Here is a 57,671-nt window from a genome sequence, read left to right on the forward strand (position 1 = left end):
GCCCACCCCGCTGGGGGTGCCGATTCCCTACCCCAATACTGGCTTGGCCAAGGACACCACCAGGGGCACGCGAACGGTGAAGATCAGTGGCAAGGAGGCCATGCTCAAGGATAAGAGTTATTTCAAGACCAGTTATGGGGATGAAGCTGGAAATGCGCCAAAAAAGGGGATCATCACCGGCAAGATCAAAGGGAAAGTCTATTTCACAGCCTGGTCGATGAATGTGAAGTTTGAAGCTGAAAACGTCGTGCGAAACATGGACCTGACCACCCATAACCACGGATCGACAAGCAACACCGGCCCTTGGCCTTATCAAGATGCAATTGCGATGGATACCGCTGGTCACCCTTGCCAACCAATGGCAAAGGATATTAAGACCCAATGCTCTGGTGCCAAAGACAAAAGCGCCAAGTGTTGTAGCAGCCGTAAATGCCTGCTTATGCCGAAGACCCCGAACCGTTGTTGCAACGGCGCGGATGGCAAACAGATGACAGGCCACCACCTGCTTCCATCCAAGGAATTCGTCGCACATGTCAACCGAGGCTCCACAGACGCAGCGACGAACTATGAATCGGACAAGGCTCCCTGTCTCTGTGTGGAAGGCCATAGCCATTCATTACGTACCGAGCATGGACAGGTAGGGTGCAATTACACCGTCGAAAGAAATGCTTGGCTCGCTAATCCTGCCAACCGAGGCAAGGCCTATACCCTGGCCGTCGGTTGCGAGGTAGGCGCGAAGTCGGCGGTTGGCAAAGTCAATGTTCCTCCCGGAGCCAAAGGATGTAACAAGGAGTGCCTGCAAAAGCAGCTGGAGAATGATCACCAGAAGATGGAATTGACGGTGAAACCCAACGATCCGCTGCCCAGAGCGAAACAGCCGCCACTCGCCATAGTATTGGACGATTAACAAGCACAGGATCTAATGAAGATGAACGGAATATCAGATGCGGAGTTTATTGACGGGGCCTTTATTCAGGAGGGCGTTAGTCCGGTCGCGGGTATCATCATCGCTACCTGTACCATTGGCGACGATTATGACAACCCAAAGAATAGGGTCGGCGTTAGAAAGCAGGATGCCTGGCTTGAGTTCGGATTGTCTGCAGAAGCTATTCTCTCGGTTGATGCCGCTATTGACGGCTCTGCTTACGTCTTGGGAGAGAACGGTTCAGTCGTGCGTTTCGATTGGAAATCGCCAACAACAAGAGAGGCGCTCAAAGCCTCGCGAAAGGCCTACGCAAACGCTGCCGTCAGTAACATCGGACCACTGCGCAGAATTCGGATCCTGGGTGACGATGTGATCTGCGCAGGATCTGTCGGCCAGGTCTATCGCTTGTTCGGCGATAGGTTCGAAACACTGCCGAAGTTAAGCGTGGGCAATCAGGATGTGACAATTGAGGATATCGCCGGAAGCAGTCGCAGCGACATGGTCGCTGTAACCTCCGATGGTTACGCTGCGCATTTCGACGGTACAAACTGGACCGTCCTTGATCTACCAACCAACGCAAGTCTTACCAGTATCTGTCGGCTGGACAACGGTCACTATGCCATTGCTGGCAAGAATGGGACTGTACTGATCGGCGTCGCAGATCAATGGTCCATTGTTCAGCCGATTGACACGATAAGAAGCTACTGGGGGATTGCGGCCTATAACGATGAAATATATGCAGCACATTTGGCCGGTGTGGACAAAGTCGCCGGACAGACTTTGATTGCCTTGGATATAGAAGAAGCAGACCTCCAATTCACAGTGCTTCGAAGCAGCACCGAAGGGGTGTGGTCCTTTGCGGACAGAACGATTGGGTTAATCCGCGATGATCAATGGCAAACGATAATGAAGTAATGCGTGCCAAGGGCACGCCAAGTCATTCGAAGTTTCCTGTAGAAGAACCACTGGAGGCGTAACATTCAACATGCTAGTCACTTCCGTTGTTCTGGACCAACACGCCGAAGAAGCCAGCTTCCTTGCCGTCCTGCGCGACTATGCCCTGCGCGCCCCACACTACGATATCGACCACCTCGACAAACTCGATAACCGCCTCGACGCCCACCTCGACGGCTTGCGAATCGCAGCCCCTGGCGGTCTGGAAACGCTACTGACCCAGCTCGGACCACACGCTATCGGCGAGATGTTCGCCAGTGTGGTGCTGGCCTTCGAGACGGCCGATGCGAAAGTGCTGTCGCGGCTCAGCGAGCATTTGCGCAGTGCCTTGGAAACAGAACGCGGTTACCTGATGGCTTTGGGTTGGCTTGACTGGGAACGGGTATCGCCCTGGATCGAACGTATGCTCGCCTCCCCCGAGCCCCTGTTTCGCCGCCTCGGCCTCGCAGCCTGCGGTATGCATCGCCACGATCCAGGCCCCGCCCTGTTGGCCGTGCTTTCCGATGCCGACCCAAGCGTGCTGGCACGTGCCGCCCGCACGGCGGGCGAGCTGCGCCGGCGTGACCTGCTGCCGGCGATTCGTACCCATCGTCTGCATGAGAATGCGGCCACGCGCTTCTGGGCCAACTGGGCCACCGCACAGATGGGCGACGAGCAAGCCCTGGAGCCATTGCGACAATTCGCCGAACAACCGGGCGAGTTCCAGTACCGCGCGCTCTGCGTACTGCTGGCCTGGCAGGAACGCGAGCCCAGCGTCGCCTGGATACGCCAGTGGGTACAGGATCCCAGGGATCGGCGCATCGGCATCCAAGCCCTTGGGCTGCTGGGCGATCCGGTCTGCGTACCGTGGTTGATCCAGCAGATGAGCGACCTGCCCTATGCCCGGGTCGCCGGTGAAGCCTTCAGCCTGATCACCGGCGTTGACCTGGCGCTGCTCGACCTGGAACTGCTGGCCTTGCCGGATTTCGATGCGGGCCCGAACGATGACCCTGAAGACCCCAATGTCGCGATGGACCCCGACGAAAACCTGCCCTGGCCCGACCCGCAGTCAATCACCCACTGGTGGCAGGCCCACGGCGGCGATTTCCAGGTGGGCGTCGGTTATGTGCTGGGACAGCCCCAGAGTGAAAGCAGTTTTCAGCAAGCCCTTGCCCGAGGCCAGCAACGCCAGCGCATCGCCGCCGCCTGCGGCATCGCCCGCTATCGGCCAAACGAAGTACTTTTCCCCACGAGCGCACCGGCCTGGCGGCAAAAGCGCTTGTTGTTCGGGCGATGAGCAGGCGATATATCGGGCAATCCGCTGCCCTCCAGAAACAAAACACACCGCGAGAGCTTTGCTCTTGCAGGGTGTCTCGCCGACCACTGTGTCTTCAGTGGTTTTCAATCATGGTGGGGTTATTGCGCGCCCTGCTTTTCGATCAGCGCAGCGAGCAGCTTGTACTCCTCAGAAGACAGTTCGGTGAGCGGCGTACGTACCGGGCCTGCGTCATGGCCGACAATTCTTGCTCCGGCCTTGACGATACTGACCGCGTAACCCGCGTTGCGGTTACGGATGTCCAGATAGGGCAGGAAAAAATCGTCGATCATTTTGCCAACGGCCACATGATCTTCCCTGGCAATCGCGTGATAGAAATCCATCGCCAGTTTAGGGACGAAGTTGAACACCGCCGACGAGTACACCGGAACCCCCAGGGCCTTATAGGCCGCGGCATAGACCTCAGCCGTCGGCAGACCGCCCAGGTACGAGAGTCGATCACCCAGGCGACGACGGATCGACACCATCAACTCAACATCGCCCAGGCCATCCTTGTAGCCGATCAGATTCGGGCAGCGCTCGGCTAACCGTTCCAGAAGCGCAGCGGTCAGGCGGCACACGTTGCGGTTGTAAACCACCACGCCGATCTTGACCGATTTGCACACGGCCTCGACATGGGCAGCCACCCCCTCCTGGCTCGCCTCGGTCAAGTAATGAGGGAGCAGCAACAACCCTTTGGCCCCCAACCGCTCAGCCTCTTGCGCATATTGAATCGCCTGGCGCGTGGACCCGCCCACCCCCGCCAGGATCGGCACACTGCCGGCGCAGGTATCGACTGCGGTCTTGATGACTGCACTGTATTCATCGGCCGCCAGGGAAAAGAACTCCCCGGTTCCCCCTGCCGCAAACAGCGCGCTCGTGCCATACGGGGCCAACCATTCCAAGCGTCGCGCATACCCTGCGGCGTTGAATTCACCGCGGCTGTCGAAATCAGTCAGCGGGAACGAAAGCAGCCCCGAGGAAAGGACGGATTTAAGCTCAGATGGAGTCATTGTTTTATCACCTGTTTTGATTGTCATTGGAAAAGCAGTTGATGTCATACGTCATCATACAACAACAAATAAAACAACCTTTAAAGCTAATCACTCCAACTTTCGTCGCCCGCTTCCCAACTGATTACTATTCCTTATCTAACTAATAAGAACATTGACTTAGCCAGAAGTCCCAATGGCATTGACACAACTACGACGGAAGGAAAGACTTATTCATGTCGTACGACGACATATAACAAATAATAAAAAGGTGACCTTACTTATGCTCCGTTTGCATCTTCTTGCAGCGCGCTCCAATCGGCCCGGTGGCGCGGCTCTCCTTGCAATACCGCCGTTGCGCAGCTTCCATACCTTCAACTTGGTGCAAGCGCCATGAACGACGTCCTGAAACTCTATTTTCTAGCGCTGAAGGTATTGATCATTGCGTGCCTGGTTTGTATCACAGCGCTGATTTTCGCCAATGTCTTGTTGCGCTACGGCTTTAATTCCGGCCTGTTTTTCACTGAAGAAATTTCCAGGCTGGCATTCGTCTGGCTGGTCTTCGCCGGCTCCCAACTCATGCTTCATGAAAAGGGCCATATCGGCGTCGATATCCTGACCAGCCGTGTCTCGCCCAAGATAGCCAAACACCTGTTGACGTTGACCTTTCTGCTGATGCTGTTTGCCACTTCGCTGTTTCTCCAGGGCAGTTGGCAGCAGACAGTGATCAACCTGCATGTGGGCGCCCCTTCCACCGGAATATCCATGGGCTTGTTCTATGGCGCCGGGTTGGTCTTTTGCGTCTTGAGCACCCTGCTGCTCTGCGTTCAATTGGTGAAGCACTTGGCCACACCGGCCAGCGTGCCCTTGTCCTCAGCCGCACACGGGGTACTCAAATAATGGCCCTGGGCGTTTTTGTCGGCGTGCTGATGGCCGCCTTGCTCATAGGCGCGCCAATCGCCTATGCACTGATTCTCTGCGGCGTAGCCCTGATGTGGCTGCTCGGGTTGTTCGACGGCCAGATCATCGCGCAGAACATCATCAACTCGGCGGGCAGTTTCCCGTTGCTGGCCATTCCGCTGTTTATCATCGCCGGCGAGGTCATGAACAGCGGCGGCCTGTCCAAGCGCATCATCAACCTGGCCATTTCCCTGGTCGGGCATCTGCGCGGTGGCCTTGGCTACGTCACCATCTTCGCCGGGGTACTGCTCTCCAGCCTGTCGGGCTCGGCACTGGCCGATGCGGCGTCACTGACCGCACTGCTGCTGCCGATGATGGTCATCGCAGGCTACAACCGCAACCGATCCGGCGGCCTGATCGCCTCGGTCTCGGTGCTTGGCTCGATTATTCCACCCAGCATCGGTTTTGTGGTCCTGGGGGTCGCCTCCGGCTTGTCGATCACCAAACTGTTCCTGGCAGGTATCGCCCCGGGGCTGATGATCGCCGCTGCGCTGGTCATCACCTGGTGGCTGGTGTCCCGTCGCGACAAAGACGTCGAACTGAGTCCCAAGGCTTCTGGCAAGGAGCGCCTCAAGGCCTTGACCGACAGCACCTGGGCGCTGCTGTTGCCCGTGATCATTGTGGTCGGCCTGCGCTTCGGCATCGTGACGCCGACCGAGGCGGGTGCGGTGGCGAGTGTCTATGCGCTGCTGGTGTCGTCGCTGATCTACCGGGAACTGAGCCTGAAGTCATTCAGCGAATTGCTGTTGCGCGCAGGAAAAACGACCGCGGCCGTCATGTTCCTGGTCGCCGCCGCCTCGATCCCGGCCTGGATGATCACCATCGCGGACATCCCGGGGCAGATCATCGACCTCATTCAGCCGGTCATGGACAACCCGAAGCTGTTGATCGTGGTGCTCATGCTGCTGATTCTGCTGATCTCCATGGTCATGGACCTGACGCCGACGATTTTGCTGCTGGCGCCGATCCTCGTTCCTGTCGTAACCGCCGCGAACATCGACCCGATCTACTTTGGCGTGCTGTTCATGATCAATTGCTCCATCGGCCTGATTACCCCGCCCGTGGGCACGGTGCTCAACGTCGTCTGTGGCATCGGCAACATGCGCTACGAAGCGCTGCTCAAGGGCACCGTCCCGTTCCTGATCGCCGAAACCATCGTCCTTTTCCTGCTGGTGATCTTCCCCGACCTGGTCACCGTTCCAGCGCAATGGTTCGCCCACTAAAACAACCGACAAGAAAAAGGAAAAATCATGACCAAGCATCTAACCGTCCTGGCTGCCCTGCTGCTGTCCAGCAGTTTGAGTTTCGCCGCCGAGTACAACGCTCGCACCATCAAGTTTGCCGCCACCAGCCCGAAGGGAACGCCGCCGGCCATTGGCATGGAACTGTTTGCCAAGAAGGTCAATGAGCGCAGCGGCGGCAAGATCAAAGTGCGGACCTTCCCCAATGGCGTGCTGGGCGGCGACGTACAAGTGCTCTCCTCGCTACAGGGCGGCGTGGTGGAAATGATGACCTGGAACGCCGGCCTGATGCTCAATCATGTGACCGACTTCGGCATTCTCGATTTCCCCTTTATCTACACCGATACCGTCAAGGTCGACGCCATGCTCGATGGCGAAGTCGGCAAGATGCTGATCGACCAGTTGCCCGCGAAGAACCTGGTGGGCCTGGCGTTCTGGGAACTGGGCGTACGCAACTTGACCAATAACGTGCGGCCGGTGCAGAAGATGGAAGACATCGCCGGCCTGAAGATTCGCGCGCAACAATCGCCGTTGTTCCTGGATGTGTGGACGGCGCTCGGGGCGAATCCCACACCGCTGCCCTTCACCGAAGTTCACACCGCGCTCGAAACCCACACCGTGGACGGTCAGGAAAACCCGGCGGCCTTGATCCTCGCTTCAAGGTTCAATGAAGTGCAGAAATACCTCAGCCTGACCCATCACAACTACAACCCGCAGATCGTCCTGATCGGCAAGCCCTTCTGGGACAGCTTGAATGCCGATGAGAAGGCGCTGCTGACGGAGGTCGCCATGGAAGTGCGCCTTGAGCAACGGGAGATTTCCCGCCAGGCCGACAGCAGGACGATTGCCGAATTGCGCAGCGCCGGCATGCAAGTCAACGAACTGGCCCCCGAAGAGATCGCGCGCATCCAGCAGAAAATCCGCCCGGTGATCGACAAATACGCCGCGCAGATCAATCCGGAACTGGTGAAGAAAGTCTACACGGCCGTGGATTACCACCCGCAATAACTGCGCTGCGCTGAGCGCCCCACTCAGCGCACGCCTTCCAATCCATCACGAGGAAACCAAACCATGAAGATTTCGGTCGCACAGATCCACCCTGTTATTGGCAATCCGGTTCAAACCATCGACAACGTCGCTGAGCTGTCACGGCAAGCCGCAAAAGAAGGCTCGCGCCTGATCGTCTTTGCCGAATGCCTGCTGACCGGAGGCTCCTTCGACAGCCGCGAAGACCTGGAAAAAGGCGCCATCAGTATCGATGCCCTCAATCCCTTGCTGGAGGTCGCCGCTGAAACCGGCATCCATATTGTCGTCGGCTTCTATGAGCAATACGCCGACTCGATCTTCAATACCGCCGCGCTGCTGGGGCCCAAAGGAATCATCGGCCTGCATCGCAAGCGCCATCTGCCCTTCATGATCGGTGATCGCTTCACTGATCGCCCAGCCGAATGGACACCGCCGGTGTTCGACACTGAAATCGGCCGTATCGGCCTGGCGATCTGCTACGAAATCCGCTTCCCGGAAGTCGTACGCACCCTGGCACTGGAAGGGGCCGAGATTGTTGTCCTGCCCGCGGCATGGCCCGAGCAGGCGCGCCTGTTGCCGGACATTTTCAGTAACGTGCGCGCAGCCGAAAACATCGTCTATTTCGTCGCCTCGAACCGTAATGACATGGATGGCGGCATGCAGTTCATCGGCATGAGCCACATCATCGAACCGTCGGGCCAGTCCTTGATCCGCGCCGGACAAGAGGACGGCATCTTCAGCGTCGACATCGACCTGGAGAAGGCGCGCAACAAGTCATTGATCCGCGACCCTGGTGTGTTCGAGATACACCCCTTCCGCGACCGTCTGCCAGAGACCTATCGCCTCTGACACGGCCGCCACCGATAACGCCTTCTCAGGTAATTGCAATGCACAAGAAGATCACCTCGCTGAAAGATCGAATGGCGGACGGCCCAACGTTCGGGATGAACATCTACAGTACGGCCTGCATGCCCATCGAAGTGGCTGGCAACTGGGGGCTGGACTTTGTCTTCATCGATGCCGAACACACCGCCCTGGGCGTCGATAAAGACCTGGAAAAACTGATTCTGGCGGCCCACCACGCCGCCATCCACAGCCTGGTTCGCGTTCGTGGCACCCTCGAATGGGACATCCGTAAAGCCTTGGAAATGGGCGCTGCCGGGGTCATCGTGCCCCAGGTCCACAACGCTGGGCAGATGCGGGAAATCATCCGCGTCAGCAAATTCCCACCGTTCGGCCGGCGTGGCGGCGACAGCTCGGTGCGCTCGGCGAATTACGCCGGCCCCGGATTTGACTGGGCCCGTTACACACAAGAGGAAAACGCCCGTGGCGTGATCGTACCCATGGCCGAGAGCTACGAGTTCTTCGACAACATCGATGAAATCCTTGATGTCGAAGGCATCGATGCGGTGCATTTCGGTCCGGCGGATTACTCGTTATCCCGCCAATTGCCGGTCGACTATCGCCTCGGTAACCCCGAAATCCAGGCACGTCTGGCGTTACTCATCGAGAAATGCCACAGACGCTCGATCCAAGTCATGGTGCCCTGCTTCCCAGCAGACACGGAAACAGCCAGGCGCCTGTTGGACATGGGCTGTGACATGTTGCTGATGGGCAGTGATCTCTCATGGCTGAATCAGGCGGGACACCACATCGCCGCGATCCAAAAAACGTTCCAAGGGACTCAACACACTTGCGTTTGAGGACACGCAACTTATAAATAACAATCCATAGTTCAAGGCCGAATCAATACATTGATTCGGCCTTGAATAAAAACGGAAATGACTAGTTGACCAGGAAGTTCTGACGCAACAGCGTCGCCCGAGTCAGGGCGACCAACTCATCGAGTTGCACATCGGGCCTTTCCGTTAAATAAGACAAACAGAACCTGGCCGGTGCGATGGGTGGGTGACTGGGCAATACTTTCAACATGTCCACTGCCAACATGTCTCGAATTAGCGGAACAGGAAGAATACCAATAGCATGTCCGGCAGAGATCATCTTGGCAATGAATGCCAGGGAATTACTGGAGTGAAAAGCCTCGGACACATTCCCCCCTTCTTTCAACCAGCGCTCAACGACCGAGTACAGGGTCGAGGGTGCGGAGTGCGTCACGATCGGATAGGCGCCGGCATGCTCCGGTAGAAATGCCCCGCCTTCAATGTCCAGCTGTGCGGCGGCCACCCACTGGAAGGTCATCCAGCCCAGAAAGATGTCAGTGACATCGTCTCGCGTCATCGGATTGGTCAGGAGTGCCAGGTCAAGCTCGTGATCATTGAGCTTTCGGTTAAGCACCGCCCCCACATCAATCGTGATTTCAAGGGTGATTTCTGGAAAGTGCGCCTTGATCTCGGCGATGACCGCGGTCAGCCCGACCATTGCCGAACACTCGTCAGCGCCGACGCGCAATCTGCGATTGTGCTTTTGCTTGGCCGCGAACTGCTCGAGCTTGATGCTGTTGTTGAGCGCCAACTCGGCATGTTGCAGGGCGATCAGGCCATCGGCGGTGATGATCATGCGTTGCTTGCTGCGGTCAAAAAGTTTCACGCTCAGCAGCGACTCCATCTCGCGAATTCGCGAAGAGATGGCCGGTTGTGTCAGATGAAGATGCCGCGAGGCAGCATGGACGCCGCCTAATCGAGCAGTCCAATAGAAGGCCTCGATCTGCATCAGGGTAATTCTCATGATAAAAATCGTCCTGGCGTTGATTCGTTGATTTTTATTATCGCATTGGATTCGTGCTTGTTAGGCTGCACTGACTGTATCAGACATTCATCAAAAACAAGTAAATCCCAGCATGTATATTATTAAAGAACTACCGCAACAGATCGCCACGGAAGAACTTTCTATTCTTCTTGCGGCCGAGCCGGCAACCATCGGCCACTTCGTCACCAAAGGTATTTTAAGTACCCGTATAAAAGCCCATTTCCAAGACGTTAGAGCGGTTGGAACCGCTGTTACAGTGAGAATGCCTGGCGCCGATGGAGGCATTTTGCATTACGCGATGGGCTCCGCCAGGCCAGGTGACTTCCTGATCGTGGATCGTTGCGGTGAGCGGGTCACGGCAGCCATGGGCGGCGCCATGGCGTATGCAGCGAAGCAGGCCGGAATCGCCGGCATCGTCATTGACGGATTCGTCACCGACCTGAGCGAGTTGCGCCAGCATGGGGTTCCCATATGGTCTTGGGGCGCCAGTGCGATTACCACGCGGGTCAAGGGCGAAGAAGGTGAGTTTTGTACCCCGGTCCAATGTGGCGGTGTCGTGGTCCATCCCGGTGATGCGGTGGTAGCCGATGAGAACGGCATTGTCGTCATCACCCCGGGCGAGGTGCTCCCACTGGCGCGGCGCGCAATCGCGTTTCAGGAGAACGAAAAAATCACCTTGGCAAGACTGGCAAACGGCGAGAAATTCCCGGATGTCACAGGTTCAAGATCCATCATTGACGCCGCCACCCCGGGCCGATCCTGAAAAAAACAGACGCACGTTGCCGTTTCGTTTCTGCCATGTAGCTCCCTCAAAAAAACAACAGGACTACCATGAAACCGTACCCGATTTTCCTTCTGATCTTCGCCATGCTTTGCGGCCTGATCGGGCCCGCAGCCTTGGCGGACAATCAGGCGACCACCCACTTCAATGTGATTGGCGGTGGTAGCCACAATTACACCTTTCGCGCGGTGGAGAAGCCGTTCTGGAACAAGACCCTGCCCGACAGTTCTGGTGGCACCGTCACGGCGCGCCTCAGAGGGTTGTCGGAAAGCGGCCTCAAAGGCGCCGAGATGGTGCGCTTGATCCGCTCTGGCGCGGTTGAAATCGGCATGGGCGTCTTTGCTTTCGTGGCCGGTGATGACGCCTTTTTCGAAGGGATCGATCTGCCCGGCATGGCCGCCGATATTGAAACTTCCCATCGGGTTTCGACGGCGTTCAAGCCGGTGTTGGCAGAACGCATGGCCGAACGACATGGGGTCAAGCTGTTGGCGACGGTGCCCTATACGGCGCAAGTGTTCTTCTGTCGCGACCCCGTCAATTCCATCGCAGACCTCAAGGGACGCAAGATTCGCGTACGCGGGCGCAACATGTCCGAGTTGATCAACGCGCTTGGCGGATCGCCCATGACCTTGCCGTTCGCCGAGGTGGTGACCGCCATGCAGACCGGCGTCATTGACTGTGCGGTGACGGGCATTGGCTCAGGCAACGCCGCCAGGTGGTACGACGTGGCCAACCACCTCTACAACCTGCCGGTGGACTGGTCGGTTGGTTTCTATGCCATTGGCTTGAAGCGCTGGCAGTCATTGCCCGAGCCTGTACAACGCCTGCTCCAGGCACAATCCCAGGTCTTGGAAGACCGGTTGTGGGAAGAAACCGCCAAAGAAAATCACTCTGCATTGGCCTGCAACATCGGCGCGCCTGACTGCCAGATTCACCGCCCGGCCCATATGCAGGTCAGCACGCCGACCAACGCCGAGAAGAAGGTTCTGCAGGAGGCCGTTCTCAGGATTGCCAACGACTGGGGCAAGCGTTGTGGTGCGCCGTGTATCGAGCGTTGGAATGCCACGGCAGGCGCGTCCCTTGGCGTGAGCCTGCACACCCCCTGAGCCGCGCCCATGCGTCGATCGCCAGTGGAGCTTGCGCGACAAAGCTTGTTGCGCGTTCTGAACGCCCCCACGTTTGCGGAGAACCCCATCCATGAAACGCACTGAATCTTCTGCTATCCGGCTCGTGAACAGCATTGCCAGGCTGAGCGCCTGGCTGGGCGGTATTGCCCTGATGGGCACCGCACTGATGATCGGCATTGACTTGATCCTGCGCAAGACCATCGGCCTGTCCATGGGCGGCGCCGACGAAATAGCCGGCTATGTCCTGGCCATTGTCAGCACCTGGGCGTTTCCCATCGCCCTGTTGAAGCGCTCCCATATCCGGGTGGACATCGTCTACTCGCACCTGCCCCTCGCATTCAGGACTTCTCTGGATCTGCTGGCGCTGAGCTGCATGGCGATTTTCGTCGGCATCGTGCTGTTCCACGCATGGGACGTGCTGTGGGATTCCATCCAGTACCGCTCGACTTCCACCACACCGCTGCAAATCCCGCAGTGGGTGCCTCAATCCGCCTGGTTCGCCGGCTACCTGTTCTTTACCCTGACCATCGTTGTGCTGGGCTGCGCCAGCGTGATCCAGCTACGCCAGCAACGATGGGCGTCGATCGGTGCGCTGATCGGCATCAATTCCGTCGAGGAGGGCATTCAAGAAGAAACCCACCGTCCCGCACCAGGGCACACAACGACCCCGTCGAATGGAGCGCACTAAATGCTCGCCTTTACCCTCTTCACCCTACTGGCCCTGCTTGGCTTGAGCGTGGCTGCGGCGGTCAGCGTCGGCTTGCTGGGCCTTTCGTTGTCAGAGCTGTTCTCGACATTGCCGCTCAGCAACGCCATAGGCGAAATTGCCTGGAGCACCAGCGCCGAATTCTTGTTGGTCGCGATTCCGCTCTACATACTCATGGGTGAGCTACTGGTGTGTTCAGGCGTCGCCGGGCGCATGTACGGTGCCGTCGCCAAGTGGCTTTCGTGGTTGCCCGGTGGCTTGATGAATTCGAACATAGGCGCCTCGGCACTGTTCTCGGCAACCAGCGGCTCCAGCGTGGCGACCGCCGCCACCATCTCGACCCTCGCCCTGCCGGAGCAGGAACGCAAAGGCTACCCTGCCCCGCTGTTCCTCGGCTCGATTGCCGCCGGCGGTACGCTCGGCATTTTGATTCCGCCCTCGATCAACATGATTCTGTTCGCGCTGATCGCCAATCTCTCGGTGCCCAAGCTGTACTTGGCGGCTACGATCCCGGGCATCCTGCTCAGCTTCATGTTCGTGGCGATCATCGTGTTGGCGTGCCTTATCCGTCCCGAATTGGGCGGCAAGAAGGAACACTCGACCTGGGCCGAACGACGGGACAGCATTCCGGACCTGCTGCCGCCGTTGGCCATCTTCGCCCTGGTGGTCGGCGCCATCTACAGCGGTTTCGCGACCGCCAGTGAATCGGCGGCCTTGGGTGTCATCGCCGCGTTCGCCCTGGGCCTGTGGCGGCGCGCCTTTACCTGGCAGAACCTGGCGCAAGCCTTCGAGTCCACCATGCGCACGACCGGGATGATCATCTTCATTACCTTGTCGGCGTTCTTCCTCAATTTCGTGCTGTCATCCATCGGGCTGACAGCAACCCTGGTCAGTTTCGTGATGGGCCTCGACATGTCGCCGATGGGCACGCTGCTGGCGATCATCGTGTTCTACATCATCCTCGGCTGCTTCATGGACACGCTGGCCATGTTGATCACCACCGCACCGCTGGTGGTGCCAGTCATTGTCGCCTTGGGTTTCGATCCGCTGTGGTTCGGCGTGATACTGATCATCCTGTGCGAAATGGGACAAATCACCCCGCCATTCGGGATGAATCTGTTCGTGGTGCAAAGTATTCGTAACAAAGGCAAGTTCCTGGATGTGGTCTACGGCACCTTGCCTTTCTGTTTCGTATTACTTGTGCTGATCGCGCTCTTGATCCTGTTTCCGCAGATCGCGCTTTGGCTTCCGCAATTTGCTTGATTCGAGCAAGGCGTTATAAGGGGCGGCGGGTGCGCGCCCCATTTGGCTCGAGCCGGTTCACTGCCCGGCTGAAAACTGACCATTTGATGAACTCACGCAGCCCTATCCCTTCTGTAAACAACGTTCGTATCTTTCCCACGTCCTAGGTATGCTCGCCCTCAAAGCCGATGACCGAAAAACGGGATGCCAGCCCAAGCCCTTGCTGCCCAGGCACAGCGTATGGAGCCGTATCCTCAAGGATGTTGAACGATGAGTAACCCCACGCTGGATATCAGCAGCTTGACGCCATTGCCGTACCACCAGCAGGTGGTGAATTACCTGAAGACCAGCGAGCCGGCTGTCTGGAGTTGGGCCTCCTCGCTGGGGGTTCAGCAGGAACACGCGCAAGAAGTGCGCGCGCAGCTGCTGCGCGATACGTACCGACTCCATCCGGACACGCATCCCGACGCTTATCAAGCCTGCGATACCGCGCTCCAGCGCTTGCACATCCAGGCGCCGGCCACGCTGTACCAGGCCGGCGATGGCGGCATGAATGCCAGTCTCTATTACCTCGCCGGTGAAGTGCATGTGGTGTTCTACGGCCCGATCCTCGAGCGTCTCGACGCCCAGGAGTTGCTCGCGCTCTTGGGGCATGAGCTGGCGCATTACCGGCTGTGGTCCGAGCATGACGGCGACTACCTGACTGCCGAGCGCATCCTCAACCACACCCTGGCCGATGTTTATACGCCGGCGAGCCTGGAACAAACCGCCCGCTTGTATAGCCTGCACACCGAAATCTACGCGGACCGAGGTGCGGCATTGGTGGCCAGTGGGCCCGAGGCGGCAATCACCACACTGGTCAAGGTGCACACCGGTATTGTCACGGTCAATGCCGCCAGTTACTTGCAACAGGCCAAGGAACTGGACGGTAACGACGCGCAACTGTCCCGGGGCGTGTCCCACCCGGAGACCTTCCTGCGCTCGCAGGCACTGGACAGTTGGTGGCAGCAGATCCCGGACATTGACGCCTGGCTGCACCGCCGCCTGCGTGGGCCGTTGTCGCTCAACCGCCTGGATGTGACTGACCAGGTCGAGCTCACCGCCCTCACCCGCCGTTTTATCGCCAGTTTCATCAATGTGCCGGCCTTGCAGTCAGAGGCTGTCGGCAACCAGGTGCGCGGTTTCTTTCCCGATTGGAAAGACACCGAAACACCACTGGACCTCAGTACCCTGGACGTCGAGCGCATTGACGCGAGCATCCACGAGTACCTGCATTTCATCATGCTCGACTTGTGTCTGGTGGACCGCGATCTGCGGGATGATGCCTTGCTGCATGCCGCACGCACCGCGAAGAAACTGGGCAGCGCCGACGACTTTATCAACGTGCTCAAGCGCGATATCAAACTTCCCAAACGCGAGCTCGACCCGCTCATTCGCGCGCTCAAGGCGGAGGTCGACACATGGACCCAATGAATCAGCCAGTAACGTTCAAGCAATTACTCCTGAGCCACGACGGCGCTGCGGTGCCGATCGATGATGTGCTGTTCCTGATGCTGCCGCTGCTGCGGCAAGTGGCCCAACTGCATGAACTCGGCCGTGTGGCCCATTTGGGTTACCTCGACGTCATCCAGGGGCCCGAGCGCACCTTGCAACTGCGCAACCCTGAAGGCCTGTCGCCGCGCCTGGCGCTGGAAGCCATCAAGCAGGTGCAGCCCAACCCGGAATCGGCGCTGAACATCATCGGCAATGTGCGCTTGACCCGCGATTCGAAAGACGGCGTGGCGATTGCCGATTTGCAGGTCCAGGACGATCCGCACCAGGCCATCGACCATCCCGTGTTTCTCACCGAGCTGCACAGCTGGGAACACAGCCTGGGTCATCACGACGAAATCACCGACATCTTCCAGTTGGGCCAGTTGCTGGCGTGCCTGGCCTGCGGCCTGGATTTCGCCGACCTCGACGACCTCAAATCCTTTGCCCGGCATCGACGCAACCTGTTCCAGCTCAACGGCCGGCTCAACCCGGTGCTGGCGAACCTCATCAATGAGATGACCGAGCTCAACCGCCACGAGCGCGCCACCGACGTCGGCTCACTGGCGCGGCGCCTGGAAACCTGGCGCGAACAACCGGCCAGTCTCGACGTTGAGCGGGTGCTGGCCGAGGCCGAAGGCCCGGCCTCGCGGCGTACCGTGGTGCTGGAGCACCTGCGCAATCGGCTGTTCGACCTGTCCCGGCGCAATCGCCTGCTGTACTTCCGTCCCACCCAGGCCAACATCAACCTCACCGTGGCGAGCGTGCCGCTGGTGATGCGCATCGAAAGTATCCGCCCGGAAGCGTTGTGCACCTGGCAAGCGAGCTTTGGCGGCTTTTCCGAGCAGGTGCTGAGCGGCAACCCAGTGGGCTTGCAGCAATGGCTGCGCTTTGAAGACCAGGCATGGTTGCAGACGTCCCTGGAGCGCATCATTCAGGAAACCCGTCGCGACCGTGCCGAGTTTGGTTTCAGCAACCTGCGCCTGGTGGTGGCGTTCATGCGCTGGCATAACCTCAAGGACACGCCGGATGAACGCATCGTCACGCCGCTGCTGTGGCTATCGGTGGAGCTGAGCCGGAAAAAGGGCGTGCGCGACCAGTTTGTGCTCAAGTGCGATGAGACCGAGGCCGAGTTCAATCCGGTGCTGCGTCACCAACTGCGCCAGCTCTACGACATCCAGCTACCGGAAACCGTGGACCTGCAGACGACGTCCCTGGAGACCATTCACGCCGACATCGCCCGGCAGATCAAACTGACTGAGCCGGGCGTCGAACTGCGTCTGCAAAGCAAACCGCAAATCGAGCTGATCCATCAGAAAGCGGTCCAGCACCTGCACCACTTCCAGCGCCGCCGCGCCCGCCAGCGCTCGGCCGTGCCGCCGGTGAAACCAGACTTCAGCTACGACCGCGAGGACTATCGCCCTCTGGGCCTGCAGTTGTTCCGGGAAAAGGTCCTGCCCAGCGATTTGCCCCTGCGCAGTGCCGTCGGCGCCAAGCCTGCGGTGCGCACCCAGCACCCGCAAATGGTGGCGAGCAGCACCGAGAGCAGCACCTACGCCCTGCCCCAGGATCAAGGGCATCGTTATGCCTGGGATATCGACCTGACCCAGGTCACCCTGGCGAATTTCAATTACCGCAAAATGTCGCTGGTACGCGACTACGCGCAATTGATCGAGGAACCGGCCCAGAACGAGGCGTTCGACCGGATGTTCTCCATCGAACCCCGGGAGATCGAAGTCCAGGCGCCAGACCCGATCCCGCTGCCGGAGCAATGGAACGTCGTCGCCGGCGATGCCACGCAGAACGCCGCCGTCAGTCTGGCGCGAACCGGGCGCAACTTTATCATTCAAGGGCCACCGGGCACCGGCAAGTCCCAGACCATCACCAACCTGATCGCCGATTACGCCGGCCGCGGCCTGCGGGTGCTGTTTGTTTGCGAAAAGCGTGCGGCGCTGGACGTGGTGTTCCATCGCTTGCAACAGAGTGAACTGGGTGAGCTGTGCTGCCTGATCCACGACTCCCAGAGCGACAAGAAAGCCTTCGTCGGCAACCTGCGCGAATGTTATGAGCGCTGGATCGCTGGCGATGCCCAGTCATCACAGCTGCAAGCAAGACGCAGCGCCGTTCTCGCTACCATGACTCAACAGTTGGACCTGATCGAGCGCTTCGAGCAGGCCATGGCCGGGGTTCCGCAAACCCTGGCGTGTTCAGTGCGCGAGCTGGTGCGGCACTTGATCGAACTGCCCGGCGCTGCTTCAAAACTGCCCCCCGAAGCCCTGGAGCGCCTGCCTGAATGGCGTCGTTGGCAGTCACAAAGCGAACTGACTGGGCGGCTGTACCAGGCCATGACCGAGCGCTTCGGCCTCGACAGTTTTGCGCGCCACCCTTTCAGTCGCCTGGCCTCAAATGTCATCACCCACGAACATGCCTATGGCCAGCTCAAGGCCTTCCTGGATGAAGCCAGCGGGCTGATGGACAGCGTCGAGCCACTGCTGGAGTCATCGTCGAGCCTGTTGTCCAGTGACACCGGCCTGGTTGATGCACAGGTCCTGACCCTGGCGGCCGAGCAAATGACCGGCTCCAACCTCGCCTCCCACCTCGACCTGTTGGAACCCGGTTCAGCGGGCTCCCTGGCACTGCACGCTGAGCACGCCGCCTTGCAGGCGCTGACCGTGCAGCAACACGGCATCCGCGAGACGAACCGCCACTGGCGCGACAAGCTCGACGCGCAAGATACCCAAGCGGCCCGAGCCCTGGTGCAACGCCTGGAAGGGTCGTTGCTGCGTTGGCTGCAACCGGCCTGGTGGCAACTGCGTAGCGAACTGCAACGGCGCTATGACTTCAGTCAACACGCCATACGCCCAAGTTATCGCAGCGTGCTCGACAACCTTGCTGGCGAACACGTGGTCAATGTCCAGCTACAGGTCGAGCAACAGCGCCTGCAAGGTCTCTATGGCGTGCAAGACGTCGACGTCTTTGTGCAAAATCTGCACGCCTTGCTGCAACAACTGAACACCTCGCCCCTGTTGCGTCAATGGATCGAACGCCTGCGCCGCAGCCCTGAAGCCTTGCCCGCTGTGCGCCAGGAGGCCAACCTGCGTCAGCCAGTGGCGCGCCTGGCCCAACTCGTCGGTCAGTACTGCGTGTTCGAATCGGCACCGAGCCTGGGGACGTTGGCCGAGTATCTGCGCGACCTACGCGAAGAACTCGACGAACTGCCCGATAGCCTGCCCTTGCTCAATGAACTGCATCAGGCCGATCCGGTCTGTCTGCTGGCTTTGCAACAGCACGCCCTGGTGCAGCGATCGCTTGATGCCTTGATTGCCCAGGAGAACCTGACCCGCCTGTATCGCGCCAACCCGCATCTGGCCCGCTTCGACGGCGCGGCGTTGAGCCTGGCGACCCACCAGGTCAGCCAGGCCGAAAACAGCCTGCTCAAACACAATGCCCATGTCCTCAGCGCCACGTTGCAGCAGCGTTTCCTCGAACATGTGAAACAGTCGGCCATGTCGGTGACCCAACTGGATGCCGCGGCCCGTGAGTTCAAGAAAGCCTATGCCAAAGGCCGCCGCGAGCTGGAGCACGAGTTGGGCAAGACCATGCGTTATCGCTCCATCCGCGAACTGGCCAGCGGCGACAGTGGCCGGGTGATCAATGACCTCAAGCCCATCTGGCTGATGAGCCCGTTGTCGGTGTCCGACACCCTGCCCCTCGCCCCGGACCTGTTCGACGTGGTGATCTTCGACGAAGCCAGCCAAATCCCCAGCGAGGAAGCCGTGCCCGCCCTGAGCCGCGCGCAGCAGGTGATTGTGGTGGGCGATGAGATGCAATTGCCACCGACCAACTTCTTCTCCAGTGGCGGCGACCAGGACGACAATGAGTTGATTGCCATGGAGGACGGCGAGCAGATCGAGATCAACCTCGACGCCGACAGCCTGCTGAGCCAGGCCGCACGCAATCTGCCGGCCACCCTGCTGGCCTGGCACTACCGCAGTCGGCACGAAGCGCTGATCAGTTTTTCCAACGCGGCCTTCTATGAAGGGCGACTGATCACGATCCCCGACCGCCGGATCGAGCGCCCGGCCCCGGCCAACGGGCCACTGGACTCCAGCGATGAACAGGCGGTCATCCAGGGCACCGATACCTTGCTCGACAACCCTATCAGCTTCCTGAAAATGCGCGATGGCGTGTACCTCAGCCGCAGCAACGTGGCCGAGGCGCGTTACATCGCCAACCTGGTGCGTGAATTGCTGCAACGCGAGACAGGCCTGAGCCTGGGCATCGTGGCGTTTTCCGAAGCGCAGCAAGGGGAAATAGAACAGGCGCTGGAGAACCTTGCGGCCAGTGACCCGGCCTTCGCCACGCGCCTTGAGCGCGAATACGTGCGTGAAGACGCCGGGCAATTCAACGGCCTGTTCGTCAAGAACCTGGAAAACGTCCAGGGTGACGAACGTGACGTGATCATCCTGAGCATCTGCTATGCGCCAGGGCCGAACGGCAAAATGCTGATGAACTTCGGCCCGATCAATCAGCGCGGCGGGGAAAAACGCCTCAACGTGATTTTCAGCCGCGCGCGCAAACGCATGGCGATCATTTCCAGCATCGAGGCCGATGCCATCACCAACACCCACAACGACGGTGCTGCAGCCCTTCGTGCCTTCCTGCAATTTGCCCAGGCCAGCGCCAACGGAGACGCGCCGCGCTCCCAGGGCATCCTGGCCAACCTCAATCCGGGGGCCAAGCAGTCCTTTGCCGTCACCCTGCCCAAGGACAGCCTGCGCGCCGCCCTCGCCAGCGCCCTGCGCAAACGCGGGCACGAGGTGCAAGAGTCTGTCGGGCGTTCGCAATTCCGCTGCGACCTGGCGATCAGCGATGCCAGCGGCGAACACTTCAGCCTCGGTATCCTGCTCGATAGCGACGCGTCGGCGACGGCGAACGTGCGCGAACGTTATGTGTTCCGGCCGACCGTGCTGCGCAGTTTTGGCTGGAAGATCATCGACGTACTCAGCCATGACTGGCTGCGGGATCGTGAAGAGGTGCTGAACCGGATCGAAGCCCTGCTTCGTGGTGAAGAGGCGCCCGTGTTGTTGGAGCCGGAGCCGGAAGTGGAAAGCGTCGACACCGAACCGCCAGCGGAGCCTGTCGCTGAACCGGCAACCTCAATGCGTGAGTTCACCTTTGGTGAAGGCAACTCCAACAAGTTCTGGCGCATCGGCGTCACGGCGACGGATGTGGTGGTCAACTTCGGCCGCATGGGGACCAAGGGCCAGACCCTGATCAAGTCTCTGGAGAGCCCCGAACGTGCACTGCGGGAAGCTGAAAAGCTGATCGCGGAAAAACTGCGCAAGGGTTATCAGGAGCAAACGGCGCCGTAAGCCTCGACGATAGAGTTCGGACACCAGGCAATCACGTGCAACCTCTGGAGACATCATGCCAGACCCAACCGGACAGAACCCCGTGGCCCTTGTCAGTGGGGTTGGAAGCGAGATCGGAATCGGCATGGCGATCGCCCGCAGGCTTGGCGCGGCGGGAGCCAGGCTGATCGTCACCGCCAGCAGTGCGCGAATCAATGATCGAGTCGCAGAACTGCGCGCCGAAGGGTTCGAAGTCGAAGGCCGGGCCCTCGATCTTACCGATGAAAGCCAGGTTCGTGAGTTCATGGCGTGGGCGGAGTCCCTCTGGGGCCAGATCGATATCCTGGTCAACAACGCGGGCATGGCCATGCAAGGCAGCCCGGAGTTTTTTTCCGACTTGGCAAGCATGGATCTGCACACCTGGAACCTGACGCTGGCGCGAAACCTGACCACGGCCTTTCTTCTTACACGGGCTGTTCTGCCCGGCATGCGGGCGCGCCGTTACGGGCGCATCGTCAACATCAGTTCCACTACCGGCACCCGCTGCAGCAACCCCGGTGAAGCGGCCTACAGCGCCGCGAAGGCCGCTATGGTCGGAATGAGCATGAGCCTGGCGCTGGAAGTCGCCCAGCAAGGGATCACTGTAAACAGCGTCGCTCCCGGCTGGATCACCACGGGATCGACCACTACAGAGGAAGCCAAAGCGGCCGGTTACACGCCGATGGGCCGCGCCGGACGTCCCGAAGAGGTCGCTGCACTGGTGGCTTTCCTTGCCTCTTCAGAGGCGAGCTACCTCACTGGCGAAGTCATCGTGGTGGATGGCGGAAACTGCCTGGTCGAGAACAAGGCTCCTTGATCTGAACAGGTTCCAGACATTCGCCACGATTCGCGTCATAGGCCCGGCAACCGCTCGGCGTTACCGTGAGCGATGAGCGCCTGTCCGCATCAGTGATAGGCAGGAGTTTTCCCCTGTGGGAGCGAGCTTGCTCGCGATAGCGGGGGTCCAGCTACATGGATGCTGGATTGGCTGCCCTCATCGCGAGCAAGCTCGCTCCCACAGGGAATGGGGTATATCGCCGATGAGTCACTTGAACAATTCACTGCTCATGAAATCAATGAACACCCGCAGTTTCGGCGCCAGGTGCTTGCTTGAAGGCCAGAGCATGCGGAAGGTGCTCTGATGCCGATTGAAGTCATCGAGGACGGTGACCAGTTCACCGCTGGCGATGGCATCGCGCACAGTGAAGTCCGGCACGCAGGCAATCCCCAATGCATCGCGCACGACGTACAGCAACGCCTCGGTGGTGTTGCAGACCAGGGTCGCCGGCAAGTTGAGATCCGGCTGCCCTTCCCCGTTTATCGGCCAGACCTGCATCCTGCCAGTGCTGGGAAACTTGTATAACAGGCAGGCATGGCGCAGCAGATCCGTCGGCACCTGCGGCGTGCCGTGTTCGGCGAGGTACCGGGGCGAACCGACCACGACGAGCTTGAACGCGCCCAACGGGCGGGACATCAGCCGGGAGTCGTTCGGTTCTCCAGTCCGAATGACGGCATCGAAACCTTCCTCGATGATGTCCACCAGCCTGTCGGAGAAATCCAGGTCCAGTTCGATACTGGGGTAGCGGCGCATGAAGGCCATCAGCGTCGGCATGACCAGGTCTGCAACCAGTGGCAAACTCACCCGCAGTTTGCCCCGCGGCGCTTTGCGGGTTTCCGACAACTCCAGTTCGGCCGCTTCGACTTCGCAGAGAATACGCCGGCAACGCTCGAGGAAAAGCGTCCCTTCCGCCGTCAGCGTGATACTGCGCGTGCTGCGATGAAACAGCCGCACACCCAGCCGTTCCTCGAGCCGGGCGACGCTTTTGCCCACCGCCGAAGACGAAATGCCAAGCGCCCTGCCCGCCTCTGAAAAGCTGCGGGTTTCGGCCGCGCGAACAAAAAAATCAATCCCGCTCAGTGACTCCACGCCAGGCTCCCATTACGGACATTTTTTCCGATGTGTTGCGCACTCTAGCATTCTTGTCTCGCAAAGAAGGGACCCTTACCGTAGTCGGCACTTATCAATCTGCGACTGACGCCGCTATCCGGCGGGCCAGAAGCGTTCCAAGCAGGTGACACATGACGATTGCCAATACCCATATCGACGCCGAGGACGAGGTCGTTCAAGACGCTGCGCCGCTCCCCATCGGGTCACTGTTTGCCCTCGCGCTGGCAGCGTTCGTGACCATTCTCACCGAAGCCTTGCCCGCCGGCCTTCTCTCACAGATCAGCGAAGGGCTGGCAATTTCCGAAGCCCTCGCCGGCCAGTTGGTCACGGTCTACGCGATAGGTTCCTTGCTGGCGGCCATTCCCTTGACGGCCGCGACCCAAGGCATGCGGCGCCGGCCGCTCTTGCTGTTGGCCATTGCCGGTTTTGCCGTGGCCAATACAGTCACGACGCTTTCGTCCCACTATGGCTTGACGATCGTTGCCCGCTTGCTGGGTGGCGTATCGGCCGGGCTGCTCTGGGCCTTGTTGGCCGGTTATGCCGCCCGCATGGTGCCCGAGAGCCAGAAAGGTCGGGCGATTGCGATAGCCATGGTTGGTGCACCCCTGGCGTTATCCCTGGGCGTACCGGCCGGCACCTTGCTCGGCAATTTGATCGGTTGGCGGATGAGCTTCGCCATCATGAGCTTGTTCGCCGTCGCCTTGATGGTCTGGGTACGACTCAAGGTGCCTGACTTTCCCGGGCAAACCACCGGCAAACGCCTTGCCCTGGGTCAGGTCTTCACCCTGCCGGGCGTTCGCTCGGTGTTGTTCGTGGTGTTGGCCTTTGTCCTGGCGCACAACATTCTCTTTACCTATATCGCGCCGTTCCTGATGACGACGGGCCTGGGCGAGCGGACCGACCTGGTTCTGCTGGTCTTCGGGGTCGCATCGTTGCTGGGCATCTGGGTCGTCGGCGTGCTGATCGATCACCATCTACGGGCATTGACCCTTGCGAGCACGGCGCTGTTCGCCATCTCGGCACTGACGCTAGGTGCCATGAGCGACAGCCCTGCCGCGATCTACATCGCGGTAGCGGCCTGGGGAATCGCCTTTGGAGGGGCCGGGACGTTGTTCCAGACGGCGATCGCCAAGACGGCCGGAGAGGCAGCGGATCTCGCCCAGTCGATGTTGGTCACGGCCTGGAACGTCGCCATTGCCGGGGGTGGGATCGTGGGGGGCGTCCTGCTCGATCACCTCGGTGTCGTTGCGTTTGCGCCGGTCCTGGTCATTCTCCTGTTGCTGACATTGGCGGTGGTGTGGTCTGCCAGGCAGTGCGGGTTTACCCAGAGCATTCAATGAGGATCGTGAGTCATCTTCGCTCAAGTCTCATGCTCGGCGGCCAACGCCGGGGTGGCGCTTGCCCGGTATTTCGACAGGCTTACCCAGGCCAGCGGTATCGCACTCAGGCAGGCCGCCGCAAACAGCCAGTGGGCCGCCGCCAGGGCATCGCCGCTCTGTCGGTAGATCAGGGTAATCAGCGCAGGCGTGGCACTGCCGAAGAGGGTCACCGATAAGGCGTAGGCCAGCGAGACACCCAGGGCCCTGACCTGCACCGGAAACAGCTCTGCCAGGGCTGCTGCAGCCGGCCCGGTGTAAAGCACCATCAGCACTGCCAGCCCACATTGGAAGCTGATCAGCGTCTGGAGACTGGGACTGTTGTTCAGCCATACGAACCCTGGGTAGGCACAGAGCGCGACCCCCACGGCACCGATGAGCATCACGGTGTAGCGCCCGATGCGGTCCGACAGCAGTGCCGTTAACGGACACAGCAGCGTGATGAGGCCGACCAGCACCAACCCCAGGTAGGCCTTGTTGCGCGGGAGTTCAAGCACCATCGATGCATAGGTCGGCATGAAGTTGATCAATTGTGTCGCGACCGTCCAGAGAACGACGATCAGCACCCCCCTCACGAGGTTGGGCAGATAGGGGCGAAGGTTAGGCCCCTTCCCGGCCAGCGCGTGCTTATCTTGATTATCGAGAAAGCGGCGCAGCGGCTCGCTTTCCTCGAGACTGCGACGAATTTTCAAGCCCGCCACCACGACCAGCAGTCCGAAGACATAGGGCACGCGCCAACCCCACTCATCCAACTGGGCGGGCGTCAGCGCGCTCGACAACAGACTCGCACTTAAACCGCATAGCAGGAATGATCCGGCTTGCGCCACCTGTTGGCTGGACGCAAATAACGCGCGGCGGTCCGCAGGTGCTGTCTCGACAAGATAGGCCAGCGCACCACCGATCTCTCCTCCTGCTGCAACCCCCTGCAATATGCGCGCGACGACAATGCTCAGCGGTGCCCACCAACCGATGGTCTCGTAGGTCGGGCATACGGCAATGATCAGGGTTCCGGCGCCCATCAGCATGATCGACAGCGTCAACGCGGCCTTGCGCCCCTGGCGATCGGCATAGCGCCCCATCAGCAGCGCGCCCAACGGCCGGGCCACGAAGCCGACGGCGAGTGCCAGGTAGGACGCGAGCAACGACATCAATGGATCGGATGCCGGAAAGAACGCCGCGGCGATCTGCAAGGCGAAGATCGCAAACAGGGTGAAGTCGAACCATTCCAGGGCGGCGCCCACGCTCACCGCGAGCACCAGTTTTCTGCGTTTGCGCCCCTGGCTATCCTGGGCTGTGGCGCTCATTGCGCACCCCCAGCGGGAAATGGAGGCAATGGCTCACAACGTGCCAGGCGGCGCAGGAACTGTTCACAGGCCTCAAGCTGAGCCAGGTCCACATACTCGTTCACCTTGTGCGCTTGCTTGATGCTCCCTGGGCCGCAGACGATCGTGGGGATCCCTGCGGCCTGAAACAGCCCGGCCTCGGTGCTGTACGCCACGCGCTGTCGGCCATGGGCCATTGAGCTAGCCTCGCGGACCCACTGCGCGAACGCCTGGTTGCCTTTCTCATCCAACCCCGGGGTGTGCAGCGTGTGGGAAAACTCGATGGACGCCGCCGCGGCGCGATCATCCATCTCACTGTGCATGGCCTGCTTGGCGTCGTCCTTGATCTGCACCAGCAGTTGCTCGGCATCGCAGCCGGGCAGGTAGCGAATCTCAAAGTCAAAGCTGCATTGACCAGGAATGACATTGCCAGCGACACCGCCATTGACCCGGCAGACCTGGACGGTGGTGTACGGGACATCAAACCCGCTATTCAGCGGCCCTTGTGAAAGCCGCCTGGCCACTTGCTGAAGCTGCATCTGTACCCGCGCGGCATAGTCGATGGCGTTGACCCCCTCGCTCGGCAACGATGAGTGCGCCACCTTGCCATGGACGCAGCAATTGATTTCGTGACGCCCCTTGTGGCCGATCACCAACGCCATTGAAGTCGGCTCGCCGACAATGCAACCGGCGGGTTCCAGCTGTGCCTGGGAGATGAATGGGGCCAGATGTTTCGCCCCCATCGCCCCCACTTCTTCGTCATAGGACAAGGCCAGGTGAAAGCTTTGTCGTGCAGACGCCATCAGCTCGGGAACCATTGCCAGCACCACGGCGATGAACCCCTTCATGTCCGAACTGCCACGACCGTAGAGCCGATCCTGATCCAGGTGAGCGCTGAACGGATCCTGCGCCCAGGCCTGGCCCGCTACCGGCACCACGTCAGTATGTCCGGACAGGATGATGCCCCCGGGGCGCGGCGGTCCGAGACTGGCAAACAGGTTCGCCTTGCGCCCGGAGGCGTCCGGCAGAATCCGGGCCTGTACCCCGAAGCCGTGCAGGTAACCGCTCACCCATTCGATGAGGTCCAGATTGGAGCGGTCGCTGACCGAAGGAAAACCGATCAAGGTTCGTGCGATTTCCAACGTGCGTGCCAGCACGCTGCGGCCGTCATTCGAGCACGCGTCTGCCGCCCCCTGCGCAAAGGCCAAGGAAAGAGTCATGGGATGCTCCAGCAAACAGAAGTCTATTTTTGAAGGGCAACAGGCATGGGCCCTGAACGAACAACGCGCCTGTCTCGCGAAAACCAGACGTTGGACAACAACACCGCCACACACACCACCGTAACCAGGACGGGAACCCAAGGGCTATGCCAGGTGGAGAGCACGAACTCGGCGGCCAAGGCGATGACCGGTACGCAAGGCGTGAGAATGGACACCCGCCCGCCTCCCAGGTGCTGAATGGCAAATTGCAGGGTAAACACCGGAATCAGCACGCTGACAAACGCCAGCTTGATCAACTGGCCGAGCATGGCGGTATCCAGCGTGAGCAACTGGTGCAAATTTTCCCGGCCGACCCACCCTGTGACGATCAATAGCAGGAAGAACCTGACGCACAGGATATCCATGGCGCTGTACTTGCTATCGCGGTTCAGTCGAGCCGAGCAGAACACATAGATCCCGCCAGTGATCCCGGCGACAGTCGCCAGGGCAATGCCCTCATGCAAGTTGACCAGGCTTACCTGGGCCGTGACTCCAAGCGCGAGACGCATAAGGACCAACGCCATCAGCGACAACAGGATCAGCAGCGCGCCCAGCCAGCGGGAACGACTGACCGAGGAGCGCGCCACCAGCATTTCACAGACCACCACCACCAGCGGCATCCAGCCCTGATAGATCGCTGACTCCACCGACGCTTCAATGCGCTGCAATGCCATGAACATCAACCACCAACTGAACAACGTCAGCACATTGAGCAGCAGAACGCCTCGCCACTCCTCGCGCAGCAGACGAAACGGGTCATGACCCCGCAAGGTATGCACCAGGAAAAATACCGCCCAGGCCATCAGGAAGGTAATGAATGTCAACGCCGCCCCACTGATGCGGGTGAACGCCACCATGACCCAGACGGCCGAGAGCGCCGTCGAGATGCAGTAGACCGCCATGCTGACGGCACCGAGTATTCCTGTCTTCATGCCTGCTCCTTGAGAAAAACCTGTTGCCTGCCGCCCGCTGGATCAATCAAGCGGTTCCCGGCTCCAGCACTTCCACCTGGGTCGGTACGTAGTCCTGCAAGGCTTCGAAGTCGGCTCGAAGTACCTTTGGGTCTGCGTTGTACAAAGTCAGGATGCCCGCGGTATCGGCCAGGGACCGGGAGTCCACCACCATTCCGGGGGCGACCCGCCAGTCGATGTCGTAGGTACTGGAAATGGGCGGTTCGTTGAGCTGGCTGATTCGGCCCTTGCGCAAGGGCAACAAGGCGGACACAACGTTGTTCTTCTCGTTGGGCTTGATGTCATCGAGTGCTGCGGCGCCGGCTACGAGGTAGAGATTGGCGTCGATCAGGTTGATGTCGCTGTTTTTCTCGTGGTACGGCACCCCGATGCCGCCAGGTACGCGTGCGGCAATTTCCAGGAACACCGGATAACCGCGCTTGCGGTCCACGAAGACCTCATGGTGCGTCGAACCGTTGCGAAAGTTCAGGGCCGCAATCACGTCCCGATTGAATGCCTCCAGGGTCGCCTTGAGCGTGGGGTCGGCCACGGGAATCACGCTCAAGGGCTTGCCCTGGACAAAGTCGAAGTTGGTGCAGCCCAGTTCCAGCACACCGCAGTAGCGGATTTGACCGTCGACCACAAACGAGTCGCATTGGAACATGTCGCCGTCAATGAACTCGTCCACCTCATAATCAAAATGATACGGCGAGGCCAACACTTGTTCGCGGGCCTTGATGAATTCGGCCTCGTTGCGAATGATCGACACCTCGAAACTGCCCGCTGCGTTCACCGGCTTCAGGACCAGGGGCAAGCCCAATCGCGCCGTCAGATCAGCGTAGTAAGCCTGAGGCTCAGCCGATAGCCGTACGTGATCCAGTGGCACAAACTCGGGAATGCGTATCCCCTTCTTGCTGACGGCGTGTTTCATCAGCACCTTGTCGCGAAAGTTCGCCACGATCGCCTGTGTGTCGCCTTCTAATCCGAACTCCTCGCGCAACTGAGCCGCCAGTTCAACGTGGCACTCTTCCTGGCAGAAAATACGCAATGAGGAGGTTTTGCCCTGCACGGCTCGCAGCTCATCGCTGATGACGCTGCGACATTGGTCATGATCCAGCAACGGGCGGATGTTGCGCTGCAGGTCGGCATCGACACGCACGATCTGCGAGACATTGCGCTTGAGCGTAGGCGGCAGGACGTCGGCGTGATAGGCGATCAGCACTGTCCGGCAATCTCGACCCAGTGTCTGCAGCGCCTTCTCGGAGGCAAAGTTAAGGTAATGGGGCGTCAGGAAAACGATGGTCTGGATCATGGTAGTGCCTCACTGGAAGTCGACGTTCATGCGATAGAGAAGGCGCGCATCGGCGCCCCCTTCACTTTTGGGTATGGGCGGACCTTTATGCAGCGTTGAAAGGTTGTCCCAGATGACGATGTCGCCTGGGCGGTAGGCATGCCGATAGCGCGGTGCGTGCTGGACAAGGAAGTCGACCAGACTGTCGAGAATGCGATGGGACAGTGCAGGCGTGACCCCTTCTATTTGCATGGCCGTGGCAGCCGGTGCATACAGCGACGCCGTGCAAGCGAGCGGGTGTTTGTACACCAGGGGGTGGACCACGGTGTTTTCCAGTGCGCCAGCCTCCTGGGAATTGAGCTGTTGCACCGCGGCGTCGGCATTGCGCAGCGCGTCTCGATTGCCGAAACGGTGGTGAATCCGCAGGTTTTCCAGGTCGAGCCCCTTCAGGTACGACGGGCAACCTGGGCTTTCCAGCCACTGGCGAACCTGATGCAGGCCCGCGACACAATCGATGAATTGGGTCTCGCCGTGCTGGTCTGGTACACGTACCGACAGCAGTGAGGTGAACACCGTGTTCGCCGATTTGTACGACATGTCGGTGTGCCAATACCCTCCTCCTTCATGCACGCCCAGGGCCTGGCCGTCCCGATGGAGATTGGTCACGGTCAGCACTTCCCGATAATCCTCGAGGCAGTACTTGGCCAACACATGATGGACAGGCGAGCCCAGCCTGCGCATCAACTGCACATAAGGGGCGACGCTGACGTCCTGGTTGGCGATGACCAGCACCTTGGCCTGCGCGATGGCCTGCCTGAGCTCCGCTGCCGACTGCCCGAGCACGTCGCCGAGGTCCAGGCGCAGCGGCTGGAACATCCTCACGCCCATGACCGCAGTCCTTCTTGCAGCGATATTGCGGCACTCATTTCTGCAGCTGCCGGCACCATCGTATTGATCGACGCATAACCTGAGGCAGCACCCGCGAAATACAGGCCGGCGACAGGGCTTTTCCCATCCTGGTGGCAGGTAAAGCCGGTTTGCTGGTTGAGCAGTTGCGGCCAGTCGGTGGCGGGGAGTTGTGCGGTGACGCCGATGGCCGAAACAAGGCATTGCTCCTTGGCCGACACATCCAAGTGCAACTCATGCCCGTCGGATGCCTGGGCGGCGACCAACCGGCCCGCCTCTTGAGCCTTGCGACAGGAAGCCTGGAGCAGCGGATTGCCGTTGAGTGACGACGGAAGGTCCAGGACGACCTTGTCGCCATCCTGGCGAATGCTGCTGTAGGCATGCAGCCAGATATTGGCCCGGCCTGTGCTGCTGGCGCTGTTGAGCGGCCCCTGAAAGGTACTGGACGAAGTCTTGGCAATCATTTCCAGCGTGCGCTGGCTAAGGGACCTGAGGGCAAAGCGATCATCGGTCTCTTGGGGATACAGCCCCAGATAGGATTTGATCAGGATCGACACATTGCGGGCGAACGGGGCCAGGAGCAGTGCGATCTGAAACGCACTGTTACCGCTGCCGAAGATGACCACATCCTGCTGCAGGAAACGGTGGGCCTCGCCCCGCGCAACCATTTGATAGACGTCAAAGCACTTCAACCAATGGGCACTGGGCATTTCGAAGGGCGGCGCCTTCGGGCGAATCCCGGTTGCCAGGATAATCTGCTGTGCACGCAAGGACCGATGCTGGGAACCCGGGGCCAGGCTCACCTCGAACAGCCCCTGGGCCTTGCTGACGGTGACCACCCGTTGCTGGATCCTGGTCAAGGGCAAGGCTTCGAAGTTACTACGGATGTAGGCTGCGTATTCCTCACCGGTGGGGCTGACGCACAACTTGCGCATGAACCGATGCAAGGGATAGGGCGCGCCTTCGATCTCCAGTTCATTGCAGTAGGACTGCAATGGATGATCCCCCATCATGCCCATGCACCCCCCGAATACATCGCTGATAACAGCGACTTTCAGGCCCAGATCAATCAGCCGGATACACTCGCTAAGCCCTGCGGGACCGCCGCCTACGACAATGACGTCGAACACATGCTGCTCCATTTCAAAAATCCTCCAGGCGGGCACAGGCTTGATCAACAATGGGTTTGGCTACCGAGAAAGAAAACCTGACATAGGTGGGGCACGGCCCCTGGTAGAAGGGCGTCGCAGGCAATGGCATGACCCCGCAACGAACGGCCAGGTGTTGACTGAATTCAACGGGGGACAATGAAGGCGCCCGCCGTGAATAGTCGGCCATGATGTAATGGCCCCCCGCCGGTAACCGGATATCCAGCCCGGCAGCCGTCAGCGCACCTGCCAGGCGATCACGTTTGTGCTTGTAGTGCTCGCGCAGGCTATCCAGGCGCCCGGCGGTCAACTCATCGAGCAAAACAGCAACGGCTGCCTGTATGGGGGTGGGTTGGCAATAGCTCAGGTAGAGGTGATGGGCATAGGCTCGCTCCATGAAGGTTGCCTGCGCGCACAACCAGCCGATCCGGACGCCCGTCATGGACAACAACTTTGATGCGCTGCCTGCCACCATCATGGGAATCTGCTGCCGGGGGTACCGCGCCGATGTGTCAGTGTCGTACTGATAGTGACGATAGGCTTCGTCGACAATCACCATGAAGTCATGGTTTTTTGCCAGCGCCACCATGTGCTGCCAATCATCAGCGGACATGCACCACCCCGTCGGGTTATGGGGTGTATTGAGCAGCAGTATGCGAACACCAGCGCGCAATTGCTGTTCGAGCACTGCCCAATCGGGGCCGATCGACTCCCCTGCCGACAACGGCACTGCAACAAACTCCAACCCCAGCAACGAGGCCATTCCTGGGTAATAGGGATAAAAGGGCTCAAAGAACGCGACCCGGCTGCCGTACTGCGTGGACGCTGCGTACAGGGCCAGGTACAAGGCCTCGGTACAGCCACTGGTCACCAGCACTTCGCTGTCGGGTGCATAGCCTGCACTGTGAGCTGCAATGCTTTCGCGCAAAATCATTTCGCCGCGAGGGTCGGCGTACTGCCAGCCCGCCCGGACCTGGCGGGCCAGCGCCGCATTCATGGCATTGTCAAACAGGGGTTCAGGAATTCCTTGCGAAAGGTTCAACGCTCCTGAGGATGCTGCGTATGCACTGGCATCCCTGAAGGGCGCCACTCGACCAATCAATGTCAAATCATCCATGACTTCCCGCCCCCTTGTATTGATCGGTCAGGCGTGAGTGGCTACTCGGTTGAGTCCTTGCCAGAATCGGGTCAACAAGTTCAGTACATCGGCAGCGCCCTCCAGAATATTGTTGCCGTTGTCAGTGTCCCGGGCCGCCTCCATGACCGCGTCACTGATCCATTGCACATGATCGGTTTCTACCAGCATGTGCAGATAGAAGTAGGTGAAGTCTTCGTGTTTCCACCCGCTGTAGAGGCGGAAGCCTTCGTACAGGTTGGCGATCATCGGAAAGCCGAACTCTTCGATAACGTAATGAGCACCAATGGCATGCTCTGTCGAACCCTCGAGGAAAATTCGACGCAGGCCGTCGACCAGCTCACTGGCTTCGGGAATATATTCAACCTTCTTCCAGTCATCCAACGTGATGCCAACGCCGGCAAGTACACGCTCAAACATGATGAAGTGTGCCTCGCCTACCCCATCGCCCAGCTCAGACACGACCGTGCGCGCCAACTTCATCCGAATCACTTCGCTGTCGGTACGGTGCGAGGTGCCCGCCAGGATCTGAGGGAACGTACGAATGTAATAAAAGTACTGCTGGAACACTTTCTTCAGCGTCGCCTTGGGCAGCGGGGCCTGTCGAAAGGTTTTATAGAACGCATTGGTGTTGATCCCCGAAGCCGTGATCATTCCTTTAATCGAATGGATGATTTGCTCACCCGTCAGACAGCCTTGTTCCATTTGCTGAGCCGGCATAGATCCCCCCAAATACGATAAGGTAGCTTGGATGGCCGCGACGGAATGTCGCTGCGCGTTTCAGATAGTAAACAAGCGATTCCCGCAAACAAATTAATACTTTTAATCGACGGCGCTACGAACAATAGATTTATTTTGAAACATTAAATTTGTGATATTAATTCCATTTAAAATCAATAGATTATGATTCGGTGAAATTTTATCGCGCAGAAATAGAGCATTATTTATTTTTTGCACCAACAAGATGCATGTCGGGCGCTAAGCTCAAATTAAATCACCCCGATCTGGAAGTCTTCTATAGTGAACAATCAACCCATCGACATCGCCCTCACCATCAAAGCCGAGCGAACCGCTCGGGAATGGTCCATCGGCGAGCTCGCCCAGCTATCTGGCGTATCAAAGGCAATGATCAGCAAAATTGAAAACGCGCAGGTCAGCCCGACTTCGACCATCCTGGGTCGGTTGTCGGGGGCGTTCGGCTTGCCCCTCTCCACACTGTTGCATCGAGCCGAGGGGCGCTCGGGACTTCTTTCAAGGGCGGCAGAGCAACCGCGCTGGGTAGACCCGGAAACCGGCTATTCGCGCCAGCAAGTCTCCCCGCGGGAGGGCTGGCCGTTGGAACTCATCAGCGTGCAACTGCCTCCGGGCGTGCGTATCAGCTACCCCGCCACGGCCTATGCGTTCCTTCATCAGCAGGTGTGGACCACGCAAGGCACGCTGACGTTTACCAAGGGCACTACCATCTATGTCCTGGAGCAAGGCGACTGTTTGCAACTGGGGCTGCCCGAAGAAGCCTGCACGTTCGAAAACGCCACATCGCAAGTGTGCGAATACGTCATAGCCTTGATTCGCAAGTAACCCTCGCCCCTTCGGCGCCCACCTGCACCAATGGTTGGTGCCAGCGCGTCCATTTCGCCGACCTGCGACCAGATGCGGCGTGCGCGACCTGCATAACCGTCAGAGGCTGCTATCGCAAACTGACATCAAATCGTCATCACTCCGTCGCTGAAATGCCATGGCGGCTGGGTACTGTCCTCGCCAATGAGATCGATCTCAAGCGAGTGACAATGACTGATTTGAAAGAAGTGGCACGTTTGGCTGGGGTTTCGCGGGCAACCGCGGCCCGCACCTTTGCCTCCCCTGAAGTGGTGCGTCCGGCGACCCGCGAGCAAGTGTTCGCCGCTGCGCGCCAACTGGGTTTTCGGCCCAATCGTCTGGGCCGCCAACTGCGCCTGCAGGTGACCAAGCTGATCGGTGTGGTGGTCCCTAACCTGCTCAATCCAGTGTTCGCCGAACAATTCCAGGCCATGGAGCGCGCTGCGCGCTTGCGCGGCTACAACCTGCTCCTGGCAACGACCGACTACAGCAGCGAGCGCGAAAGCGTGGTGGTCGAGGAGTTGTTGCGCCAGCGCGTCGACGGCCTGGTCCTCACTGTGACCGACGCCGAGAGCAACCGCGTGCTGCAAAGCCTGGACAACGAGGACACGCCTTTTGTGCTGGCCTATCACCAGCCGGGCAATCCGGACTACAGCGCCGTGTCGGTGGACAACCGTGCCGGCATGGCCCTCGCCACGCGTTATCTGCTCGAAGCCGGGCATTGGCGCATTGGCATGGTGGCCGGCCCGGCACTGCAATCGGACCGTGCTCGCCTGCGTTACGCCGGTTATTGCGACGCCATGCGTGAGGCCGGTCTCGACTGCCTGCCGGTGATTGAAATGCCGGCCCATACCCAAGCCGACTTCGCCGCCATCGAGCCGCTGCTGCAAGGCCCGCAAGCCCTCAGTGCGCTGGTTTGCTCAAACGATCTGTTGGCAATCAGCCTGATTGCACAACTGCGCCGCAACGGCTGGCACGTCCCCCAGCAGCTTTCAGTCATTGGCTTTGATGGCATCGCCCTCGGCACTCAGATGCACCCGACGCTGTGCAGCGTCGTCCAGCCCATCGAAGCCCTGGCCTGCACCGTGATCGACCAACTGCTGGCGCAGATCGGCGGCGCCGCACCGGTTTCCCATTGCCTGCCCTGCCATATCCGGCCGGGCGAAAGTACTCAACCCTACGAGGAGACGCTTGATGATCCGCTTCAGTAAAACCCTGGCGACGTTGCTGCTTTGCGGCGTTGCCAGCCTGGCCCAGGCTGCCGAAACGGCGATTTGCTACAACTGCCCACCGGAATGGGCCGACTGGGGCACGCAGCTCAAGGCCATTGCCGATACCACCGGCGTGCAGGTCCCGCTGGACAACAAGAACTCCGGGCAGGCATTGGCACAACTGGTGGCCGAACAGGCCGCGCCAGTGGCGGATGTGGTGTATTACGGCGTGACCTTCGGTTTGCAGGCGCAAAAAGCCGGGGTGGTCGGCACCTATAAGCCCAAGGGCTGGGAGCAGATCCCGGACGGTTTGAAGGACCCGCAAGGACACTGGTTTGCCATTCACTCCGGCACCTTGGGCATCATGGTTAACGTCGATGCACTGGGCGGTTTGCCCGTGCCGCAAAGCTGGGGCGATCTGCTCAAGCCTGAGTACAAAGGCATGGTCGGCTACCTTGATCCGTCCAGTGCGTTCGTCGGCTACGTTTCTGCGGTAGCGATCAACCAGGCCATGGGCGGCAGCCTCAATGACTTCACGCCTGCCATCGATTACTTCCAGAAACTGGCGAAAAACTCACCCATCGTGCCCAAGCAGACCGCTTATGCGCGGGTGTTGTCCGGTGAACTGCCGATCCTGGTCGATTACGATTTCAACGCCTACCGGGCGCGCTACAAGGACAAGGCCAACGTCGCTTTCGTGATTCCCAGGGAAGGCAGCATCAGCGTGCCTTACGTGATGAGCATCGTCGGCAACGCGCCCCATCGAGCCAACGCCGAGAAGGTCCTGGATTTCGTCCTGTCCGAGCAAGGCCAGGCGCTCTGGGCCAAGGCCTACCTGCGGCCGGTGCGGGCGATGAAGATGCCAGCCGACGTCGCCGCACAGTTCCTGCCGGACAGCGATTACGCCCGGGCCGGTGTGGTCAACTACGAGCAGATGGCGGCGGCGCAGGAAGCCTTTTCCGCGCGTTACCTGAAAGAGGTCAAGTAAGTGACCGCCTCGGTAATAAAAGCCCGGGGAGTCTCGTCGGGCCAGGCCACGGTGCCGCGTCTGCGGCTGACCGCGGCCTGGGCCCTGGCGCCTGCGGCAGCGGTGCTGTTTGCGTTCTGGCTGTTGCCGCTGGCGCACCTGATCGTGCTGGGCGGGCAACGTCGCGACGGCGGCGAAAACGGTTATTGGCAGGTACTGGGCAGTGCGCAATACCTGGGCAGTCTGGCACAGACTTGCCTGCTGGCTCTGGCGACGACCCTCGCAGCGCTGTTGGTGGGTGGCATCAGTGGGGTTTTCCTCAGTCGCCAGCGCTTCTTCGGTCGTTCGCTGTTGGTCGCCTTGTTGACCTTCCCGCTGGCATTCCCCGGTGTGGTCGTCGGTTTCCTGGTGATTTTGCTGGCTGGGCGCCAAGGCTTGTTCGCCAGCCTTGGCCTCGAGCTGGCGGGTGAACGCTGGATCTTCGCCTACTCGCTGATGGGCCTTTGCATCGGTTACCTGTACTTCTCGATTCCGCGGGTGATCCTCACGGTGATGGCCGCTTGCGAAAGCCTGGATCGCAGCCTGGAAGAAGCCGCGCATTCATTGGGCGCCGGCCACTGGCGAGTGATCTGCGATGTCATCGTCCCAGGCCTGGCGCCGGCGCTGGTCTCGTGCGGAGCGATCTGCTTTGCCACTTCCATGGGCGCGTTCGGTACGGCCTTCACCTTGGGCACCCGCCTGAACGTGACCCCGGTGGCGATCTACAACGTGTTCACCAATTATGCCAATTTCGCCGTGGCGGCTGCGCTGTCGGTGGTATTGGGGGCGCTGACCTGGGCGGTGCTGCTATTGGCCAGGCGCCTGGCGAAAAATTCGAGGACAGTCTTGTGAGACGCTCAACGCTGTTCATCGGGCAGTTGCTGTTCACCCTGCTGGTCTGCGCGTTCATGTTGGTGCCGGTGCTGATGTCACTGCTGGCCGGGCTGACACGCAATTATTTCCAGGGCGTGTCCAGCGGCCTGACGTTCGATTGGCTGGTGCAAGTCTGGCAGGCCTATTCGCCGACGGTCTGGCTCTCCCTCCAACTGGCAGTGGCCTGCGCAATAAGTGTTTGCGTGGTGGGTGTTCCGGCGGCTTACGCGCTGGTACGGATGAACAACCGCTTCAGCCGTGCGTTCGAGGAGTTGATGGTGCTACCGGTGGCGATGCCAGGCCTGGCCAGCGCCCTGGCGTTGCTGCTCACCTATGGCCAATTCGGCGGATTTCGCAGCAGCTGGCTGTTCATTCTCGTCGGCCATGTGCTGTTCACCCTGCCGTTCCTCGTGCGTCCGGTGATGGCGGTGATGCAACGCCAGCACTTGCCCGTCCTGGAAGAAGCGGCGGCCAGCCTTGGCGCCGGGCCGTTGCGACGATTCTTCAGTGTGGTGGTGCCTAATTGTCGGGCAGGGATTCTCGCCGGGGTACTCATGGTTGTCACGCTGTCGCTGGGCGAGTTCAACCTGACCTGGATGCTCCACACGCCGATGACCAAGACATTGCCGGTAGGCCTGGCGGACAGCTATGCCTCGGCCAGGCTGGAAGTCGCCAGCGCCTACACCCTCATATTCCTGCTGATGATCGTGCCGCTGCTGATTGCGTTGCAGGCCATCAGCGCGCGCCTTTCCCGTGGAGACAAACGATGACCGGAACCACCATTCGCCTGGCGGGTTGCCGCAAGGCGTTCTCGGACGGCACCGTTGCCGTCCATGACCTGGACCTGACCATAGAGGCCGGCGAAACCTTGGCGATCCTCGGTCCGTCCGGTTGCGGTAAAACCACCACCCTGCGGCTGATCGCCGGGCTCGAACGCCCGGATGTGGGGCAGGTATTTTTTGGCGACACCGACGTTACCCGCCTGCCCATCGAGCGGCGCGACGTGGGCATGGTGTTCCAGAACTATGCGTTGTTTCCCAACCTGGATGTGGCCGGCAACATCGTCTATGGCTTGAAGATTCGCGGCATGGCGCCTGCCGAACGGAACAAGCGTTGCTCGGAGCTGCTGGAACTGGTGGGCCTTCAGGATCATGGCAAGCGCAGCATCCACGAGTTGTCCGGCGGTCAGCGCCAGCGGGTCGCGCTCGCCCGTGCCCTGGCGCCCAAGCCCCGGGTATTGCTGCTCGATGAACCCTTGGCGGCACTGGACGCGCAGTTGCGTGAGCGCCTGCGCAGCGAACTGGATCAGTTACTACGCCATCTGGGCATTACCGCCGTGTTCGTCACCCACGACCAGGGCGAAGCCATGGCGCTGGGCGATCGGATCCTGGTCATGGAGCGCGGCCGCGTTGCGCAATTGGCCAGCCCACGGGAAATCTATCAGCAACCGGCCAGCGCTTTCGTCGCCAGTTTTGTCGGCAACCTCAACGCTTTCGCGGTGCTCGAGCACACCTCCCTGAGCTTGAAAGTCCATGGCGGAGAGTTGCCATGGCGTGGTGCCGGGCTGCCCGCCACCGTCTATTGTCGCCCCGAGCATTTGCGGGTGATGGACAACGAGGGGCATCTGCGCGGGCGACTGGTGGGCCAGTTTTTCCAGGGAGCCCAAAGCCGCCTGTTGGTGGACGTCGGCGCCGCCCAGCCATTGCTGGTGGACAGCACCGACAGCGTCATACACACCCCTGGCGCCCTGGTTTCCTTGGCCGTCGAGCCGCAGGTGCTGTTCACCTTGTCATCGTGATATTCGTGTTTTCAGAGGGCTTATTTTGAATCATCCGTTTCTCATTGCGCAGATCAGCGACCTGCATCTCAAGGCCGGAGAAAAACTGACCTATGGCGTCGTCGATACCCTCGCCGCGTTGCGTCATGCCGTTGACCATTTGAATGCCCGGGTGCCGCGTCCCGACATCGTGGTGATCAGTGGCGACCTGGTGGACTTCGGTCGCCCTGATGAATATGCCGTGCTGCACCCCGAACTGGCGCGCCTGCACATGCCTTGCTACCTGGTTCCCGGTAACCATGACAACCGCGAACATTTGCGGGCGGCATTTGCCGATCATGACTATTTGCCAAGCGTGGCCGGAGCCCCGTTGGATTGGGTGGTTGACGAACATCCGCTGCGCCTGATCGGCCTGGACAGCACCATTCCCGGCGGCCATGGCGGCCGGTTGCTGGACAGCCAGTTGAGCTGGCTCGATGAACAGTTGGCCGGTCGTCCCGACGTGCCAACGCTGCTGGTCCTGCACCATCCGCCGTTTATCAGCGGCATCGGCCACATGGACCGCGAACCGTTCATCAACGCCTCGGCGCTGGAGCAGGTCATCGCCCGTCATCCGCAGGTAGAGCGCCTGCTGTGCGGGCATTTGCATCGGCCGATGCAGCGACGCTTTGGTGGCAGCCTGAGCTGCGTGTGTCCCGGCACCTCCCATCAAATTGTCCTGGATCTACAGCCAACCGCTCCCGCGCATTTCAACCTGGAACCACCCGGCTACCTGCTGCACCACTGGCATGGACAGGGGTTGGTGACCCATAACGGCGTGTTTGGCGAGTATCCCGGGCCGTACCCCTTTTATGACGCTCATGGATTGATCGACTGATAACCCAGGGACTTTCACTGATGGCACGCTTTGGAGATTTATCCCCTACCCCACTCTATGCATTGAAGATTTTCTAACGAGTCATTTAACGCATCGGCCAATCAGCTGATCGGCCGAGAGCTTACTGCTGCCTTTCCAACATGCCCGGAACAGTGATTCCGCGGTGGAGTTCGTCCTGATGAAAGCCCTATTGCAAGTACTGAGTGTTTTAACTGGCGGTGTGAGTCTGGTCCTGAGTCCATTGGCGTCGGCTGATTTTATCAGCGACAGCAAAGCCAACTTGAACTTGCGCAACTTCTACTTCAACAACGATAACCGTGATGGCGCCGCCGCACCTTCGAAGACCGAAGAATGGGGCCAGGCCTTCATGCTCAATTATCAATCCGGGTTTACCGACGGTACCGTGGGGTTTGGCCTGGACGCGATCGGGTTGCTAGGCCTGAAGCTCGACAGCGGCGCGGGTCGTCATGTTGGCGGCTCGATGTTCCCAAACGATGGTGACAAGGCGGCGGACCAATGGTCGCGTCTCGGTGCAACCGCGAAGATGCGTGTTTCCAAGACCGAACTGCGTTACGGCACTTTGCAGCCGAAGCTGCCGATCCTGGTTTCCAACGATGGCCGCCTGCTGCCGCAAACCTTCGAGGGTGGCCAAGTCACCAGCAATGAAATCGACAACCTGACCTTCACTGCCGGACAACTGGAACACGCCACCGGCCGTGCTTCCAGTGACAGCGCCGGCCTGGCCGTGGCGGGCGGCAGCCAGGAAAGCAACAAATTCACCTTTGCCGGTGGCGATTACAAACTGACCAAGGACCTGACCGCCCAGTATTACTACGCCAATCTGGAAGATTATTACCAGCAGCACTTCGCCGGCTTGCTGCATGTATTACCGTTGGGTGAATACGGCTCGTTGAAAACCGACCTGCGTTATTTCAAGACCACGTCCGATGGCAAGAACGGCAGCGCAGCCGGTCGCGCCAGTGGTTACAAAGTCGGCGGCTATACCAAGGACGGCAGCGGTGAAATCGACAACGATACCTGGAGTGCGGCGTTCATTTACTCGTTGGGCGGCCATGCCATTACCGCCGGTTATCAAAGCGTGTCCGAAGACAGCAACTTTACACAACTGAACCAGGGCGGCCTGGTGGGTAAAGGCGAAGGCGGCGCGAGTCTCTACCTCTACACCGACCGTACCATCCAGACATTCATCCAGGCCGGCGAGCGCACGGCATTCGCCCAGTATGCCTATGACTTCGCAGGGCTTGGCGTGCCGGGTTTGAAGGCCTCGGTGATGTACCTCAAGGGCGACAACATCCAGACGGCCAGCGGCCAGGACGCCAGTGAGTGGGAGCGTGATATCTCCCTGGACTATGTAATTCAGAGCGGCGCGTTGAAGAACGTCGGTTTCGGCTGGCGCAACGGCATGTCCCGCAGCGATATTGCTCGTGACCAGGATCAGAATCGCCTGATCGTGAGCTATAGCATTCCATTGCTGTAAGCGGTCAGTATTGTTCGGGGCCAGGGAGTGGAACTCACACGTGACGCTCTCCTGGCTAGGTTGTCTGTTGGGTGTTGTCTGTTGGGATCTCAGCTGTGCTGTGGCAACACTCAGCACCTTTTCGATTCGCACGATCAGGCAATTATCCGCCCGGATTGTGCAATCGCCCCCCGGCATTGCTTTCTATAGTTGACCAGAGCCAAACCATCCGGAGCTGGTACCCCTATGAGCGCCCTCAACATCAATGGCCGTGAATACACGGTCGACGTAGACCCAAGCACCCCGATTCTTTGGACCTTGCGCGACACGCTGGGCATGACCGGCACCAAGTTCGGCTGCGGCGCGGCGTTGTGTGGCGCCTGCACCGTACACCTGGATGGCCAGGCCATTCGTTCCTGCGTGACGCCCATTGCCGCCGCCGAAGGCAAGAAGATCACCACCATCGAAGCGGCAACCAACGGCAGCGACCCGGTCGGCAGCGCCGTGCACGAAGCGTGGGTCAAGCATGACGTGGCGCAATGTGGCTACTGCCAGAGCGGCCAGATCATGAGCGCGACCGCTTTCCTCAAGGCCCAGCCCAAGGGCAAGCAGCCCACGGCCGCCGAGATCGACTCGGCCATGGCCGGCAATATCTGCCGCTGTGGCACCTACGCCCGTATCCGCGCCGCGGTGGCTGATGCTGCCAAAGCCCTTGCCTGATCGGAGCAGACCATGTTGAACGAGATTTTCCCGAACGAGCACCCTCGCGCCTTGCAGCACCTGCTTGAACGCGACGAGGCTGACGGTCCCGCTACGCTGCCGCGCCGCAGTTTTCTCAAGATCGTCGGCGTCGGTGGTCTGGCGCTCGGCGCTTTTCCTCACCTGGCCCTGGCGCAGGAGGCCAATGGTGCTGCCGCGCCGCTCAAACCGACCCAGCAACCCTCGGCATTCGTGCAGATCGCGCCCAGCGGCGAGGTCACGGTAACCATCAACCGCCTGGAGTTCGGCCAGGGCGTGCAGACCGGCTTGCCGATGATTCTTGCCGAAGAACTCGATGCCGACTGGAGCCTGGTACGCAGTCGCAACGGCAACAGCGACGCCGCCTACATGGACCCGGCCTTCGGCATCCACCTCACCGGCGGTTCCAACTCGATCAAGAACAGCTATACCCAGTACCGCGAACTCGGCGCCCGCGCCCGCGCCATGCTCCTGAGTGCCGCCGCCGCGCGCTGGAACGTGGACGTGGCGAGCCTGAGCACCCAGGCCGGCATGGTCCTCGGCCCGGCAGGCCGTAAAGCGAGCTATGGCGAGCTGGCCGAAGCCGCGATGGCGATGCAGGTGCCCGAGCAGATCACACTCAAGGATCCCAAGGATTTCCGCATCATCGGCCAGGCCACGACACGCATCGACGCCAAGGCCAAGAGCAGCGGCCAGCAGGATTTTGGCATCGACATGCATCTGCCGGGGCAGTTCACCGCTGTCGTCGCCCGACCTCCGGTGTTCGGCGCCAGAATCGCCTCCCTGGATGACAGCGCGGCACGTGCCACGAAAGGTGTAAAAGCCGTGTTGCGCATACCACTGGACGGCGGTGCCGAAGGTGTTGCGGTGGTCGCCGACAGTTACTGGCAGGCAAAGCTGGCACGCGATGCGCTGAAGGTGGAGTGGGATGCGAGCGCTGTAGAAAAAGTGGACAGTGAGAAACAATTGGCTCAATACCGGGAACTGGCCAAGCAACCCGGCCCGCTGCACTTTGATGCAGACATGACGCCGCTTGCCAGCGCGCCGCATCAACTGGACGCCGAGTTCGTGTTTCCCTACCTCGCCCATGCCCCGATGGAGCCCCTCAACTGCACCGTGCAGCTAGTCGGGGATGGCGCTCAACTGTGGGTCGGTACGCAGTTCCCTGGCGGTGATGGTGCCGCGGCCGCCAAGGTGCTGGGCCTCAAGCCAGAGCAGATCCAGGTGAACGTGCAGACCGCCGGCGGTGGTTTTGGCCGGCGCGGCGTGCCCACCAACGATTTCGTCGTACTGGCTTGCGAGATCGCCAAGGCCGCCCGCACCGCCGGGGTCAACGCCCCTATCCGCACCCTGTGGAGCCGGGAGGACGACATCAAGGGCGGCTACTATCGCCCCATGCACCTGCACCGTGCGCGCATCGGTTTTGACGACAGCGGCAAGGTGCTCGCCTGGGACCACGCCCTGGTGGGCCAATCGATCATCACCGGCACCGTGTTTGGCGGGCGGGTGAAAAACGGCATCGACCCGACCGCCACGGAAGGCCTGCGCAATCCGTATCCGCTTCCCATGCGGCTGACGGTTCATCACCCCAAGCTCAACGTTCCCGTGCTGTGGTGGCGCAGTGTGGGCTCCACCCATACGGCGTTTGTGATGGAAACGCTGATCGACGAGATCGCCCGCACGACCAGGCAGGATCCGGTGGCCTACCGGATGAAACTGTTTGGTGAGCAGAGCCCACGCCATCGCGAGGCGCTGCAATTGGCCGTGGACAAGAGCGAGTATGGCAAGCGCCAGTTACCGGCAGGCCATGCCTGGGGCGTGGCGGTCCACGAGTCGTTCAGCTCGGTGGTGGCCTACGTCGTCGAAGCCTCGGTGCAGGACGGCCGGCCGGTGCTGCACAACGTGACGGCCGGTGTGCACTGCAACCTGGCCGTCAACCCACGCAGTGTCGAGGCCCAGGTCCAAGGCGCGGCGCTGATGGGATTGTCGATGTGCCTGCCAGGTGGCGCGATCACGCTGAAAGATGGCGTGGTGCAGCAGAGCAATTTTGCTGACTTCAGCGTGCCGCGCATTACCGACATGCCGACATTTGCCGTCCACATCGTGCCCAGCGCCGAGCCTCCTACGGGGATGGGTGAACCCGGCCTGCCGGCACTGGCCCCGGCTTTTGCCAACGCGGTGGCGAGTCTGACGGGTAAACCGTTACGTGAGTTGCCTTTCAAGTTGACGTGACAGGCGGCTGAGGCTGTCTGGTCGCAATGCCAGACAAGCCTCACGATCACAAGCGAATGCGCTTGATATCCCGCTGCGGCGGCGCCCCAAAGAGACGGCTGTATTCACGGCTGAACTGCGAGGCACTTTCATAGCCAACCAGGCCCCCTGCACTGCTCGCATCGACGTTCTGGCTCAACATCAACTGCCGAGCGGCTTGTAGCCGCAGTTGCTTCTGGTATTGCAACGGACTCATACCGGTCACGGTCCGAAAATGCTGGCGAAACGTGGATGGACTCATGTGCGCTTGTGCCGCCAGATCGTCCATGCGCAACGCCTGGCGAAAATTCAGTTTCAGCCAGGCAACCGTCTTGGCGATGTGCTGGCTGGGTGACCCGGCAGCGATCACATGCAGCAACTGTGGCGCGTGGGCACCGCTCAACAGGCGAGCGATGATCTCTTCCTTGATCAGCGGAGCCACGGTCTCAAGCAGCGACGGTTCCTCCAGCAGATCTATCAAGCGCCGCAGGGCGTCCAGCACCCCGGCATCCAGCGCTTGTACGGTAACCGGTCGAAACGCGTCGTCCCTCATGCATTGTGACAACTGCATGCGCTCGGCCACCTGCATGACCATCGTGCTGTCGAATCTCAGCATCATGCCCAGGAACGGCTTGGCGACGCTGGCTTGGGAGACATGGGAAATGACCGGCAGATCCACGCAGGTCACCATGGACTGGCCGGGGGCGTAGGTCAGTATCTCGTCCCCGAGCATGGCTTGCTTGCGGCCTTGCAATGTCACGCCGATGCCCAGGCCATAGATGCAGTGCGTCGGCGCGGTAATCGCATTGCGCCGATGCAGGCTCAAGCCGGCAATGGCGGTGATCTGGTCGCCCTCGCTGGGCACGAGCTGGCTGACCGAACCGGCCAGGCGACTGATGTCGCTGTTGAAATCAGTGTGCACATTTCACTCCTTGGAAACATCGGGCCCACGACTTGCGGTGATGGCGAACACTGTTCGGCATCACCGCAAGTCGTTGATCAATATAGACGCAGTATGCTGGGTCGGCAGTTCGAGTCGCTTGCCTGATTGACGCAATTTCCTACTCGATTTAACGATCCGTGGCTCGCATCAGTCACCTCGGGCCAGAAATGACAATATGTTTTCAGGAGTTTGGGGGGCACAAGTGATGGTTTGGATGGGCGCCTAAAGATTCTGGAAGATGTAGCCGGCTGACCGTCGTTCATCCAGCGCGACACCCACTTGCAGCAGTCGTTGGGCCAGGGCCGGCGTTTCGACCCGCACTTTCCAATCCAGACCTGTCGGTGCCACGGGCGCGCGATCGTAGCGAATGATCGCTTCAGCCAATTGCGCCCGATCAGGCAAGTACACCGCCAACGCGTTACCCTTCCAGGCGGCGACGTTCATGCCCATCGCTTCACACAGCGCAATCTTGGCCCGGGCGTCGTCCCTGTCCGCCTGGCGGGAACGTTCAATCTGATCGGCCAGGATCGGATCGACAACGCGGTCGGTAAACAAGACCTCGCCCGCCTCCCAGACCTCAGGCGGACAGACCTTGTCGGCAGGACGCAAGGCAATGAGCGGATTGATTTCCATCGGGTAGATTCGACAGACCAACGGCCGCTCTTCATAGATACCGCAACGACCATCGTCGCCGAGATTGCGGCATTGCGTCAGCGCATTGCCCGCCAGTACCGCAACGACTCGAATCTGGGCCTCGCCACTGGTGACTGCCACGGCCCGTTGGGCGCTGTGGGCGAATTGCCGAGGTTCGGAAGGCCAGGTTGACTCATCGAACGCCTCCAGTATGACCGCCACCTCATGTCCGCGGTTTAGCCACTGCCTTGCCTCATCCAGCGTCAGCGGAATCAGCCGGCCCTTGCAGCAGATCCCGCAGCCGTTGCAGGCAAAGCGGATCGTGTTGTTTTCCATATCAAGCACTCGCACACATGTTTTCGATGGCCTACAAAAGCCCCTGCCACTCGGATACAGCTGTGGCAGGGCCTCAGGGCCGCGAGAGTATGTGGAGCGAAACGCCTATCCGTTTGCCGGATTCGCCGGCATCGTTGCCTGATCCAAGGGAATTTCAGGTCTCGGACCTTGGGGAGAAATACCGTTGTTTCAGACAACCGTTGCCTCGATCCCTGCAATCCATCAGAGAATGAAGGTACAACCCGCCTTCGAGAGGCGCGCTCTATCTTCCGAGGCCGCTCAGATGAGTATCACTTCGCCGCAGCGGCTGTCTCAATCAAGCGAGCGACCGGCTCGGGGTTTGAAACCATCACCACATGGGACGCGCCCTTGACCACTTTCACCGCCTTGGCCTCGGCACGCTGGGCCATGAACGCCATGGCCTGCGGCGGGATGTTCTTGTCCTTGTCGCCATAGATGTACCAGGACGGAATGTGCTTCCAGGCGGGCGGCCCGGCCTGCTCGTTCAAAGCCGCTTCCGTGACCGGCCGTTGAGTCGCGGCCATCAGGGCCGCTTGTCCGGCGGGAACATCCGCGGCGAACTGGTCGTGGAACTTGGCTTGCTGGATGTACAAGTCCTTGCCGCCATCAGTCAGCGGGACAGGCGCGGCAAGGGTTGGGCCCAGGGTGCTGCCGGGGAATTTGCCGGCAAGTCCGGCGACGGTTTCCCCCGCCTCGGGGGCGAACGCGCTGACGTAGACCAGTGCCTTGACGTTGGCGTGGTCATTGGCCGCTTCGCTGATCACGTTGCCCCCGTAGGAATGACCGACCAGCACAACGGGAGACTTGATGCTGGTCAACAAGGCTGACACCGCCGCGCCATCGCTTTTCACGCTGCGCAGAGGGTTGGCCGCCGCCACCACCGTGTAGCCGTCTTTCTCGAGAATCCTGGCGACACCATTCCAGCTTGATGCATCGGCAAAGGCGCCATGCACCAGGACCACCGTGGGTTTTTCAGTTTGCGCAAGCGCGTTGGCACCGATGAACAGGCCAGCGCTGCACGCCAGTACGGCAATGACTTTTTTCATTGAAAACTCCTTGGGTTTTGAGTGTTAGCGCAGATGATCAGCATCGATCACGGCCTGGGCGAAAGCCTGCGGCGCTTCTTGCGGCAAGTTGTGGCCGACACCGCCATCGATCAGGCGATGCTCGTATTGGCCAGTGAAACGCTTGGCATAGGCTTCGGCGGGGGGATGAGGAGCGCCATTGGCATCACCCTCCAAGGTGATGGTCGGCACGCTGATCGACGGGAACGTCGTCAGTTTCTTTTCCAGCGCGTCGTATTTGGCCTCGCCCTTGACCAGGCCCAGGCGCCAGCGATAGTTGAAGATTGAAACGGCGACATGATCGGGATTCTGCAAAGCGGCGGCGCTTCGGTCATACGTCGCGTCGTCGAAGTTCCACTTGGGCGACGCCAGCTGCCAGATCAGTTTGGCGAAGTCGTGGGTGTTTTTCTCGTAGCCGAGGCGACCACGCTCTGTCGCAAAGTAGAACTGATACCACCACTGCAGTTCGGCGGCCGGTGGCAGCGGTGTCTTGCCGGCCTCCTGGCTGCCGATCAGGTAGCCACTCACCGCCACCAGCGCCTTCACCCGCTCCGGCCAAAGGGCCGCGACAATGTCGGCGGTGCGTGCGCCCCAGTCATAACCGCCGAGCACGGCCTGCTTGATCTTCAGTGCGTCCATGAAATCAATCAGATCGCTTGCCAGTGCAGAAGGCTGGCCGTTGCGCAGGGTCTTGGCCGACAGGAAACGCGTATCGCCATAACCGCGGGCGTACGGGATCAGCACGCGATAGCCCTTCTCTGCCAGCGCTGGCGCCACATCCGCGTAGCTGTGAATGTCATAGGGCCAACCATGCAGCAGGATGACCACCGGCCCGTCGGCGGGACCGACCTCGGCATAGGAAACGTCCAGCAGGCCGGCCTTGACGTGCTTCAACGGGCCGAACGAGGTATGACTACCCGGGGTAATGGCGCCGATGGTGCTGGCAGGTACATCGGCGGCGTTTGCCTGCGACGACGCGAAGCCCAAGGCGCCCAATTGCATCATCGCGAACACCAGGATGGCTGGGGTGAACAAACGAGTACGGCGCAGTGCGGATGGGTGGTTCAGAGTCGTGTCCATGTGAATCTCCCTTACGAATGGCGGATGAGCGGCTCCCGGTCCGGAGCCGCCAGGAAAGGTTTAATGAGCGGTCTGGGCGACGGTGTTTTTCGCGGCGCTACGCAATGGCCGGAATGCCTCGCGCAACTCTTCGCTGAACAATTGCGGCTGCTCCCAGGCAGCGAAATGGCCGCCCATGCTGACTTCGTTGAAGTAGGACAGCGATGGATAGGCCCGCTGGGCCCAGGTTTTCGGGGCTTGGTAGATTTCGTGGGGGAACACGGTGATCGCCACCGGGACCTTGATGTCAGCGGTTTTTTGCGCCGCCGCACTGAAGTTATTGTTGTTGTTCTCCCAATAGAAACGGGAGGACGATGCGCCGGTGTCGGTCAGCCAATACAGGCTGATGTCGTCGAGCATTTCATCGCGGCTGAGCACACGCTCCGGCTTGCCGTCGCTGTCAGTCCAGGCGGCAAACTTCTCGTACATCCATGCCGCTGTGCCCGAGGGCGAATCCGCCAGCAGATAACCGATGGTCTGCGGCCGGGTCACCATCATCGCGCCGTAGGCTGCATTGCGGCCGAAGAAGGTGCTTAGCGAGTTGTAGGCAGTGCGTTCCGGACCGCTCAACCCCGCAGGTGCCGGTTCGCCGCTGTTGATCGGCTTCACCAGCTCCGGCGGCACGGTCGCCGGCATGTTCAAATGGATGCCCAGCAAACCGGGCGGCGCCAGGCGGCCCAGGGCGTCGGAGATGACCGACCCATGATCACCGCCCTGGGACACGTAATGGGTGTAGCCCAAGCGTTTCATCAGCACGTCCCAGGCCTTGGCCACGCGGTCCGGGCCCCAGCCCAACTCAGTTGGCTTGCCGGAAAAGCCGTGGCCGGGAATCGAGGGGATCACGACGTCGAAAGCGTCTTCGGCGCGACCGCCGTAAGCGGTCGGATCGGTCAGCGGGCCGATGGTCTTGAGAAACTCGAACTGCGAACCCGGCCAGCCATGGGTAAGGATCAGCGGCATGGCGTTGGGATGACGCGAACGCACATGAATGAACTGGATGTCGACACCATCGATCGTGGTGATGAATTCGGGCAATGCATTGAGCCTGGCCTCGGCCTTGCGCCAGTCATAACCGTTGCCCCAATACTTCACCAAGTCCTGTACCTGGGCCAGTTGCACGCCCTGGGAAACGTCGTTGACGGTTTCCTTGTCCGGCCAACGGGCGTCGGCAATGCGCTTGCGCAGTTCGGCCAGCTTCGCGTCATCGACATGGATGCGGTATGGACGGATGGCTTCGGATTGAGACGATTGAACCGTGCCGGATGGCGCGACGTCGACGGTGGCCGCCCAGGCGCCCGGACTGGCAGCGAGTAGTGCGAGACTGAGCGCACTGCCCCTGGCGGTGTGAACCAGGCAACGGTGCCAGGCGCAAACGGATGAAATTGCAAGCATGATGACTCTCCTTGAGTGAGTGGCCCACGGACCTGGATCAATTGTCCTGAGCGCAGTCCTGAGCGACGGCGTTGTAGTCCAGTGCCTGGATCTGGCCGGCCGAGTCCAGGTAGGTCATGCGTGTCTCCACGACGCCGCAGCCCGAGCCTTGCTTGACCGAAAGCACCTTGGCGACATCCAGGTGGTCGCCATACATGTAGGTGTGAGGCTTGATGCTGCCTTGGGCATTGGCCGCGACAGCGCCAAGGCTCAGTGCGGCAAACAGGGACGCGATGCTGAGGTTTTTCCAGTTCATGACGTTATCTCCGACGTGGGGTGAGCCAGTGAGACGGCTTGGGCTGTCTCGGTGGGCTCATTTGACGTCGGCCAGGTATCGCGCATGTGTCAGCGACGGCCTTGAATGAAATCGTCCGTATCAACAATGGCCTTGGATACACAGAGATACATTCGTATCCGGAGGGCTCGGGGTATGATGTTCGCAATCTCATGACTGACTGATGGAACCCCCATGACTTTCGATTTCGACACGGTATTGGAGCGCCACGGCACCGGCAGTACCAAATGGAGCCGCTACCCGGCCGATGTGTTGCCGATGTGGGTCGCTGATATGGACTTCTCCGCCCCGTCCGTGATCATCGACGCGCTGCACAAGCGCCTGGAACATCCGATGCTGGGCTACAGCGTGGCCCAGGACGATCTGCGTGCCGCCATCGTGGCCGACCTGTGGAGCAAGTACGCCTGGCGCGTCGAGCCCCAGCAGATTGTGTTCCTGCCGGGTGTCGAACCGGGCTTCAACATGGCGCTGCATGCCTTGGTAGAACCCCAGCAGAATGTCGTGGTGCAGGTGCCCAACTACCCGCCGCTACGCAACGCCCCAGGTCACTGGCAGTTGAACAAAGTGGAATTGCCATTCGACCCGGTCAACGGTGAATTCCACACGCCATTGGCGGCATTGCGCGACGCATTGCAGGGCGGTGGCGCGCTGTTGCTGAGCAATCCCCATAACCCGCTGGGCAAGGTGTTTGACCGCCATGAGCTCAAGGCCGTGGCAGACATTTGCCTGAAGCAGGACGCCTGGATCATCTCCGACGAAATCCATGCCGAACTGTGTTTCGACGGCCGCGTGCACATTCCGACCGCGTCCCTCAGCCCGGAAATTGCCGAGCGCACCATCACCCTGATGTCCGCCAGCAAGGCCTTCAATATCGCCGGGTTGAAAACCTCGTTCGCCATTATCCAGAACGCCAAGCTGCGCGAACGGGTCAACAGCGCCCGGGCCGGCATGGTCGACAGCGTCAATGCCCTGGGCCTTGAAGCGACCCGTGCGGCCTATAGCGAGGCCGGCCCGTGGCTAGAGGCCTTGAAGGTGTATCTGCAGGCCAACCGCGATTACCTGGTCGAAGCGGTGAGCTCTCGCCTGCCGGGCATCACCATGACCGTGCCCCAGGGTACTTACCTGGCTTGGCTGGATTGCTCCGGGTTGGGACTGGATGACCCGCAGGGCTTCTTCCTGAAAGAAGCCAAGGTGGGGCTGAGTGCCGGCCTGGATTTTGGTGACGATGCCGGTCAGTTCGTGCGCTTGAACTTCGGCTGCCCGCGGACGCTGCTGGAGGAAGGGATTGCGCGGATGGAGCGTAGCCTGAAAGCCAGGGGTTGATCCAACAGGCGACAACAATCCATTGTGGCGAGGGGATTTATCCCCTCGTCACAACAGTTACTCATGCATATCCGGCGCATGGACAAAGCACAGCTTGTTCCCTTCCGGATCGCGGCAATAGGCCCCGAAATAGCCTTCGCAATACTGCGGCCTCGGGCCGGGTGGGCCTTCGTCGGAACCGCCCATGGCAATCGCCTGCTCCCAGGCAGCACGCACGGTTTGCGGGGAGTCAGCGGCGAAGCTCACTTGCATGCCATTGCCCCAGGTAGCGGGTAGGCCGTTGAAAGGCAACTGGACGAAAACCTGTGGCCAATGCTTGCCGGGGCGCTGCCAACCCTCCCCCGGTGGGCCCGAGTCGTGTTCACCTTCGATACGTTCCAGCCCCAGGCAGCCGAGGACGGCGTCATAGAAAGCGACCATTTTCGGCAGGTCGCGCGCACCGATCTGAATGTGGCTGAACATGGTCCTGCTCCTTATCGAAACCCGTACGTTAATTGAAGAACATAGCTTCATCCAACGCTCGTCGCAGCGCTCGATTCACCGACGAAACGCCCGGCATCACGCTCATCGACTGGCAATAAAATCCGACCGAACTCTGCCCGAACCCCCGCAGTCCACCCTCCATCGCAACCAAGCCTGGAGAACGACAATGGTCGAATACCCTTTCCCACCTTTCCCGAAACAAAGCCAGCCGGTGCCTGGCAGCCAACGGAAAATGGATCCCTACCCGGACTGCGGCGAACAGAGCTACACCGGCTCCGGACGACTGGCGAACAAAATCGCCCTGATCACCGGCGCCGACAGCGGCATCGGTCGCGCCGTCGCCATTGCCTTTGCCCGTGAGGGCGCGGACGTGGCGATTGCCTATCTGGACGAGCATGAAGACGCCAAGGAAACCGCGCGCTGGGTCGAGCAGGCCGGGCGCCAATGCCTGTTGCTGCCCGGAGACCTGGCGAACAAAGACCAGTGCCGCAAAATCGTCGATGAAACCGTCGCCCGCTTCGGGCATATCGACGTTCTGGTCAACAATGCCGCGTTCCAGATGACCCATGAAAGTCTTGAGGAAATATCCGACGAAGAATGGGTGCGTACGTTCGATATCAACATCACGGCGATGTTCAGGATCTGCCAGGCCGCCGTGCCGCACATGAAGCCGGGTGGCTCGATCATCAACACCAGTTCGGTCAACTCCGACATGCCCAAGCCGACGCTGCTGGCGTATGCCACCACCAAGGGCGCCATCGCCAACTTCACCGGCGGCCTGGCACAAATGCTCGGCCCCAAGGGCATCCGTGTGAACAGCGTGGCACCAGGACCGATCTGGACGCCGCTGATCGTGGCGACCATGCCCGAGAAAGAGGTACAGAATTTCGGCTCCCAGACCCCGCTCGGCCGCCCCGGCCAACCGGTTGAAGTGGCGCCGATCTATGTGCTGCTCGCCTCGAACGAAGCCAGCTACATCTCCGGGGAGCGCTATGGAATTACTGGGGGTAAGCCGATACTTTGAGCCAGGCGCAACATTTTTTTCGATCGTTCCCACGCTCCTGCGTGGGAATGCCGCCAGGGACGCTCCGCGTTCCGTTTCTGAAGTGTGACGCAGAGCGTCACGGGATGCATTCCCACGCGGAGCGGGGGAACGATCAGCATCTATCCCTACCGACGCTCACCGGCCACAGCCCGCTGGTGAAAGACCGGCAATTGCTGCAACGCGTATTGCGCTGCCCACAGTTGCACCTGGCCGCGGCTGCCAAAGAACCGTTCGCAGCGGCTGAACAGCGCTCGCTGGCCGTTCAGATCGAACGCCCAGGCAAAACACACGGTGCCGGCAGGTATGCCGTCCTTGTCATCTGGTCCGAGCAGCCCGGTGGTCGCCACTGCGACATTGGCATTGGCGTCGCGCAAGGCGCCAAGGGCCATCTCCTCGGCCACTTCACGACTGGTCAGATTGAAGGTATCGATGGTGCGTGGACTGACACCGAGCAGACGCTGCTTGGCTTCAGGGGAATACACCACATAACCGCTTTCGATCAGTGAACCACTGCCCGGCACCTCGGCCAACAACGTAACGATCTGCCCGGCGGTACAGGACTCGGCCGTGGTCAGGCGCAGGTCATGCTCTCGTAGATAATCGACCAGGATTTTGGCTGCAGTCATGGCAAAGGGTCCTTCAGGGATGCTGATGGGTTGACTCTTGCCGTAGTGATTCATTCCCTTTATCGCCCCGTCGTCCGGCGCCAGCAAATAAATGAAACCCCGGTCTTTTGCTGCACCTCAAACCTATAAGGGCCTCATGCAGAGGCCATCCTGATCAGGAGGTCGTCATGTCTGCACCTTTCGTCAAACTGTTCACGCATCCTGATTTCGCCTGGACAGACATTCGCGAGCAGGAACAGGCTCATCCGCGCCATTACCTGGCTCATCTGCTATTGCTAGCCCTGATTCCGGCGGTGTGCCTGTTCATCGGCACCACCTGGACTGGTTGGAGCCTGGCCGAAAACGAGACGGTACGGCTCAGCCGCGCCAGCGCATTTCAATTGTGCGTGCTGCTGTACCTGACCATCGTGGTCGGCGTCGCGCTGATGGGACTGTTCATTCGCTGGATGTCCCGCTCCTTCGACGTCCGTCCGACGGTCAACCAATGCATCGGCTTCGCCGCCTACACGGCGACGCCATACTTCCTGGCCGGGATTTTCGGGCTCTACCCGAATCGCTGGCTGGCGGTGGCCGTCTTGTTGCTGGCCTCGGCCTACTCGACATTCCTGCTATTCGTCGGATTGCCCAAGTTCATGAGCCTCAGGAAAGAACAGGGCCTGCTCTACTCGGCGAGTGTCTGGGGCGTCGGCTTGCTGGTCCTGGTGACAATCCTGGTGGAAATGATCCTGCTATGGTTCAACTACCTGCAGCCGGAATATCTGCGAGTGCCGGTGGGCTGAAGGTGATACTGCACCCACCAATTACGGCGGCATTGCAGTACCCATCGCGAGCAAGCTCGCTCCCACAGGAAAGACGCGGTCTCCACCAAGAATCGGGTCGGCTGTTAGGCCGCCTCGTGGAGGACGTTGATCTCGGCACGCCGTTAAGCGGAACCATAAGTAGCCGTTACCGCAGCAATGGATCCACACCCCCCTATAAAACACACTACTTATCCGTCTCCCTCATACCAATACGCCTACGCATCTCAGCCGTAATGCTCTGCCGAGTCCGCTTAATCCCCGCCCAAGGCTCATGCCCAACTTCCGCCAGACGCTCATGAACATTGTGCACATTCCACAAATTCGCCCCCTTGAGCTCGGCCACCTCCTCACGAAAAACAGGCACCGAAACCGGCAACCCTTCCCGGGTCCGGGCGGCGTAAGCGCAAATGGTGGTAGCGCCCAACCCATTGCGCAGGTAATCGATGAAAATCCGCCCTACCCGATTCTTCGGCCCGGACACCGCCGAAAAACGGTCCGGCAGCAGCTTGGCCATGTGACTGACAATCGCATGGCTGAACCCCTTGACCTCGTCCCAACCCAGCTTGCGCGTCAGCGGCACCACCACATGGATGCCCTTGCCTCCGCTGGTCTTGAGGAACGCCTTGAGCCCCAGCTCATCGAGCACCGATAACGTGAGCTGCGTCGCCTCGACCATGCTTTTCCAGGGCAGCGCCGGGTCCGGGTCAAGGTCGAGGACGAAGCGGTCAGGCTTGTCCAGATCGACCGAGGTGGCGTTCCAGGTGTGCAGCTCCACCGTGCTCATCTGCGCCGCGCCGATCAGCGCTTCGGCGTTGTTGATGATCATCACCGGCTGCCCGGTCAGCGCCTTGTCCAGACTGGTGATACCGGGAATCGCCAGGCGCTCGGCGTTCTTCTGGAAGAACAGTTCCCCGGCGATGCCATCCGGCGCCCTGACCAAGGCCACCGGGCGATCCGCCAGTTCTGGCAGGATGAATTCGGCCACGCTGGCGTAGTACTCGGCCAGTTGCAGCTTGGTGGTGCCGCTGCTGGCGTCAATGACGCGCTCCGGATGAGTGATGCGGACCTTGCCGTCCAAGGCCGGTGCCTTGGCCTTGCTCTTGGTTTTGGCCGGTGTCGCGCCAGGCTCATGCTTGGCTTTGGTTTTTTTTGCCGCAGCGGTTTTTTTCACGGGCTTGACCAGCTCCTGGGTAATGTCCTTGGCCGGCTTGTCGTTGCGCAAGCCATGGAAGACCGCATGGCGCACCGAGCCGTCCTTGGTCATTTCGGCAAAGGCCACTTCGGCCAACAGCGTCGGTTCGAGCCAGTGCACGCCCTTGGCTTCGTAACCGCTGGGCGGGTTGACCACGGCGGCCTTTTTGGTCTCCAGGGGCAGCAGTTGCTGGTAGATGCTTTTAAGGGTGGTTTCGTTGAACCCGGTGCCGACCTTGCCGGCATAGCGTAACTGGCCGCTGTCAGCGTCATGCAGCCCCAGCAGCAAGGCACCGAAGGCGCTGCGAGCGCCCTTGGGATCGCTGAAGCCCACCACCACGAACTCCTGGCGATTCTTGCACTTGAGCTTGATCCAGTCGTTGCTGCGCCTGGACACATAGGCACTGCCGATGCGCTTGCCGATCAACCCTTCCATCTGCATCTGGCAGGCGCTGTTGAGCAGCGCTTCGGGAGTTTCTTCGAAAGCATCGGAAAATCGCAGCAAGGGGCTTTCATTGGGCTCCAGCACTGCGGCCAATGCCGTCCGGCGTTCTTGCACTGGCACTTTGCGCAAATCCATGCCATTGAGGTACGGCATGTCGAACAGGTAATAGGCGATCTTGCCACTGCTGCCGGCCTCGAAGGCATTCTGCAAGGCCTGGAAGTCCGGCACGCCCTGTTCGTTGGCAACCACCATCTCGCCGTCGAGCCAGGCCGATTCCAAGCCCAGCTCAGCCAAGGCTTCGGCCTGTCTTGGCAATTTGTGGGTCCAATCATGGCCGTTGCGGGTCAGCAGCCTTACGTCGCCGTGTTCGATGCGCGCCATGACCCGGTAACCGTCGAACTTGATTTCATAGAGCCACTCGCCGTCGGGCGCGCTTTCCACCAGTGTTGCCAGTTCCGGCTTGAGGGTGTCCGGCAACGGTCCGGCGACCGCGCCGCTGAGGGTGGTTTTCGCGGCGCCTCTTGGCGATTTCGCCTGCACGGCCTTTTCCGGTTGTTTCACCGCTTTGGCTGCAGCGGCCTTGCCGCGGCGCTTGGGCACCAGGGTGCGATCGCTGAGCACGCTGTTCGGTTCGGCCTGGACCACGTCGTATTCACTCTCGGGGCGGGCGGCCTGGTCCTGATGCTTGATCAGGAACCACTGCTCCTGCTTGCCAGGCATGTGGGTGCGCACCAGGTTCCACAGGCCGCTGAGCTTTTCGCCTTGCAGTTCGAACTTGAGCCGGCCCTTTTCATAGGCCTCATGGGGATCATCCTGGGGAATCCAGACACCCCGGTCCCAGACGATAACGTCACCGGCGCCGTAATGGCCCTCGGGGATGTTGCCTTCGAACGTGGCGTAATCCAGCGGATGGTCTTCGACATGCACCGCCAGGCGCTTGGCTTTCGGGTCCAGGGAGGGGCCTTTGGGCACCGCCCAGCTCTTGAGCGCACCGTCCAGCTCCAGCCGAAAATCGTAATGCAGCCGCGAGGCGTCGTGTTTTTGAATACAGAACTGCAAGGCATGGGCAGTCTTCGCCGATTTGCGCGAGCGCTTCGCCGCCGGCTCCGGGGTGGCGGCAAAGTTGCGCATGCGGTTGTAGTCATCCAGGGTCTTGCTGCTCATGGCCCACCTGCCACCTGTTGCAACGCCGGATCGGCGACCGGCAGCCCGGCGGTTTCCGCGAGCAATTGATCGACCACGCGGCTCAAGGCCTGTTCGACGGAATCGCCCAGCAGCAGCCCCTGTTCGAAGAGGACGATTTGCCGGTCGGCGCTGGTGCCTTCCTGCACCATGCGGCGCACCTGCTTGAATACGTCCTGGACACCCAACTCTGCTGCGGTCTCACCGAAGGTTTGCTCGGCCAGGGTCAGCCATTCACCGATCAACATCGGCTGCTCCTGCCCCTCGACGATAAACTCCGCGAGAATCCCGTGACGCTTGGCCCGCCAGCGATTCTCCTTGAGGACCCACTGGGACATCTGGCTGTAGTTGGCGCCAGGCCGGCGCTGCGCCACGGCATGGGCCACCATCAGGCGAAACAGCGAGACCAGACAGAGGACGTCGTCGACCCGAGGACAGGCATCACAAATGCGCAGTTCCAGCGTGGGGTAACGTGAGGAAGGCCGTATCACCCACCAGCAATCGCTGGGTTGGCGGATGGACCCGGTACGCATGAGCATGTCGACGTAGCTGGCGAACGTCGACTCGTCTTCGAAATACTCCGGCACGCCCATGCGTGGCCATTCATCGCAGGCCACTTGCCGGTAGCTGCTGAAGCCGCTGTAGGCACCGTTCCAGAACGGCGATGACGCGCTCAGGGCCAGGAACATCGGCAGCCAGGGCAGGATCTCATTCATG

50 protein-coding genes (1 of these 50 running past the window's edge) are annotated in these 57,671 nt (G+C 60.4%); 29 read left to right on the forward strand and 21 right to left on the reverse strand.

The window, feature by feature from the left end:
• From KGA89_RS10860 to KGA89_RS10870, 3 genes are all read left to right on the forward strand, one after another.
• Positions 1-907: PAAR-like domain-containing protein (locus KGA89_RS10860; RefSeq protein ID WP_223471517.1), on the forward strand; the 907-nt coding region annotated here is incomplete at its 5' end.
• Between the two features lie 21 nt (positions 908-928).
• On the forward strand, positions 929-1,840 hold the full coding sequence (locus tag KGA89_RS10865) for a hypothetical protein (protein WP_223471518.1): 912 nt from the start codon (positions 929-931) through the stop codon (positions 1,838-1,840).
• A 70-nt stretch (positions 1,841-1,910) separates the two neighbouring features.
• Positions 1,911-3,155: a TIGR02270 family protein gene (locus KGA89_RS10870; protein ID WP_223471519.1), complete on the forward strand. Its 1,245-nt coding sequence runs from the start codon at positions 1,911-1,913 to the stop codon at positions 3,153-3,155.
• A gap of 119 nt (positions 3,156-3,274) precedes the next feature.
• Here the strand turns inward: KGA89_RS10870 and kdgD are convergent, their stop codons facing one another.
• Positions 3,275-4,186, reverse strand: coding sequence for a 5-dehydro-4-deoxyglucarate dehydratase (gene kdgD, locus KGA89_RS10875; RefSeq protein ID WP_223471520.1), 912 nt, complete (start codon positions 4,184-4,186; stop codon positions 3,275-3,277).
• A 372-nt stretch (positions 4,187-4,558) separates the two neighbouring features.
• Here kdgD and KGA89_RS10880 point away from each other — a divergent pair, with 372 nt between their 5' ends.
• From KGA89_RS10880 to KGA89_RS10900, 5 genes are all read left to right on the forward strand, one after another.
• Complete coding sequence (locus KGA89_RS10880) at positions 4,559-5,065, forward strand: TRAP transporter small permease (RefSeq protein ID WP_223471521.1); 507 nt, start codon at positions 4,559-4,561, stop codon at positions 5,063-5,065.
• Positions 5,065-6,348 carry a TRAP transporter large permease subunit gene (locus KGA89_RS10885; RefSeq protein WP_223471522.1) on the forward strand — a complete coding sequence of 428 codons (1,284 nt, stop codon included), beginning with the start codon at positions 5,065-5,067 and terminating at the stop codon, positions 6,346-6,348. Before KGA89_RS10880 ends, KGA89_RS10885 begins: the two co-directional genes overlap by 1 nt.
• 27 nt (positions 6,349-6,375) lie before the next feature.
• Positions 6,376-7,374 carry a TRAP transporter substrate-binding protein gene (locus KGA89_RS10890; protein ID WP_223471523.1) on the forward strand — a complete coding sequence of 333 codons (999 nt, stop codon included), beginning with the start codon at positions 6,376-6,378 and terminating at the stop codon, positions 7,372-7,374.
• Positions 7,375-7,437: 63 nt separating this feature from the next.
• Positions 7,438-8,241, forward strand: a complete 804-nt coding sequence (locus tag KGA89_RS10895) for a carbon-nitrogen hydrolase family protein (RefSeq protein WP_223471524.1) — start codon at positions 7,438-7,440, stop codon at positions 8,239-8,241.
• Between the two features lie 38 nt (positions 8,242-8,279).
• A complete protein-coding gene (locus KGA89_RS10900) occupies positions 8,280-9,095 on the forward strand; it encodes an HpcH/HpaI aldolase family protein (protein WP_223471525.1) in 816 nt (271 codons plus the stop codon).
• Between the two features lie 82 nt (positions 9,096-9,177).
• Here the strand turns inward: KGA89_RS10900 and KGA89_RS10905 are convergent, their stop codons facing one another.
• On the reverse strand, positions 9,178-10,077 hold the full coding sequence (locus KGA89_RS10905) for a LysR family transcriptional regulator (RefSeq protein WP_223471526.1): 900 nt from the start codon (positions 10,075-10,077) through the stop codon (positions 9,178-9,180).
• 112 nt (positions 10,078-10,189) lie between these two features.
• Between KGA89_RS10905 and KGA89_RS10910 the strand changes: the two genes are divergently transcribed.
• From KGA89_RS10910 to KGA89_RS10940, 7 genes are all read left to right on the forward strand, one after another.
• The gene (locus KGA89_RS10910; RefSeq protein ID WP_223471527.1) at positions 10,190-10,861 is read left to right on the forward strand and encodes an RraA family protein; all 672 of its coding nucleotides are present in this window, start codon (positions 10,190-10,192) and stop codon (positions 10,859-10,861) included.
• A 68-nt stretch (positions 10,862-10,929) separates the two neighbouring features.
• The gene (locus tag KGA89_RS10915; RefSeq protein WP_223471528.1) at positions 10,930-11,985 is read left to right on the forward strand and encodes a TRAP transporter substrate-binding protein; all 1,056 of its coding nucleotides are present in this window, start codon (positions 10,930-10,932) and stop codon (positions 11,983-11,985) included.
• A 91-nt stretch (positions 11,986-12,076) separates the two neighbouring features.
• Complete coding sequence (locus KGA89_RS10920; RefSeq protein ID WP_223471529.1) at positions 12,077-12,694, forward strand: TRAP transporter small permease subunit; 618 nt, start codon at positions 12,077-12,079, stop codon at positions 12,692-12,694.
• Entirely contained in the window at positions 12,695-13,975 is a 1,281-nt protein-coding gene (locus KGA89_RS10925) for a TRAP transporter large permease (RefSeq protein ID WP_223471530.1), read from the forward strand.
• A gap of 249 nt (positions 13,976-14,224) precedes the next feature.
• Entirely contained in the window at positions 14,225-15,427 is a 1,203-nt protein-coding gene (locus KGA89_RS10930; RefSeq protein WP_223471531.1) for a M48 family metalloprotease, read from the forward strand.
• The gene (locus tag KGA89_RS10935; protein WP_223471532.1) at positions 15,415-20,859 is read left to right on the forward strand and encodes an AAA domain-containing protein; all 5,445 of its coding nucleotides are present in this window, start codon (positions 15,415-15,417) and stop codon (positions 20,857-20,859) included. The genes KGA89_RS10930 and KGA89_RS10935 overlap by 13 nt, the downstream gene beginning before the upstream one ends.
• Before the next feature lie 55 nt (positions 20,860-20,914).
• Positions 20,915-21,694, forward strand: a complete 780-nt coding sequence (locus KGA89_RS10940; protein ID WP_223471533.1) for an SDR family NAD(P)-dependent oxidoreductase — start codon at positions 20,915-20,917, stop codon at positions 21,692-21,694.
• 228 nt (positions 21,695-21,922) lie between these two features.
• Here KGA89_RS10940 and KGA89_RS10945 read toward each other — a convergent pair whose 3' ends face one another.
• Positions 21,923-22,804: a LysR family transcriptional regulator gene (locus KGA89_RS10945; protein ID WP_003201875.1), complete on the reverse strand. Its 882-nt coding sequence runs from the start codon at positions 22,802-22,804 to the stop codon at positions 21,923-21,925.
• A gap of 152 nt (positions 22,805-22,956) precedes the next feature.
• Between KGA89_RS10945 and KGA89_RS10950 the strand changes: the two genes are divergently transcribed.
• On the forward strand, positions 22,957-24,165 hold the full coding sequence (locus KGA89_RS10950; RefSeq protein ID WP_223471534.1) for an MFS transporter: 1,209 nt from the start codon (positions 22,957-22,959) through the stop codon (positions 24,163-24,165).
• Between the two features lie 20 nt (positions 24,166-24,185).
• On the opposite strand, the gene KGA89_RS10955 is transcribed toward KGA89_RS10950, so the two are convergent.
• From KGA89_RS10955 to KGA89_RS10990, 8 genes are read right to left on the reverse strand one after another with little or no spacing between them, the layout of a single operon-like run.
• Positions 24,186-25,505: an MFS transporter gene (locus KGA89_RS10955; RefSeq protein ID WP_003201870.1), complete on the reverse strand. Its 1,320-nt coding sequence runs from the start codon at positions 25,503-25,505 to the stop codon at positions 24,186-24,188.
• Complete coding sequence (gene argE, locus KGA89_RS10960) at positions 25,502-26,743, reverse strand: acetylornithine deacetylase (RefSeq protein WP_223471535.1); 1,242 nt, start codon at positions 26,741-26,743, stop codon at positions 25,502-25,504. Before argE ends, KGA89_RS10955 begins: the two co-directional genes overlap by 4 nt.
• 23 nt (positions 26,744-26,766) lie before the next feature.
• Positions 26,767-27,714 (reverse strand): EamA family transporter, encoded by a 948-nt coding sequence (locus tag KGA89_RS10965; protein WP_003201866.1) that lies wholly within the window; start codon positions 27,712-27,714, stop codon positions 26,767-26,769.
• A 46-nt stretch (positions 27,715-27,760) separates the two neighbouring features.
• Positions 27,761-29,044 (reverse strand): acetyl-CoA carboxylase biotin carboxylase subunit family protein, encoded by a 1,284-nt coding sequence (locus tag KGA89_RS10970; RefSeq protein ID WP_223471536.1) that lies wholly within the window; start codon positions 29,042-29,044, stop codon positions 27,761-27,763.
• Between the two features lie 9 nt (positions 29,045-29,053).
• Positions 29,054-29,911: a TauD/TfdA dioxygenase family protein gene (locus KGA89_RS10975; protein WP_003201861.1), complete on the reverse strand. Its 858-nt coding sequence runs from the start codon at positions 29,909-29,911 to the stop codon at positions 29,054-29,056.
• Positions 29,902-31,059, reverse strand: coding sequence for an NAD(P)/FAD-dependent oxidoreductase (locus KGA89_RS10980; RefSeq protein ID WP_223471537.1), 1,158 nt, complete (start codon positions 31,057-31,059; stop codon positions 29,902-29,904). Before KGA89_RS10980 ends, KGA89_RS10975 begins: the two co-directional genes overlap by 10 nt.
• Before the next feature lie 13 nt (positions 31,060-31,072).
• Positions 31,073-32,194 carry a pyridoxal phosphate-dependent aminotransferase gene (locus tag KGA89_RS10985; protein WP_003201857.1) on the reverse strand — a complete coding sequence of 374 codons (1,122 nt, stop codon included), beginning with the start codon at positions 32,192-32,194 and terminating at the stop codon, positions 31,073-31,075.
• A 27-nt stretch (positions 32,195-32,221) separates the two neighbouring features.
• Positions 32,222-32,932, reverse strand: coding sequence for an iron-containing redox enzyme family protein (locus tag KGA89_RS10990; RefSeq protein ID WP_013693359.1), 711 nt, complete (start codon positions 32,930-32,932; stop codon positions 32,222-32,224).
• 300 nt (positions 32,933-33,232) lie between these two features.
• Between KGA89_RS10990 and KGA89_RS10995 the strand changes: the two genes are divergently transcribed.
• The 10 genes from KGA89_RS10995 (at position 33,233) to KGA89_RS11040 (ending at position 43,999) form a co-directional block, all read left to right on the forward strand.
• Positions 33,233-33,790, forward strand: coding sequence for a helix-turn-helix domain-containing protein (locus KGA89_RS10995; protein ID WP_223471538.1), 558 nt, complete (start codon positions 33,233-33,235; stop codon positions 33,788-33,790).
• Positions 33,791-33,999: 209 nt separating this feature from the next.
• Positions 34,000-35,019, forward strand: a complete 1,020-nt coding sequence (locus KGA89_RS11000) for a LacI family DNA-binding transcriptional regulator (protein ID WP_028236876.1) — start codon at positions 34,000-34,002, stop codon at positions 35,017-35,019.
• Positions 35,003-36,007 (forward strand): ABC transporter substrate-binding protein, encoded by a 1,005-nt coding sequence (locus tag KGA89_RS11005; protein WP_223471539.1) that lies wholly within the window; start codon positions 35,003-35,005, stop codon positions 36,005-36,007. Before KGA89_RS11000 ends, KGA89_RS11005 begins: the two co-directional genes overlap by 17 nt.
• Before the next feature lie 15 nt (positions 36,008-36,022).
• Positions 36,023-36,877 carry an ABC transporter permease gene (locus tag KGA89_RS11010; protein WP_085983272.1) on the forward strand — a complete coding sequence of 285 codons (855 nt, stop codon included), beginning with the start codon at positions 36,023-36,025 and terminating at the stop codon, positions 36,875-36,877.
• Entirely contained in the window at positions 36,874-37,668 is a 795-nt protein-coding gene (locus tag KGA89_RS11015; protein ID WP_014338364.1) for an ABC transporter permease, read from the forward strand. Before KGA89_RS11010 ends, KGA89_RS11015 begins: the two co-directional genes overlap by 4 nt.
• On the forward strand, positions 37,665-38,696 hold the full coding sequence (locus KGA89_RS11020) for an ABC transporter ATP-binding protein (RefSeq protein WP_003201844.1): 1,032 nt from the start codon (positions 37,665-37,667) through the stop codon (positions 38,694-38,696). The genes KGA89_RS11015 and KGA89_RS11020 overlap by 4 nt, the downstream gene beginning before the upstream one ends.
• A 25-nt stretch (positions 38,697-38,721) precedes the next feature.
• Positions 38,722-39,552 (forward strand): phosphodiesterase, encoded by an 831-nt coding sequence (locus KGA89_RS11025; protein ID WP_013693355.1) that lies wholly within the window; start codon positions 38,722-38,724, stop codon positions 39,550-39,552.
• 178 nt (positions 39,553-39,730) lie between these two features.
• Positions 39,731-41,050, forward strand: a complete 1,320-nt coding sequence (locus KGA89_RS11030; protein WP_003201839.1) for an OprD family porin — start codon at positions 39,731-39,733, stop codon at positions 41,048-41,050.
• A 225-nt stretch (positions 41,051-41,275) separates the two neighbouring features.
• Positions 41,276-41,749: a (2Fe-2S)-binding protein gene (locus KGA89_RS11035; RefSeq protein ID WP_003201837.1), complete on the forward strand. Its 474-nt coding sequence runs from the start codon at positions 41,276-41,278 to the stop codon at positions 41,747-41,749.
• A 12-nt stretch (positions 41,750-41,761) separates the two neighbouring features.
• Positions 41,762-43,999, forward strand: a complete 2,238-nt coding sequence (locus KGA89_RS11040) for a xanthine dehydrogenase family protein molybdopterin-binding subunit (protein ID WP_223471540.1) — start codon at positions 41,762-41,764, stop codon at positions 43,997-43,999.
• A gap of 46 nt (positions 44,000-44,045) precedes the next feature.
• On the opposite strand, the gene KGA89_RS11045 is transcribed toward KGA89_RS11040, so the two are convergent.
• From KGA89_RS11045 to KGA89_RS11070, 6 genes are all read right to left on the reverse strand, one after another.
• Positions 44,046-44,939: an AraC family transcriptional regulator gene (locus tag KGA89_RS11045; RefSeq protein ID WP_223471541.1), complete on the reverse strand. Its 894-nt coding sequence runs from the start codon at positions 44,937-44,939 to the stop codon at positions 44,046-44,048.
• A 243-nt stretch (positions 44,940-45,182) separates the two neighbouring features.
• Positions 45,183-45,929: a YkgJ family cysteine cluster protein gene (locus KGA89_RS11050; protein WP_223471542.1), complete on the reverse strand. Its 747-nt coding sequence runs from the start codon at positions 45,927-45,929 to the stop codon at positions 45,183-45,185.
• Between the two features lie 290 nt (positions 45,930-46,219).
• Positions 46,220-46,996 (reverse strand): alpha/beta fold hydrolase, encoded by a 777-nt coding sequence (locus tag KGA89_RS11055; RefSeq protein WP_223471543.1) that lies wholly within the window; start codon positions 46,994-46,996, stop codon positions 46,220-46,222.
• 24 nt (positions 46,997-47,020) lie between these two features.
• A complete protein-coding gene (locus tag KGA89_RS11060) occupies positions 47,021-48,094 on the reverse strand; it encodes an alpha/beta fold hydrolase (RefSeq protein WP_223471544.1) in 1,074 nt (357 codons plus the stop codon).
• A gap of 60 nt (positions 48,095-48,154) precedes the next feature.
• Positions 48,155-49,525: an epoxide hydrolase family protein gene (locus KGA89_RS11065; RefSeq protein WP_223471545.1), complete on the reverse strand. Its 1,371-nt coding sequence runs from the start codon at positions 49,523-49,525 to the stop codon at positions 48,155-48,157.
• A gap of 37 nt (positions 49,526-49,562) precedes the next feature.
• Positions 49,563-49,820 carry a DUF2790 domain-containing protein gene (locus tag KGA89_RS11070; RefSeq protein WP_003201821.1) on the reverse strand — a complete coding sequence of 86 codons (258 nt, stop codon included), beginning with the start codon at positions 49,818-49,820 and terminating at the stop codon, positions 49,563-49,565.
• A 213-nt stretch (positions 49,821-50,033) separates the two neighbouring features.
• Here KGA89_RS11070 and KGA89_RS11075 point away from each other — a divergent pair, with 213 nt between their 5' ends.
• Entirely contained in the window at positions 50,034-51,182 is a 1,149-nt protein-coding gene (locus tag KGA89_RS11075; RefSeq protein ID WP_223471546.1) for a MalY/PatB family protein, read from the forward strand.
• A 57-nt stretch (positions 51,183-51,239) separates the two neighbouring features.
• Here KGA89_RS11075 and KGA89_RS11080 read toward each other — a convergent pair whose 3' ends face one another.
• Positions 51,240-51,644 carry a VOC family protein gene (locus KGA89_RS11080; RefSeq protein ID WP_003201811.1) on the reverse strand — a complete coding sequence of 135 codons (405 nt, stop codon included), beginning with the start codon at positions 51,642-51,644 and terminating at the stop codon, positions 51,240-51,242.
• Positions 51,645-51,831: 187 nt separating this feature from the next.
• Here KGA89_RS11080 and KGA89_RS11085 point away from each other — a divergent pair, with 187 nt between their 5' ends.
• Positions 51,832-52,689, forward strand: a complete 858-nt coding sequence (locus KGA89_RS11085) for an SDR family oxidoreductase (protein WP_223471547.1) — start codon at positions 51,832-51,834, stop codon at positions 52,687-52,689.
• A gap of 146 nt (positions 52,690-52,835) precedes the next feature.
• On the opposite strand, the gene KGA89_RS11090 is transcribed toward KGA89_RS11085, so the two are convergent.
• The gene (locus KGA89_RS11090) at positions 52,836-53,336 is read right to left on the reverse strand and encodes a CinA family protein (RefSeq protein ID WP_003201806.1); all 501 of its coding nucleotides are present in this window, start codon (positions 53,334-53,336) and stop codon (positions 52,836-52,838) included.
• Between the two features lie 167 nt (positions 53,337-53,503).
• Here KGA89_RS11090 and KGA89_RS11095 point away from each other — a divergent pair, with 167 nt between their 5' ends.
• Positions 53,504-54,115 carry a Yip1 family protein gene (locus KGA89_RS11095; protein WP_223471548.1) on the forward strand — a complete coding sequence of 204 codons (612 nt, stop codon included), beginning with the start codon at positions 53,504-53,506 and terminating at the stop codon, positions 54,113-54,115.
• A 205-nt stretch (positions 54,116-54,320) separates the two neighbouring features.
• Here the strand turns inward: KGA89_RS11095 and ligD are convergent, their stop codons facing one another.
• Together ligD and KGA89_RS11105 are read right to left on the reverse strand one after the other, a co-directional pair.
• Positions 54,321-56,936 (reverse strand): DNA ligase D, encoded by a 2,616-nt coding sequence (gene ligD / locus KGA89_RS11100; RefSeq protein WP_223471549.1) that lies wholly within the window; start codon positions 56,934-56,936, stop codon positions 54,321-54,323.
• A protein-coding gene (locus KGA89_RS11105) for a carboxylate-amine ligase (protein ID WP_013693345.1) crosses the window boundary here: on the reverse strand, positions 56,933-57,671 show its 3' portion. 425 nt of this gene lie beyond the right edge of the window; only the last 739 of its 1,164 coding nucleotides appear in the window; the start codon falls outside the window, past its right edge; it ends in the stop codon at positions 56,933-56,935. Before KGA89_RS11105 ends, ligD begins: the two co-directional genes overlap by 4 nt.

Source organism: Pseudomonas sp. A-RE-22 (assembly GCF_019956035.1).
Lineage (GTDB): Bacteria > Pseudomonadota > Gammaproteobacteria > Pseudomonadales > Pseudomonadaceae > Aquipseudomonas > Aquipseudomonas brassicacearum.

Excerpts from the sequence above, each read along its gene's own strand:
- KGA89_RS10910 (WP_223471527.1), top strand. The coding sequence starts at position 10,190 with ATGTATATTATTAAAGAACTACCGCAACAGATCGCCACGGAAGAACTT.
- KGA89_RS11075 (WP_223471546.1), top strand. The coding sequence starts at position 50,034 with ATGACTTTCGATTTCGACACGGTATTGGAGCGCCACGGCACCGGCAGT.
- KGA89_RS10895 (WP_223471524.1), top strand. The coding sequence starts at position 7,438 with ATGAAGATTTCGGTCGCACAGATCCACCCTGTTATTGGCAATCCGGTT.
- KGA89_RS10885 (WP_223471522.1), top strand. The coding sequence starts at position 5,065 with ATGGCCCTGGGCGTTTTTGTCGGCGTGCTGATGGCCGCCTTGCTCATA.
- KGA89_RS10985 (WP_003201857.1), bottom strand. The coding sequence starts at position 32,194 with ATGGATGATTTGACATTGATTGGTCGAGTGGCGCCCTTCAGGGATGCC.
- KGA89_RS11020 (WP_003201844.1), top strand. The coding sequence starts at position 37,665 with ATGACCGGAACCACCATTCGCCTGGCGGGTTGCCGCAAGGCGTTCTCG.
- KGA89_RS10970 (WP_223471536.1), bottom strand. The coding sequence starts at position 29,044 with ATGATCCAGACCATCGTTTTCCTGACGCCCCATTACCTTAACTTTGCC.
- KGA89_RS11070 (WP_003201821.1), bottom strand. The coding sequence starts at position 49,820 with ATGAACTGGAAAAACCTCAGCATCGCGTCCCTGTTTGCCGCACTGAGC.
- KGA89_RS11055 (WP_223471543.1), bottom strand. The coding sequence starts at position 46,996 with ATGAAAAAAGTCATTGCCGTACTGGCGTGCAGCGCTGGCCTGTTCATC.
- KGA89_RS10935 (WP_223471532.1), top strand. The coding sequence starts at position 15,415 with ATGGACCCAATGAATCAGCCAGTAACGTTCAAGCAATTACTCCTGAGC.
- ligD (WP_223471549.1), bottom strand. The coding sequence starts at position 56,936 with ATGAGCAGCAAGACCCTGGATGACTACAACCGCATGCGCAACTTTGCC.
- KGA89_RS11060 (WP_223471544.1), bottom strand. The coding sequence starts at position 48,094 with ATGGACACGACTCTGAACCACCCATCCGCACTGCGCCGTACTCGTTTG.
- KGA89_RS11065 (WP_223471545.1), bottom strand. The coding sequence starts at position 49,525 with ATGCTTGCAATTTCATCCGTTTGCGCCTGGCACCGTTGCCTGGTTCAC.
- KGA89_RS10915 (WP_223471528.1), top strand. The coding sequence starts at position 10,930 with ATGAAACCGTACCCGATTTTCCTTCTGATCTTCGCCATGCTTTGCGGC.
- KGA89_RS10870 (WP_223471519.1), top strand. The coding sequence starts at position 1,911 with ATGCTAGTCACTTCCGTTGTTCTGGACCAACACGCCGAAGAAGCCAGC.
- KGA89_RS10990 (WP_013693359.1), bottom strand. The coding sequence starts at position 32,932 with ATGCCGGCTCAGCAAATGGAACAAGGCTGTCTGACGGGTGAGCAAATC.
- KGA89_RS11050 (WP_223471542.1), bottom strand. The coding sequence starts at position 45,929 with ATGGAAAACAACACGATCCGCTTTGCCTGCAACGGCTGCGGGATCTGC.
- KGA89_RS10905 (WP_223471526.1), bottom strand. The coding sequence starts at position 10,077 with ATGAGAATTACCCTGATGCAGATCGAGGCCTTCTATTGGACTGCTCGA.
- kdgD (WP_223471520.1), bottom strand. The coding sequence starts at position 4,186 with ATGACTCCATCTGAGCTTAAATCCGTCCTTTCCTCGGGGCTGCTTTCG.
- KGA89_RS10865 (WP_223471518.1), top strand. The coding sequence starts at position 929 with ATGAACGGAATATCAGATGCGGAGTTTATTGACGGGGCCTTTATTCAG.
- KGA89_RS11080 (WP_003201811.1), bottom strand. The coding sequence starts at position 51,644 with ATGTTCAGCCACATTCAGATCGGTGCGCGCGACCTGCCGAAAATGGTC.
- KGA89_RS10880 (WP_223471521.1), top strand. The coding sequence starts at position 4,559 with ATGAACGACGTCCTGAAACTCTATTTTCTAGCGCTGAAGGTATTGATC.
- KGA89_RS11090 (WP_003201806.1), bottom strand. The coding sequence starts at position 53,336 with ATGACTGCAGCCAAAATCCTGGTCGATTATCTACGAGAGCATGACCTG.
- KGA89_RS11030 (WP_003201839.1), top strand. The coding sequence starts at position 39,731 with ATGAAAGCCCTATTGCAAGTACTGAGTGTTTTAACTGGCGGTGTGAGT.
- argE (WP_223471535.1), bottom strand. The coding sequence starts at position 26,743 with ATGACTCTTTCCTTGGCCTTTGCGCAGGGGGCGGCAGACGCGTGCTCG.
- KGA89_RS10890 (WP_223471523.1), top strand. The coding sequence starts at position 6,376 with ATGACCAAGCATCTAACCGTCCTGGCTGCCCTGCTGCTGTCCAGCAGT.
- KGA89_RS10975 (WP_003201861.1), bottom strand. The coding sequence starts at position 29,911 with ATGGGCGTGAGGATGTTCCAGCCGCTGCGCCTGGACCTCGGCGACGTG.
- KGA89_RS10930 (WP_223471531.1), top strand. The coding sequence starts at position 14,225 with ATGAGTAACCCCACGCTGGATATCAGCAGCTTGACGCCATTGCCGTAC.
- KGA89_RS11035 (WP_003201837.1), top strand. The coding sequence starts at position 41,276 with ATGAGCGCCCTCAACATCAATGGCCGTGAATACACGGTCGACGTAGAC.
- KGA89_RS11085 (WP_223471547.1), top strand. The coding sequence starts at position 51,832 with ATGGTCGAATACCCTTTCCCACCTTTCCCGAAACAAAGCCAGCCGGTG.
- KGA89_RS11095 (WP_223471548.1), top strand. The coding sequence starts at position 53,504 with ATGTCTGCACCTTTCGTCAAACTGTTCACGCATCCTGATTTCGCCTGG.
- KGA89_RS10900 (WP_223471525.1), top strand. The coding sequence starts at position 8,280 with ATGCACAAGAAGATCACCTCGCTGAAAGATCGAATGGCGGACGGCCCA.
- KGA89_RS11005 (WP_223471539.1), top strand. The coding sequence starts at position 35,003 with ATGATCCGCTTCAGTAAAACCCTGGCGACGTTGCTGCTTTGCGGCGTT.
- KGA89_RS11000 (WP_028236876.1), top strand. The coding sequence starts at position 34,000 with ATGACTGATTTGAAAGAAGTGGCACGTTTGGCTGGGGTTTCGCGGGCA.
- KGA89_RS10950 (WP_223471534.1), top strand. The coding sequence starts at position 22,957 with ATGACGATTGCCAATACCCATATCGACGCCGAGGACGAGGTCGTTCAA.
- KGA89_RS10955 (WP_003201870.1), bottom strand. The coding sequence starts at position 25,505 with ATGAGCGCCACAGCCCAGGATAGCCAGGGGCGCAAACGCAGAAAACTG.
- KGA89_RS10920 (WP_223471529.1), top strand. The coding sequence starts at position 12,077 with ATGAAACGCACTGAATCTTCTGCTATCCGGCTCGTGAACAGCATTGCC.
- KGA89_RS10940 (WP_223471533.1), top strand. The coding sequence starts at position 20,915 with ATGCCAGACCCAACCGGACAGAACCCCGTGGCCCTTGTCAGTGGGGTT.
- KGA89_RS11040 (WP_223471540.1), top strand. The coding sequence starts at position 41,762 with ATGTTGAACGAGATTTTCCCGAACGAGCACCCTCGCGCCTTGCAGCAC.
- KGA89_RS10925 (WP_223471530.1), top strand. The coding sequence starts at position 12,695 with ATGCTCGCCTTTACCCTCTTCACCCTACTGGCCCTGCTTGGCTTGAGC.
- KGA89_RS10965 (WP_003201866.1), bottom strand. The coding sequence starts at position 27,714 with ATGAAGACAGGAATACTCGGTGCCGTCAGCATGGCGGTCTACTGCATC.